The 57,671-nt window shown below is 50.9% G+C and carries 51 protein-coding genes and 1 tRNA gene (2 of these 52 cut by a window edge); 12 read left to right on the forward strand and 40 right to left on the reverse strand.

Annotated features, from left to right (window positions below):
• On the forward strand, window positions 1–676 hold the 3' end of the coding sequence (locus BZG82_RS01710; RefSeq protein ID WP_077765023.1) for a SpoVR family protein. The gene continues 869 nt to the left of window position 1, outside the view; 676 of the gene's 1,545 nt are visible here — the last part of the coding sequence; the start codon falls outside the window, past its left edge; the stop codon is at window positions 674–676.
• A 127-nt stretch (window positions 677–803) separates the two neighbouring features.
• Here the strand turns inward: BZG82_RS01710 and fadR are convergent, their stop codons facing one another.
• Window positions 804–1,655, reverse strand: a complete 852-nt coding sequence (gene fadR, locus BZG82_RS01715) for a fatty acid metabolism transcriptional regulator FadR (protein ID WP_077677914.1) — start codon at window positions 1,653–1,655, stop codon at window positions 804–806.
• A 405-nt stretch (window positions 1,656–2,060) separates the two neighbouring features.
• Between fadR and nhaB the strand changes: the two genes are divergently transcribed.
• Together nhaB and dsbB are read left to right on the forward strand one after the other, a co-directional pair.
• Window positions 2,061–3,641: a Na(+)/H(+) antiporter NhaB gene (gene nhaB, locus BZG82_RS01720; protein ID WP_077662272.1), complete on the forward strand. Its 1,581-nt coding sequence runs from the start codon at window positions 2,061–2,063 to the stop codon at window positions 3,639–3,641.
• Between the two features lie 91 nt (window positions 3,642–3,732).
• Window positions 3,733–4,272: a disulfide bond formation protein DsbB gene (gene dsbB / locus BZG82_RS01725; protein ID WP_077662235.1), complete on the forward strand. Its 540-nt coding sequence runs from the start codon at window positions 3,733–3,735 to the stop codon at window positions 4,270–4,272.
• A gap of 49 nt (window positions 4,273–4,321) precedes the next feature.
• Here the strand turns inward: dsbB and BZG82_RS01730 are convergent, their stop codons facing one another.
• From BZG82_RS01730 to BZG82_RS01765, 8 genes are all read right to left on the reverse strand, one after another.
• Entirely contained in the window at window positions 4,322–4,747 is a 426-nt protein-coding gene (locus BZG82_RS01730; RefSeq protein WP_077765024.1) for a (deoxy)nucleoside triphosphate pyrophosphohydrolase, read from the reverse strand.
• 19 nt (window positions 4,748–4,766) lie between these two features.
• Entirely contained in the window at window positions 4,767–5,399 is a 633-nt protein-coding gene (locus BZG82_RS01735) for an SEC-C metal-binding domain-containing protein (RefSeq protein WP_077765025.1), read from the reverse strand.
• Window positions 5,387–6,391, reverse strand: coding sequence for a tRNA dihydrouridine(16) synthase DusC (gene dusC, locus BZG82_RS01740; protein WP_069589999.1), 1,005 nt, complete (start codon window positions 6,389–6,391; stop codon window positions 5,387–5,389). The genes BZG82_RS01735 and dusC overlap by 13 nt, the downstream gene beginning before the upstream one ends.
• Before the next feature lie 120 nt (window positions 6,392–6,511).
• A complete protein-coding gene (locus tag BZG82_RS01745; RefSeq protein ID WP_077481335.1) occupies window positions 6,512–7,243 on the reverse strand; it encodes a DsbA family protein in 732 nt (243 codons plus the stop codon).
• Window positions 7,244–7,272: 29 nt separating this feature from the next.
• The gene (locus BZG82_RS01750; protein WP_074212211.1) at window positions 7,273–7,791 is read right to left on the reverse strand and encodes a protein disulfide oxidoreductase; all 519 of its coding nucleotides are present in this window, start codon (window positions 7,789–7,791) and stop codon (window positions 7,273–7,275) included.
• Complete coding sequence (locus tag BZG82_RS01755; RefSeq protein ID WP_077765026.1) at window positions 7,788–9,911, reverse strand: protein-disulfide reductase DsbD family protein; 2,124 nt, start codon at window positions 9,909–9,911, stop codon at window positions 7,788–7,790. The genes BZG82_RS01750 and BZG82_RS01755 overlap by 4 nt, the downstream gene beginning before the upstream one ends.
• Before the next feature lie 49 nt (window positions 9,912–9,960).
• Window positions 9,961–10,320, reverse strand: a complete 360-nt coding sequence (locus BZG82_RS01760) for a hypothetical protein (RefSeq protein ID WP_077765027.1) — start codon at window positions 10,318–10,320, stop codon at window positions 9,961–9,963.
• Between the two features lie 179 nt (window positions 10,321–10,499).
• A complete protein-coding gene (locus tag BZG82_RS01765; protein ID WP_077765028.1) occupies window positions 10,500–10,940 on the reverse strand; it encodes a YcgN family cysteine cluster protein in 441 nt (146 codons plus the stop codon).
• A gap of 164 nt (window positions 10,941–11,104) precedes the next feature.
• Here BZG82_RS01765 and BZG82_RS01770 point away from each other — a divergent pair, with 164 nt between their 5' ends.
• Window positions 11,105–11,371, forward strand: a complete 267-nt coding sequence (locus BZG82_RS01770; RefSeq protein WP_077455707.1) for a YkgJ family cysteine cluster protein — start codon at window positions 11,105–11,107, stop codon at window positions 11,369–11,371.
• A gap of 56 nt (window positions 11,372–11,427) precedes the next feature.
• On the opposite strand, the gene BZG82_RS01775 is transcribed toward BZG82_RS01770, so the two are convergent.
• On the reverse strand, window positions 11,428–12,291 hold the full coding sequence (locus BZG82_RS01775) for a Tim44 domain-containing protein (RefSeq protein WP_077765029.1): 864 nt from the start codon (window positions 12,289–12,291) through the stop codon (window positions 11,428–11,430).
• Window positions 12,292–12,492: 201 nt separating this feature from the next.
• On the opposite strand from BZG82_RS01775, the gene BZG82_RS01780 reads away from it, so the two are divergent.
• Together BZG82_RS01780 and BZG82_RS01785 are read left to right on the forward strand one after the other, a co-directional pair.
• Window positions 12,493–12,888: an NINE protein gene (locus BZG82_RS01780; RefSeq protein WP_077455705.1), complete on the forward strand. Its 396-nt coding sequence runs from the start codon at window positions 12,493–12,495 to the stop codon at window positions 12,886–12,888.
• A 182-nt stretch (window positions 12,889–13,070) separates the two neighbouring features.
• A complete protein-coding gene (locus BZG82_RS01785) occupies window positions 13,071–14,933 on the forward strand; it encodes an MFS transporter (RefSeq protein WP_077765030.1) in 1,863 nt (620 codons plus the stop codon).
• On the opposite strand, the gene BZG82_RS01790 is transcribed toward BZG82_RS01785, so the two are convergent.
• The 6 genes from BZG82_RS01790 to BZG82_RS01815 are packed head-to-tail and all read right to left on the reverse strand — an operon-like array spanning window position 14,930 to window position 22,027.
• Window positions 14,930–16,303, reverse strand: coding sequence for an AMP-binding protein (locus tag BZG82_RS01790; protein WP_131826222.1), 1,374 nt, complete (start codon window positions 16,301–16,303; stop codon window positions 14,930–14,932). The genes BZG82_RS01785 and BZG82_RS01790 overlap by 4 nt on opposite strands.
• Before the next feature lie 23 nt (window positions 16,304–16,326).
• A complete protein-coding gene (gene menC, locus BZG82_RS01795; RefSeq protein WP_108742941.1) occupies window positions 16,327–17,316 on the reverse strand; it encodes an o-succinylbenzoate synthase in 990 nt (329 codons plus the stop codon).
• A 7-nt stretch (window positions 17,317–17,323) separates the two neighbouring features.
• Complete coding sequence (gene menB, locus BZG82_RS01800) at window positions 17,324–18,190, reverse strand: 1,4-dihydroxy-2-naphthoyl-CoA synthase (protein ID WP_069590537.1); 867 nt, start codon at window positions 18,188–18,190, stop codon at window positions 17,324–17,326.
• Between the two features lie 12 nt (window positions 18,191–18,202).
• Window positions 18,203–19,012 (reverse strand): 2-succinyl-6-hydroxy-2,4-cyclohexadiene-1-carboxylate synthase, encoded by an 810-nt coding sequence (gene menH, locus BZG82_RS01805; RefSeq protein WP_077677918.1) that lies wholly within the window; start codon window positions 19,010–19,012, stop codon window positions 18,203–18,205.
• On the reverse strand, window positions 19,005–20,729 hold the full coding sequence (gene menD, locus BZG82_RS01810) for a 2-succinyl-5-enolpyruvyl-6-hydroxy-3-cyclohexene-1-carboxylic-acid synthase (protein ID WP_077677919.1): 1,725 nt from the start codon (window positions 20,727–20,729) through the stop codon (window positions 19,005–19,007). Before menD ends, menH begins: the two co-directional genes overlap by 8 nt.
• Window positions 20,726–22,027, reverse strand: coding sequence for an isochorismate synthase (locus BZG82_RS01815; protein ID WP_158011458.1), 1,302 nt, complete (start codon window positions 22,025–22,027; stop codon window positions 20,726–20,728). The genes menD and BZG82_RS01815 overlap by 4 nt, the downstream gene beginning before the upstream one ends.
• A gap of 268 nt (window positions 22,028–22,295) precedes the next feature.
• Here BZG82_RS01815 and BZG82_RS01820 point away from each other — a divergent pair, with 268 nt between their 5' ends.
• Complete coding sequence (locus tag BZG82_RS01820) at window positions 22,296–23,528, forward strand: pyridoxal phosphate-dependent aminotransferase (RefSeq protein WP_069590543.1); 1,233 nt, start codon at window positions 22,296–22,298, stop codon at window positions 23,526–23,528.
• A 65-nt stretch (window positions 23,529–23,593) separates the two neighbouring features.
• Complete coding sequence (locus BZG82_RS01825) at window positions 23,594–24,217, forward strand: tRNA-uridine aminocarboxypropyltransferase (protein ID WP_077765033.1); 624 nt, start codon at window positions 23,594–23,596, stop codon at window positions 24,215–24,217.
• On the opposite strand, the gene BZG82_RS01830 is transcribed toward BZG82_RS01825, so the two are convergent.
• From BZG82_RS01830 to BZG82_RS01875, 10 genes are all read right to left on the reverse strand, one after another.
• On the reverse strand, window positions 24,214–25,569 hold the full coding sequence (locus BZG82_RS01830) for an anti-phage deoxyguanosine triphosphatase (protein WP_077765034.1): 1,356 nt from the start codon (window positions 25,567–25,569) through the stop codon (window positions 24,214–24,216). The two genes, BZG82_RS01825 and BZG82_RS01830, sit on opposite strands and share 4 nt — an antisense overlap.
• Window positions 25,559–26,161 carry a 5'-deoxynucleotidase gene (gene yfbR / locus BZG82_RS01835; RefSeq protein WP_069590549.1) on the reverse strand — a complete coding sequence of 201 codons (603 nt, stop codon included), beginning with the start codon at window positions 26,159–26,161 and terminating at the stop codon, window positions 25,559–25,561. The genes BZG82_RS01830 and yfbR overlap by 11 nt, the downstream gene beginning before the upstream one ends.
• A 108-nt stretch (window positions 26,162–26,269) precedes the next feature.
• Window positions 26,270–26,572: a ComEA family DNA-binding protein gene (locus BZG82_RS01840; RefSeq protein ID WP_077480685.1), complete on the reverse strand. Its 303-nt coding sequence runs from the start codon at window positions 26,570–26,572 to the stop codon at window positions 26,270–26,272.
• A 170-nt stretch (window positions 26,573–26,742) separates the two neighbouring features.
• Window positions 26,743–28,623: a peptidylprolyl isomerase gene (gene ppiD / locus BZG82_RS01845; RefSeq protein WP_077765035.1), complete on the reverse strand. Its 1,881-nt coding sequence runs from the start codon at window positions 28,621–28,623 to the stop codon at window positions 26,743–26,745.
• A 168-nt stretch (window positions 28,624–28,791) separates the two neighbouring features.
• Window positions 28,792–29,064, reverse strand: coding sequence for a nucleoid-associated protein HU-beta (gene hupB, locus BZG82_RS01850; protein WP_069590554.1), 273 nt, complete (start codon window positions 29,062–29,064; stop codon window positions 28,792–28,794).
• 188 nt (window positions 29,065–29,252) lie between these two features.
• Window positions 29,253–31,625 carry an endopeptidase La gene (lon, locus tag BZG82_RS01855; RefSeq protein ID WP_069590556.1) on the reverse strand — a complete coding sequence of 791 codons (2,373 nt, stop codon included), beginning with the start codon at window positions 31,623–31,625 and terminating at the stop codon, window positions 29,253–29,255.
• Window positions 31,626–31,769: 144 nt separating this feature from the next.
• Entirely contained in the window at window positions 31,770–33,047 is a 1,278-nt protein-coding gene (gene clpX, locus BZG82_RS01860) for an ATP-dependent protease ATP-binding subunit ClpX (protein WP_069590558.1), read from the reverse strand.
• A 265-nt stretch (window positions 33,048–33,312) separates the two neighbouring features.
• The gene (clpP, locus tag BZG82_RS01865) at window positions 33,313–33,936 is read right to left on the reverse strand and encodes an ATP-dependent Clp endopeptidase proteolytic subunit ClpP (protein WP_069590560.1); all 624 of its coding nucleotides are present in this window, start codon (window positions 33,934–33,936) and stop codon (window positions 33,313–33,315) included.
• A 278-nt stretch (window positions 33,937–34,214) separates the two neighbouring features.
• Entirely contained in the window at window positions 34,215–35,519 is a 1,305-nt protein-coding gene (gene tig, locus BZG82_RS01870; protein ID WP_077480677.1) for a trigger factor, read from the reverse strand.
• Between the two features lie 345 nt (window positions 35,520–35,864).
• Window positions 35,865–35,941 (reverse strand) — tRNA-Arg (locus BZG82_RS01875).
• A 296-nt stretch (window positions 35,942–36,237) separates the two neighbouring features.
• Between BZG82_RS01875 and folD the strand changes: the two genes are divergently transcribed.
• Window positions 36,238–37,095 carry a bifunctional methylenetetrahydrofolate dehydrogenase/methenyltetrahydrofolate cyclohydrolase FolD gene (folD, locus tag BZG82_RS01880; protein WP_077480675.1) on the forward strand — a complete coding sequence of 286 codons (858 nt, stop codon included), beginning with the start codon at window positions 36,238–36,240 and terminating at the stop codon, window positions 37,093–37,095.
• Window positions 37,096–37,317: 222 nt separating this feature from the next.
• On the opposite strand, the gene rfaH is transcribed toward folD, so the two are convergent.
• Together rfaH and BZG82_RS01890 are read right to left on the reverse strand one after the other, a co-directional pair.
• Entirely contained in the window at window positions 37,318–37,815 is a 498-nt protein-coding gene (rfaH, locus tag BZG82_RS01885; RefSeq protein WP_077662255.1) for a transcription/translation regulatory transformer protein RfaH, read from the reverse strand.
• A 132-nt stretch (window positions 37,816–37,947) separates the two neighbouring features.
• Window positions 37,948–39,003 carry a response regulator gene (locus tag BZG82_RS01890; RefSeq protein WP_077480671.1) on the reverse strand — a complete coding sequence of 352 codons (1,056 nt, stop codon included), beginning with the start codon at window positions 39,001–39,003 and terminating at the stop codon, window positions 37,948–37,950.
• A gap of 540 nt (window positions 39,004–39,543) precedes the next feature.
• Here BZG82_RS01890 and BZG82_RS01895 point away from each other — a divergent pair.
• The gene (locus tag BZG82_RS01895) at window positions 39,544–40,143 is read left to right on the forward strand and encodes a Yip1 family protein (RefSeq protein ID WP_077481804.1); all 600 of its coding nucleotides are present in this window, start codon (window positions 39,544–39,546) and stop codon (window positions 40,141–40,143) included.
• 113 nt (window positions 40,144–40,256) lie between these two features.
• Here the strand turns inward: BZG82_RS01895 and purF are convergent, their stop codons facing one another.
• The 10 genes from purF to fabB all read right to left on the reverse strand — a co-directional run bounded on the left by purF (window position 40,257) and on the right by fabB (window position 54,255).
• Window positions 40,257–41,771 carry an amidophosphoribosyltransferase gene (gene purF / locus BZG82_RS01900; RefSeq protein ID WP_077674272.1) on the reverse strand — a complete coding sequence of 505 codons (1,515 nt, stop codon included), beginning with the start codon at window positions 41,769–41,771 and terminating at the stop codon, window positions 40,257–40,259.
• 31 nt (window positions 41,772–41,802) lie between these two features.
• Window positions 41,803–42,300 (reverse strand): CvpA family protein, encoded by a 498-nt coding sequence (locus BZG82_RS01905; protein WP_077455687.1) that lies wholly within the window; start codon window positions 42,298–42,300, stop codon window positions 41,803–41,805.
• 61 nt (window positions 42,301–42,361) lie between these two features.
• On the reverse strand, window positions 42,362–42,907 hold the full coding sequence (locus tag BZG82_RS01910; RefSeq protein ID WP_077765036.1) for an SPOR domain-containing protein: 546 nt from the start codon (window positions 42,905–42,907) through the stop codon (window positions 42,362–42,364).
• A gap of 12 nt (window positions 42,908–42,919) precedes the next feature.
• Complete coding sequence (gene folC / locus BZG82_RS01915; RefSeq protein ID WP_077765037.1) at window positions 42,920–44,170, reverse strand: bifunctional tetrahydrofolate synthase/dihydrofolate synthase; 1,251 nt, start codon at window positions 44,168–44,170, stop codon at window positions 42,920–42,922.
• A 68-nt stretch (window positions 44,171–44,238) separates the two neighbouring features.
• Window positions 44,239–45,156 (reverse strand): acetyl-CoA carboxylase, carboxyltransferase subunit beta, encoded by a 918-nt coding sequence (gene accD, locus BZG82_RS01920; protein ID WP_077481796.1) that lies wholly within the window; start codon window positions 45,154–45,156, stop codon window positions 44,239–44,241.
• 150 nt (window positions 45,157–45,306) lie between these two features.
• Window positions 45,307–46,110, reverse strand: a complete 804-nt coding sequence (gene truA, locus BZG82_RS01925) for a tRNA pseudouridine(38-40) synthase TruA (protein ID WP_077481794.1) — start codon at window positions 46,108–46,110, stop codon at window positions 45,307–45,309.
• A 143-nt stretch (window positions 46,111–46,253) separates the two neighbouring features.
• Window positions 46,254–50,309 carry a FimV/HubP family polar landmark protein gene (locus BZG82_RS01930; RefSeq protein WP_131826223.1) on the reverse strand — a complete coding sequence of 1,352 codons (4,056 nt, stop codon included), beginning with the start codon at window positions 50,307–50,309 and terminating at the stop codon, window positions 46,254–46,256.
• A gap of 311 nt (window positions 50,310–50,620) precedes the next feature.
• Window positions 50,621–51,634: an aspartate-semialdehyde dehydrogenase gene (locus tag BZG82_RS01935; protein ID WP_077765039.1), complete on the reverse strand. Its 1,014-nt coding sequence runs from the start codon at window positions 51,632–51,634 to the stop codon at window positions 50,621–50,623.
• Window positions 51,631–52,785 carry a 4-phosphoerythronate dehydrogenase PdxB gene (gene pdxB, locus BZG82_RS01940; protein ID WP_077765040.1) on the reverse strand — a complete coding sequence of 385 codons (1,155 nt, stop codon included), beginning with the start codon at window positions 52,783–52,785 and terminating at the stop codon, window positions 51,631–51,633. Before pdxB ends, BZG82_RS01935 begins: the two co-directional genes overlap by 4 nt.
• Window positions 52,786–53,040: 255 nt before the next feature.
• The gene (gene fabB, locus BZG82_RS01945; RefSeq protein ID WP_069587218.1) at window positions 53,041–54,255 is read right to left on the reverse strand and encodes a beta-ketoacyl-ACP synthase I; all 1,215 of its coding nucleotides are present in this window, start codon (window positions 54,253–54,255) and stop codon (window positions 53,041–53,043) included.
• A 119-nt stretch (window positions 54,256–54,374) separates the two neighbouring features.
• Here fabB and mnmC point away from each other — a divergent pair, with 119 nt between their 5' ends.
• Entirely contained in the window at window positions 54,375–56,375 is a 2,001-nt protein-coding gene (gene mnmC, locus BZG82_RS01950) for a bifunctional tRNA (5-methylaminomethyl-2-thiouridine)(34)-methyltransferase MnmD/FAD-dependent 5-carboxymethylaminomethyl-2-thiouridine(34) oxidoreductase MnmC (protein ID WP_077765041.1), read from the forward strand.
• Window positions 56,376–56,461: 86 nt separating this feature from the next.
• Here the strand turns inward: mnmC and BZG82_RS01955 are convergent, their stop codons facing one another.
• On the reverse strand, window positions 56,462–56,737 hold the full coding sequence (locus BZG82_RS01955; RefSeq protein WP_069587231.1) for a YfcL family protein: 276 nt from the start codon (window positions 56,735–56,737) through the stop codon (window positions 56,462–56,464).
• 10 nt (window positions 56,738–56,747) lie between these two features.
• A complete protein-coding gene (locus BZG82_RS01960; protein WP_077662847.1) occupies window positions 56,748–57,299 on the reverse strand; it encodes an elongation factor P hydroxylase in 552 nt (183 codons plus the stop codon).
• Window positions 57,300–57,500: 201 nt separating this feature from the next.
• On the opposite strand from BZG82_RS01960, the gene BZG82_RS01965 reads away from it, so the two are divergent.
• A protein-coding gene (locus BZG82_RS01965; RefSeq protein WP_077662848.1) for a trimeric intracellular cation channel family protein crosses the window boundary here: on the forward strand, window positions 57,501–57,671 show its 5' end (the start). It continues 453 nt past the right edge of the window; 171 of the gene's 624 nt are visible here — the first part of the coding sequence; the start codon lies at window positions 57,501–57,503; the stop codon falls past the right edge of the window.

Here is a 57,671-nt window from a genome sequence, read left to right on the forward strand (position 1 = left end):
TTTGAATCATCTCTACGATGAGGGCTTGGTGACGGATAGCTTTATCATGGAGTTTTTACACAGCCATACCAACGTGGTCGCACAGCCGCCTTACAACAGCCAGTATTACTCAGGGATCAATCCCTATGCCCTCGGGTTTGCCATGTTCCAAGACATTCGCCGAATGTGTGAAAACCCAACCGAAGAAGATAAGTACTGGTTCCCAGAGGTTGCAGGCAAAGATTGGCTCGATACGGTGCATTTTGCGATGGCGAACTTTAAAGACGAGAGCTTTATCAGCCAGTTTTTATCGCCCAAGGTCATGCGCGATATGAAGCTTTTCGCCGTCAATGATGACGATAAGCAAAGTTACATCGAAGTCACCAGTATTCACAATGAACAAGGTTACCGCCAGCTGAGAGAAAAACTCTCTGCTCAATATAACCTCAGTAATCGTGAACCCAATATCCAAGTCTATGATGTCGACTTACGCGGTAATCGGTCACTCACCCTGCGCTATGTGCCTCATAACCGCATCCCATTAGCCAATTCCTATGAGGAAGTGCTGAAACATGTCCATCGACTCTGGGGATTTGAAGTGATCCTCGAAGAGGAAACCAGTGAAGGACGAGGGAAAATACTGAGTAGCTGTCCGAAACGGCCGCAATTTGATCCAGACATGTTAGTCGGGAGCTAGTCTTGCCACCTGTCCCGTCCTAAGATAAATAGACAAAAAAGCCAGAGGCACAAGGCCTCTGGCTTTTCACTGTTTAAACCGATGAGGCGCAAAACAGCATTACACCTCGGTTGAAGCAATGCGTCGGTTAGGCCTCTTCTTCGGCCATATTGGCCGCAATGGTTTCACGATTGCCAAACCACAATGCACCACTTTCACGACCGTACTGCTTCACTCGATCGCTGATGGCATTATGTTGATTGTTTTCAATCAAACCACGCAAGTCGCTATAGAAGCGTAATGCAATCTCACAAGCACGGCGATCCATAAAGTAGTAGCCACCCACTCGCGAATAAATCTGACGCATACCATTAATGGTCAATACATACACTTTATTGCCAGAATAATGTGCCATGCCTTGGAACAGCATGTAGTCGAAGTGGTTAAAGGCACGTCCCATTGAGATCCGCTCACACAGTGCGGGATCTTGCTTGCCGTACTTATCTTGAATCTTCTTGACGTCTTTAAGCACCTCGGCTTGCTCATCAATCAAGGCAATAAACTGATCAAAGCTCTCACTTTCAAGCACTTGCTCACAGCGTTTAATCACATGATCGATAAGATTAATGCACTCTTGCGGGCGATTTTTTGCCGCATAGCGCATATAAACACCGCTAATATCGGTGCGCGCCGCCAGCAAATCTTCGAGCACACCGTGAACATCTTGGCCTTCCAGCGTCACTAACGTATCGAGAATGCTCAGCCCAGAGGTGCGCATATAATCGTTTACACGGGTCGGTTTGCCATGTTGGATAGTTAACCAACCATCGCGCGCTAAGCGCTGCAAGACTTCACGTAATGTGGTTCGGGTAACACCGATAAGCTCTGATAATTCACGCTCAGCCGGTAAAATCGACCCTTTCGGGAAGTGATTATTCCAAATACTTTCAATTATATATTTTTCAGCAAACGTTGCTGGGCTATCCGCCTTTATAACCATTGAATCTTAATTCCAATTTGCTTCTTGCTCTGATTAATAACTCATCATACCACTAGTCTTTTCAGGCAGAAACCGCTACGTGTTTTCAGGGCCAATGAAGTGACATCCTGCAGATTTTTGTACCAGATCAATGAAAATCTGGGCATAATTCGCAAAATTATGTCATACAAGATGTAACAAAGTATGACTAAGGCAAAATAGCGCACATCCGTCATGCAGTTGCGACCAACCGCCTACGCTGCTCGCCATTGCCGAACACCGAATTTGTACAGTGACCCGCTCCTCGTACTGGATCCATCGCTCTCTCAAACGGGCTGCTATGGTTTCTGTGTACGTGTGTTTTCTCGCCATGCGCCGCCTGTACGATGCATACATAACCATGAGACTTTCACTATGGCTAAGACCATGACACTCAGAACCGCGTTTTTGAAGAACTTTCTCGGTAAAGCGCCAGATTGGTACAAACTGGCCATTGTCGCCTTTTTAATTATCAACCCGATTGTATTCTCGATTGACCCCTTCATTGCCGGCTGGCTACTGGTGGTCGAATTCATTTTCACCTTAGCCATGGCGCTAAAATGCTACCCTCTGCAACCGGGCGGTCTGCTTGCGATTGAGGCCGTCGCTATCGGTATGACAAGCCCCGCGCAAGTAAAGCATGAATTGGTCGCCAACGTTGAAGTCTTGCTGCTACTGGTCTTTATGGTGGCAGGGATTTACTTTATGAAGCAGCTGTTGCTGTATATTTTCACCAAAATCTTGTTAGGGATCCGTTCCAAAATTGCACTCTCTCTCGCGTTTTGTGTCGCGGCGGCGACGCTATCTGCCTTCCTAGATGCGCTAACCGTGATTGCCGTGGTGATTAGTGTCGCCGTGGGCTTTTACTCGATTTATCACCGCGTTGCCTCAGGGAAAGAGTTTGGCGCCGCGCATGACCACACCTCAGATGAAAGCCTGAGTGATGATCTCAGTCGCAACGATCTGGAAAACTATCGCGCCTTCTTGCGCAGCCTACTGATGCATGCGGGCGTGGGTACCGCGCTTGGTGGCGTCATGACCATGGTGGGTGAACCACAAAACCTGATTATTGCCGATCAAGCTGGCTGGCATTTTGGTGAGTTTATTCTGCGGATGGCACCAGTGACTCTGCCGGTCTTTGTCGCAGGCCTCCTCACCTGTGTGTTGGTGGAAAAGTTACGTCTATTCGGATACGGCGCACAGCTTCCAGATAACGTTCTTAAAATTCTGGTGGAGTACGATAAAGCACAACGCGCCAAACGCACACCACAAGATGTGGCTAAACTCGTGGTTCAAGCGTTGATCGCCGTTTGGTTAATTGCCGCCCTTGCCCTTCACTTAGCCGCAGTCGGCTTGATTGGTCTTAGCATTATCATCTTGGCAACCTCGTTTACCGGGGTAATCGATGAACACCACATCGGCAAAGCATTTGAAGAGGCGCTGCCCTTTACCGCGCTGTTGGCAGTATTCTTCTCGGTAGTCGCCGTGATTATCGACCAACACTTATTTGCGCCTGTGATCGATCTCGTCCTGTCGTTGGAGGGCCATATGCAGCTCACCATGTTCTATATCGCGAACGGGTTGCTGTCCATGGTGTCTGATAATGTCTTCGTCGGCACTGTGTACATTAATGAAGTGAAATCCGCGCTTATCAATGGCGTTATCGACCGTGAACAATTCGACATGCTGGCTGTCGCCATTAACACTGGGACAAACCTGCCTTCGGTCGCCACCCCGAATGGTCAAGCCGCCTTCTTGTTCTTGCTCACCTCTACATTGGCACCGTTACTTCGCCTCTCCTACGGGCGCATGGTCTATATGGCATTGCCTTACACCATCGTAATGGGCCTACTCGGCGTGTTGGGAATCGAGTTTTTCTTGGTGCCGGCCACGGAATGGATGCTACATCAAGGATGGATTTCTGAAACCATTCATATGACCCAACAAGCCTTACCGAGTGCGCACTAACGCACTTCTACCATTGACCTTAGGCTCAACAAACGATTGAATAGCAAGGCCCTGTTTAGGGCCTTCTTTTATATCAGGAGTAATTTGAGTTATGTGGCGCGCCTTAAACCAGTTTTCTCGCAGTCGTTTTTCTTGGCTGCTATTGCTCGTGTGTGTTGTCGGTCTTGAGGCTACAGCGCTGTATTTCCAATATCACCAGTCACTCGCGCCTTGTGTGATGTGTATTTATGAACGGGTTGCACTATTTGGCGTAGGGGCAGCCGCACTGGTTGGCGTGATTGCGCCGCAAAATGCTGCATTACGCACCTTGGGGTTACTCGGCTATGGGGTGACCGTTGCCTGGGGGCTGAAACTGGCACTTGAGCATGTCAGTTACCAATTTCCGGATCCGAATCAACTGTTCGGCCCGACGTGTGATGTCGCGGTGAACTTCCCGACTTGGGCCCCACTCAATCAATGGCTTCCGCAGGTATTTGAAGCTTATGGTGATTGCAGCAAGGTGGTATGGCAATGGCTTGGCTTTTCGATGCCACAATGGTTGGTAGGCATTTTCTCGGCCATGCTGGTGGTGTGGGGGTTGGTCGTCATCGCCCAATTTATTGGCCGACCACCGCGTCGTATCTTTTCTTAGTAACCTTGACGCGCCGCCTCCAAATCGAGGGCGGCGCATCTGTAGCCACTTAGGCTTCGCAAACGATTTTCGTATCGGCTTGCAGCTTGGCTAGCAAAGGTCTATCCGCTGCACTAAATACCGCGGGATCGAGTCGGTTTGGTTCGCTCCAGTGAATGGCCTGATGACTCAAGGCTTCAGGCTCTCCCTTGGCGAGGGTGCACCAATAGCTACACAACAAAATGCGCTTATCACCGTAGTCATATTCTGTTTCGACAATCGGCGCGCCGACGGCTACCGTCACACCCAGCTCTTCTTTTAGCTCACGCGCGAGAGCTTGTTGATCGCTTTCATCCGCTTCTACTTTACCCCCCGGAAATTCCCACCAGCTAATGTAGGCCTTGTCTGGGTGGCGCTGAGCAACAAGCACTTGGTTTGCTTGCCCAATCACACCGGCGACCACACGAATCGCCGCTTGCGTGTTTACTTGCGTCATCGTTCTCTCCTGCAATCGCTTATCGCCCACAACACTTTTTAAACTTGGTGCCACTGCCACACGGACAAGGGTCGTTACGCCCTACCGACTTAAACGGGTTAATTTGATGGGCGCCATGGCTGCCTTGCTGCACTTCATCGGCTGCTTTGGCGACCTCTTGGATCATTAGGTCCAATTGGTCGATGTAGCGACCGGGCTCAATATCTAAGCCAACTTCTTTCATTTGCGCCAGCGTCCCCGCCTCGTCATGCAGCAACAGCATTGAGGTCACCAGTGCGGATAACATGCGGCGACTTCCATCGCCTACTGTGGCTTCTTGCCAATGCGGCTCAACATAAGGCCATACCGAAAGAAAACCCTCGGCAAACGCTTGAGCCGGTTCGCTACGTAACGACAGCATCAACGCGTCTGGCAACCCATAGTCGTTGCGCATGAGGGCGTGATACTGCGCGTCAAGATGCGCGAGGATCGCCTTTTTATCGGCGTCAGGTAAATGGACATCGTCTTCATCAAGGCCTGCCGTCATCAATACCGATAACCATGTGTCTGGTGATAGCGGTGCGGGACAGATATTGGCGGCCAGCAGGGCGCCTTCTACAAAGCTGGCTGGCATGCCTTCCCATTCAGAAGAAAGCGTGATTAGTGTTGACATTCTGTCTCCCGTATCTGTTGAGTCGCGTCAGCGAGGCGAGCGTTATCCAGCTCACGCACTATCTCATCGGCGCGATTGAGCACGCGAATCGCTTTAAAACAAGCGTCTGCTTGCGGATAGTACTGACGTAAATATTTGAACCACTGTTTTATTCGGTTCGGGAAATACTGGCCCTTATCGCCTTGTAGCTCGAGTTCGGTATAGCGTACCAATAACGTAAGCACGTCTGTCCACGCCATTGGCGCAACATTGTCTCGAATGTGGGCGCCAAGGTTGGGCATGTTCAGGGCGCCACGACAAACCATTAAGGTGTCGCACCCGGTGATGGCTTGGCAGCGCAATGCATCCTCTCGGTGCCAAATATCGCCATTCGCGGTGACAGGAATAGGCAGTTGTTGATTTATCTCTGCGATCAAATCCCAACGAATGGTACCCGCTTTGTAGCCATCACGCTTGGTTCGACCGTGGACCACAAGCTCAGAGGCACCGGCTTGGTATACCGCATCAGCAATCTCCGGGTAGTCATCTAAATCGTTGTAGCCAAGACGAATTTTGGCACTCACCACATGGGCTGAGTCCACCGCATCGCGTACCGCTTTCACCACATCAAACATATGCTCTGGGGTCTTAAGCAAAGCCGCACCACCTCGGTTGCCATTCACCGTTTTTGACGGACAGCCAAAATTAATATCTATCCCGTGGGAGCCAAGCTCAATGGCACGGACGGCATTGCGCGCCATCGCCACCGGATCTTGTCCCAACAGCTGCACACGCACCGGCGTGCCGGCGGCGGTGACGCCTCCTTGATGCAATTCAGGGCACAAGCGATAAAAGACCTTCTCGGGTAAACGCTGATCGACCACACGCACAAATTCCGTCACACAGAGACTGTAATGATTGATCTCCGTAAGCAGGTTTCTCATTAAGGGATCGAGTACCCCTTCCATCGGGCCTAAAACCACGCGAGGGGCGGATGGATATGTTTGACTCATGCCATGACCTTTACCAGTAAGGCGCGCTATTTTGCCAGCTTTTGCCGCAAAGCGCAGCTAACAAAAAAAGCCAGTCAAAATATGACTGGCTTTCAAACCGTTAGCGTTGATAGTACAGACCTAGCCCTCTGCTTTCGCAGCCTCAACCATGGCTTCTAACTGCGGATAAGGTAAATAGCCCGGCGCGACTTGATCGCCAATGATCATCGCTGGCGTGCCACGCAGCCCAAGCTCAACAAAGGCTCGGTAGTTATCCGCCACCGCTTTTCCTGTTTCTTCTGGCGTTTTGAGCCATTGCTCGGTCTTGGTTTTCTTGGCGATTTTCTCTAGCGAGCGCGCATCATGCATACCGCGCTTTTTCATCAGCAATTCATGAACTTGCGCAAAAGCCTCTGGCTGTTCTAGCCATACATTCATGGCATACACCGCAGAGTTAGTGCCCAACTCATCAATGGTTTGTTGTTTAAGTGGCACGGCAATATTGATGACTTTGACATCATCATGCGCGGCCACCAGCTTTTGCAGTTCGTCTTCCAACTTTTTACAGTACGGGCAGTTGTAGTCCATAAAGTTCACCACAGTGACGGTTGGATTTTCAGCGCCAATCCAGCTGTGGGTCTTAGACTCAAACCAGTCGCGACGTTTGGCAAGGTTCTGCTTAAACGTCTGCTGTTGCTCGACAAACTTCTGCAAACTCTGATTAAGGTTGGCAATTAGCTTGGGGTTATCTTCCAACAGGCTAACAATTTCATCCAGTTGCGCTTGCTGTGTATCGCTTAAATTCTTGGCGCTAGCAGGCATGGCTAGCATCATGAGCGCAACACATGGCGCGATATAACGAGTGAAGGACATTGGGTTTCCTTTTTATTGATATAAATGCATTACAACAGTCTCAACCATAGGCCAAGGGGCGTAGTGAATCCGGTTGTAATTGAAGTAATTTTTCCTTGTTCGATCACCATCACGGTGGGCGTTACTTTCACTGAAAAGGCATTAGAAAGCGCCCCGCTTTGATCGTTCACCACAGGAAAATCATAACCATGATGAGCAAGGTATCCGGCCACATGTTTATCCGAGCCTGAGCGTAACGCGATCGAGACCACTTGCGCATGACCACTTAGCCAATCTACCGAGGGAGTCACAAAACGGCATACCCCGCACCAACTTGCCCACACATAGACCAGCACCGGCTCTTGTTGCGACATAGCAACCAAATCTTGTTGGCGACCATCCAGCAAACGCATCGACGTCACCGGTACCTGACTGGTATCGATATCACGGCTTCGCCACCAATCGACAGCAGTGCTAGATATCAACACAAACACGATGAGCCAGCACAGATCACGCGCACCACGTTTGACCCGCTGACGCCATGACAGTTTCGTTTGATTGGCCGTCATGGTGTTTTCGCCTGCTCAATCGCGGCCATCACCGCGTTATCGGTCAAAATCACCGGCAACGCGATCCCATCAGGTGCACTCGGACCATAAACAATATTGAACGGTACGCCATAGCGCTGGTGCTTTTGCAAATACTGCGTCACGGTATCACTCGGACGGGTCCAATCACCTTGCATCGTCACTACATTCGGTGCGGTGATCGCATCATAGACGGGCGACTGTAGCATTACCCCTACTTTGTTGGCATGGCAGGTAATACACCAATCAGCGGTCACATCGACAAACACCACTTGTCCCTGTTCGACGGCGCGCGTGATTGCCGCTTCATCAAGGCTTACCCAATCTGGTTCAGGATTGAGGGGCGTTGCCCACTGCTGCGCGGTCAAGGACGCTCCTATCAGCCCGAGCACAGTAATAACCAGCAACCCAGCCGAGCCTTTAATTGCCGCCAGCTTGCCAAGGGTCCGATATGTCAGCCACACAGTGGCAACCAGCAACAGTGTTCCCACTGCTATTGCACCTAAGACGCCAAGATAAGGCATCCATAACCAGAATAGCCACACTGTGGTGCCAGCCAGCAACAGCGCAAAGATCCGTTTGACATGGTTCATCCACGGGCCGGGTTTTGGCAATGCGCGAGTCAGCCCCGGGAAAGCGGCGACCAACAGCCACGGCAGCGCCATACCAATCGCCAGCGCGGTAAAAATCAGCCATAGCGCCGTCAAGGAGCCGCCCAATGCATACGCCACTGCTGTGCCAAGGAAAGGGGCCGAACACGGTGTGGCCAGTAAGGTTGCAAACACGCCTTGCACAAAATGACCACTGTGGGTGTGACCCCCACGTGTTGCTAACCACGTCTGCCAGCTTGAGGGTAAATCAATACGCAGTACGTCGAATAAGCTCAGGGCAAAGAGCCAAATCACCAGCGTCATGACCCCGATAAAGATCGGACTTTGGAACTGGATGCCCCAACCCACCGCTTGCCCTGTCAGTTTGAGCGCCATCAGTAATCCAGCAATCGCCCAGAAGGAAACGAGTATCCCAGCTGCTGAGGCTAAAAACTGGCCACGAATGACACCACGAGTGGCGTTAGGGTTCGCAACAATGCTGTTTAGTTTGAGTCCCAGAACGGGAAGCACACAGGGCATCACATTCAGGATCAAACCGCCCAAGAGTGCAATCCCGCCAATCACCCAAATAGAAAGTCCCGCGTGTGCAACCACATGGCCTGCTTGCACCGTGATGCTATGCTCGGCAAGTAGCTGTTTATCCATGACGGTAACCTGAATCGGCTTGTCGGTAAGATTGGGCGTTTCTATCCAATTGGTTACATCAAAGGTCGCGGTCAGCGTATTGCCATCACGGTGGATACTCGGCAACCCAAAGGTGTCATCAATCACCGCCTCACCATCCACCAAGAGATCAGGTTGCTGCCAAGCTTGGTTGCCCGTCACGGTGACGGCGAGCTGCTGTTTACTGGCATCCCAAACCGCAGAATCAAGCGTCACATTTGGGAGTGGCTTGGGCACCTGACTCATCGCTTGGTTAAACTGATACATCCGCTCGCCATCGGCCTCTAGTGCACTAGGCGTAAAGTCGAGCGAGATAGGATAGTCAGTGATCACACACACACTGGTGCACGATGACAAGCGCAGCGTCGCATCCAGTGAAACCGGCTGTTGCCAGTGTTCAACATCTAATGTCAGAGGGAAAGCAACCTGCCCTTTATAGCCGAGCATGGTCAACCCGAGCTGCTCATAGCGCTTCGGCGCCGGCCAGTGCCAAGTAATCTGGTTCAGGTTTTGGCTGTCATTGATAATCAACTCGGGTGCCACGCCCCCTTCGCCGGGCGAGCGCCAGTATGTTTTCCAATCACCTTGCAAGCGGATAGAAAGTAATCCATCGAGGCGTAGCGTGTCTGGACTCCCTTGCCCAGTTAACGCTAAACGTGCCGTCACCGGTGGGTGATCAGGATTGCTAAGCCAGCCGGTATCCGGGGCATTCGCTCGTGCCGTTGGAGTGAGTAGCAGTAAGCACAAAGACAATAGCGGCAGCAAGACCCAAGCTTGCCAAGCGCGACCTTGTTTAACAGTGTGCCAATAGTCATTGATTCGATTCATAAGTCTGTTCCTTGTTAAGAATAAATACACCATTTGAAAAGCAGGCGCTTTATTCTCGGAACACACAAAAACAAAGGTGCCGTCGCCGATAGGTCGGTGGGTCGTGAGTAGGTAAAGTGATCGATACGCTCACCGTCGCCATGACCGCAAGTAATACAATGAGCCACCAAAGTGGCGCGGGGAGCCAATCGAGCGTCAACACGGTAGGCTGAACAAGCTGCTCAGACAGGGCACATTTTTTCCCTACCGCACTCGCATCATCACTTTGGTCTTGTATACTCAAAGCTTGGCAAGCGGCTTGCACACCTGATTGCCAACTCAGTTGGTTTTGCAAGGCGCACACTGCCAGAACCCATAACGCTACCGCGAGGGCCCAGCCAGCTTTAGAACGACGTGCATACTCTTGCATTCCACCTCCTGTCGAGTTGGCAATCATTATGCCCAACAGCAGAAAATAAACAATGGGTTATCCGCGAAGAACCATCGCCTTACGCCGTGGCTTGCATGTCGATACAGTGCCGTCTTCACAAAAAAGGCACCGCAAGTGTCGGTGCCTAGCTAAACAACGTCATCATATGTCTGCTGCCATTAACGCTCGGCAGGATGATTCAAAATATGATCTTCCCAATCAATCACATCGATTTCGTATACCACGCTGTCTTTGACCGAGATCCCAGCTTGGTGCATTGCCGCTTTTGAGCCAGTGATCAGAGGATGCCACTCAGGCAGCGGTTTATTCTCTGCCAACAAGCGGTACGCGCAAGTCTCTGGCAACCAGTAGAACTCATCTATTTTATCGCGGGTAAGCTTGAGGCATGACTCTTCATAAGAAAAGCGATTGGGATAGTCTTTGCATGAGCACGTTTTATCATCGAGCAGACTACACGCCACGTTGGTGTAGTAGAGCTCGTCGGTCTCTTCGTCGATCAGCTTATGTAAACAGCAACGGCCACAACCGTCACATAAAGCTTCCCACTCCTCGTCGCTCATTTGCGCCAAGGTTTTTTGTTGCCAAAAAGGCGTGCTCATGATGTGTACTCTCTTATATTTTTCCGCTTTGTGGCGGTAACGACATTGCGCCGCTGTTATAACCATCATAGCGGTAAAGTGCAAGCGACCTTCCCTTCCCGACTTGGCGACAACCAACGTCAATGGTAGAGTGCCTGCCCGTTTTGCTCCAATACCGAGGTTTTATGCCCACTACGCCGACATTCTCGTGCCGTTTAGGCTGCGGCGCGTGTTGTATTGCCCCGAGTATTTCCTCTCCAATACCCGGTATGCCTGACGGTAAACCCGCAGGAACACGATGTGTCCAACTCGACGAGCATAATTTATGTAAACTGTTTGGTCGTCCTGAGCGACCTGCGGTGTGTAGTGCCTTTAGCGCTGACAAAGACGTGTGCGGTGAGAGTACCCAGCAAGCGTTAGATAATTTAATTTACCTCGAGGCGGCAACATAAAAAACGCCAGCCCAGTGATGAGCTAGCGTTATTGTAGCGAAACGCGTGTTCTCGCTTTAGCTTTGAATACCTACGATCAACCAAGGTGCATTGGACTGGGTCAAATCACGCTCTAGATGCCAAATATCCGAGATATCTTCTTCTACACCCTCGACACGATCACAGTAACGACCGGTGAATTTCAAACTCAGTTGGGCAGTGCGACTGTCGTAATCGGCACGCACAACCTCAGCATCCACATACATCACTTCGGTGTGTTGCTCTCCGCCTAATCGCGCACGTTCGGCGGCTAAGTCGTTATACAGCGCTGGCGTCACGTACTCTTGGATTTTCTCCAGCTCGTTATGGTTCCAAGCGCCTTGCAAAATACGATAGTGTTCGCGCGCACCACTCAAAAAGCTTTGCATGTCGAATTGTGGCGGGAAGTTAAAGGGGACATCGGTTTGTGTTTCCCCGAAACCACCCGACGTCGCGCTGGTGTCTGTAGCATTGTCACGAAACGCTGAGGGCTGTTCGTGATAATAGCCTTTGTTTTGTCCCGCGTAAGCGGGCCCTTGCGCCTGAGCACTGGCTTTGGCCTGTGTCATGCCCCGCAAGAATTTCATAATCAGGTAGGCAATTAAACCAAGGATTAAGATATCCATAAATTGGATACCCTCAAAGGCACCACCAAAAAAGGCCGCCAACAAACCACCGGCGAGTAAGCCGCCGAGTAAACCACCCATCAAGCCTTTTTTACTGCCGCTTTTGGTCGGGCTTTGTTTGATGGTGTTGGTATCGGTTGTTTTTTGCTTAGGGGCGGGGGCGGTTTTAAAGCTTTTGCCAAATGACTTACCGCCACCAAAGCGCTTGGCTTCTGCGTAAGGCGCTGAAACAACGAAGACAAACATCAACGCTGCGACAGAGAGTAATTTTTTCATGATTGCTTCATCTGTGGTTTATGACTGATGTCATGCTAGAGTGTCTGGAAGTGAAGTCAATCCTATGACTGACATTAATTGTTACCAAACGTCACCACCGGATCTGGGAACCATCGCGGAGTTTGGTGCACTCAAGGAACCATTTACGCTGTTACGACTCCAAGCTCACAACGCATTTATTTACATTGATAGGACTGGACCATGAATGATACCCACAGCAAGTTTATCGGTTATCTGCTTTGGATCTTTGGCTTTCTTGGCGCACACCGTTTTTACTATGGTAAACCTGTCACTGGGACGATCTGGTTTTTTACCCTCGGCCTACTCGGGATTGGCTGGATTATCGATCTCTTCTTGATCCCGCTAATGGATAAGGAAGCGGATCTACGTTTTCGTAGCGGACAAACCAATTTCACCGTCGCTTGGCTACTGCTGACCTTTTTAGGTATCTTTGGGGTCCACCGTATGTACATGGGGAAATGGATCACTGGAGTCATTTACCTGTTTACGGGCGGTTTCTTCTTACTCGGCGTGCTATATGATTTTTGGACGTTGAATGATCAAGTCTCAATAAAAAACAGCCAAAAATTTGCCTAACGCCACTATCGACTGGCAGTAATCAATAACCGTTATTTGTCGCTGACACAGCCAATATCGGGTGTGCACACTGATTGCCAATCGCATAACCTAATGATGCGCAACCCGTTTAAAGGTTGCGCACTCGCCTCGCCTTGCTAGTATAAGTCGCTTATTGCACCGCTAAACGGACCGATGTACTCATGAGCCAACAGTTTCAACTTCTGCGTGAGCGACGCTTTCTGCCCTATTTCATCACACAGGCGTTAGGGGCCTTTAACGATAACGTTTATAAAAACGTGTTGGTGATCATGGTCGCATTTGCTTCCGCCGAGCAATTGCCAATGGATGCAACTCTGTTTATTAATGCCGCGGCGGGGTTATTTATTCTGCCTTTTTTCCTGTTTTCTGCCTTTGCCGGTGAACTCGCCGACAAATACGATAAAGCCCTTATCATGCGGCGCGTGAAATGGCTGGAAGTCGTGATTATGTCGAGCGCCGCGATTGCCTTGTATTACGAATCATGGACAGTGCTGCTAGGGTTATTGTTTATGATGGGCACCCAGTCCGCTTTTTTTGGCCCGGTAAAATACGCACTGCTACCACAAACCTTGAGCGATAAAGAACTGGTCTCGGGCAATGCGCTCGTCGAAACCGGCACGTTTTTATCTATTCTACTCGGGACCTTACTCGCTGGATTTATCGCTCATCACCCACATGCCAATGTGGTTGCCGGCGCCGCGGTATTAGCCTTTGCACTGCTGGGCGTGCTATCGGCACATGCGATCCCTCCCGCGCCTGCCGGTAATCCAACCCTCAATCTGCGCTATAAACCCATCGCACTGATGAAACAAACCTTGCGTTTTGCACGCCAAGACAAAGTGACCTTACAGGCCATTTTAGGTATCAGCTGGTTTTGGTTTCTTGGTGCAAGCTACCTGACCCAATTTCCTAAATACACCGCCTTGCTGGGCGGGAATGAAACCGGCGTTTCCTTCTTACTGACCCTATTTTCAATCGGTATCGCGGTGGGCGCGCTGCTGTGTGACAAGCTGTCCGGCCACCGTATCGAGCCCGGTATCGTGCCCTTGGGAAGCCTTGGGCTTACCGGCTTTGGGTTGCATTTATTTTTTGCCACGCCCGCCAGCCCAACTGTGCACAGCGATTTAATCGCCTTTGTGGCCGATCCGGCACTGACGTGGGTGTTTATCGATTTATTGATGATTGGCGTGTTCGGTGGGATCTTTATCGTCCCCTTGTATAGCTTGATGCAACAGCGCGCCGATAAAGCCGCGCGTGCACGCGTTATTGCCGCCAACAATATCTTCAATGCGTTGTTTATGGTGGCAAGTGCCATTCTTGGCATCACCCTCTTGGTGGTGGTGAAAATCTCCATTGCCGAGTTTTTCCTGTTACTGACAGTGCTCAATTTATTGGTGGCTATCTATGTCAGTCAGTTGGTGCCGATTTTTGCACTGCGCTTTTTTACGTGGATGATCACGCACACCTTGTATCGGGTGAAGCATAAAGATTTACACCATATTCCCGAACAAGGGGGAGCCTTACTGATTTGTAATCATGTCAGCTACATGGACGCGCTTTTGCTGGCGGGTGCTTGTCATCGTCCGATTCGCTTTGTGATGTTTGAAGACTTGTACAAATTACCCGTGCTGCATTGGTTTTTCCGCACCTCAAAAGTGATCCCCATCAGTCACCGAGGACGCACCATTCGCGCCGCGATGAATGAGATCCAACGCGCGTTAGATAATGGCGAAGTGGTGTTAATTTTCCCAGAAGGTCACCTGACCTTTGATGGCGAAATAGACCAGTTTCGTCGTGGCATGGATATGATTCTGCAGCGTTCACCGGTCCCCGTCGTGCCCATGGCACTGCAAGGCTTGTGGGGCAGTTATTTTAGCCGACATGGCGGCAAAGCCATGTTAAAACTGCCAAAACGCTTTTGGTCAAAGGTAACTGTGGTTGCCGGCCCCGCCGTTGAGCCGGAAAAAGCCACTTCCGCGTATATGCGCGACGAGGTGATTCGCTTACGTGCCGACCGACCTTAATGTTCGATTTGCTGGCTTGCCCATTGGGCAAGCTGCACACGTGACGGCTTAATACTGGCACCCTGCTCGAATGTCGGCCACGGCAAAAAAGCGATGGGACGTTGATAAGGCGCTAACGACTGACAATGCGCCGTTAATTGCACCTGATCCAGTGGCGCTGTGCTTTGCACTATCGCAACAGGACGCGCGCCAAATTCATGGTCGATAACCGGGACAACCACGACTTGGCTGATCTCGTCTCGTTGGAGTAAGTGGTTTTCAATACGCTCAGGCTGAACATTTTCTCCACCGCAGATAAACTGATTATCCTTGCGCCCAATAATACGCAACACTGGCCGCTGGCGACGCGTCTCCCATCTCGCCAGATCCCGGGAGGCCAACCCTTGTCCTCCCGAAAGCGCCTTTAACCGTCCCGCTTGCCAATATCCTAACGCGAGCGTGTCGCCACGATGAATCACTTCACCATCGCTCGCCAGCGCAACGGTACGATACGGCAAAGGCTCACCGACATCGTCATGGCCATCGGAGCGCTTTAACGTGACGGTCGATGCGGTTTCTGTCATGCCATAGCCACACCAACAAGCAATGCCCTGCTGCTCAGCTAGTTGTGTCAATCGTGCGGGAATCACTGCACCGCCCAGTAATACATGCTTAAGTCGAGAAGGCGCTTGCCGCGCGGCCAACCAAGGTAAGGCGCGATAGAGCTGTGTGGGCACCAAGGAGGCGTGTGTCACCCGAGTCAGTGATTCGGGTAAAGCTTCTCCCTGACAAGGGAAAATAGCGAGGGTGGCACCTTTGAATAACCAGCGCCACACAATAGCCAGCCCCGACACATGAAAAAGCGGCAACGATAACAACCAACTATCGGTGCGACTGCTCGGCCTCTCCTCGTGCTCAGACAGCCCTTGATACGGCAGCATCTGGGTTAAACCTGCCGCACTGGCAAGGTGTTGATGCGCGGCATGCACCACGGCTTTGGGCTTTCCTGTTGATCCCGATGTCAGCGTCATGGTGAGCGGTTGCTGTGGTTGCCAAGGCGCTATCGATATCGCGTCGGCTCCCCTTGCCTCATTTTGAGCGCAGTCCAGCCATTGAAATTCGCCAAGTTCAGCCAACACGGCGGCTTTCACGTCGTCACTTAAAGCATGATTGAGCACTAAGGTGATCTTGCCCGCTTGCCATGCAGCAAGCAGGCCCACCACTAAGCGCTGGGGAGCAAGACGACTGTCGAACACCACCACTGGCGCGGCATTAAACAGCATTTGCTGACGGTCCACATCCGCCACCAGCGCCTGCCACGTCAGTGAGGTGTCACTCTCGATGGCAAGCGAGTCTGGCGCACAGCCAGCCCAGTGCCGCCACGGCCACACCTTAAATCCGAACGCCGAGGCCGTCACAATGTATTCACCCAGATAAGGGGCTGGTCATGTAGAGGCGCTAATGGCTGCGGGGCACCCGGCCACGTACGATCAAGTTGATGAGCAAAGATACTCAGGGTATCAAGCCCAGGAACCACATCTGGCGTTAACCAGGTGGCATAGCGTGATAACTGCGTGAGCCCAAGGCTTGATTCTAACGCAGCACTGATCACAGCCTGCTTGCCAAGCGTTTTCGCGCTATCAATCCAGCTTGTTAATGACGCAAGATCGCCCATCAAGGTGGGTTTGAGCACCCACACCGAAACGTATTCACTTTCAATCAATTCACTGTCATCGTGATCGCGCAATGTCTCATCCCAAGCGAGAGGAAAGCCCAACTGTTGCGCACAGCGCAGTGATTGCAAGGGGTCGGCACAGGGCTCTTCAATCCAGCTAATCCGCTGTTGATGTGCCTCACTCAAACCTTGCCAAAACTGGCTTAGCTGCTCTGGGCGCCAACGCCGATTGGCATCCAGCCGTAAGGTTAATGTCGGAACCGCCTCCAGTAAGGTCGTGACCATCAACCGATCGCGCGCCACCTCATATTCGCCTACTTTTACCTTGGCTTGCGGTGATAGCGTTTGACTGGGTCCACTCAAGGCTTGTAAGAGCGCATCAGGATCGCCCGTACAGACAGGCACAGTCGCAAACGTCGCCTCTGTCGGTAGCTTTTGGTCCAACTCCGCTTGCGCCACACTCACTCCCCACGCGACTGAGGGCGGTAGTTGCGTCATCGCCACATGGCGGTGATCACACCATGCCGCGGTGGCGGCAATCAACGCATGGCGTGCTTGTGCAAAGCTCTCTTGGCTAAACCCCGGCAGAGGCGCCACTTCGCCCCAGCCGCGACGTGCGCCTTCGCTCAGCTCAACCACTAACCCTTCCCGCTCAGCCAGTCGCTGGTCGCGCACAAATACGCCCGACTGGATCGGTAACCTATAGTGGTAGATCCGTGCCTGCCTCATACTCACCTCATGGATTGCGTGGGAAACGATTGAACGCCGGACGGCGCTTCTCGTTGAACGCATTGCGCCCTTCTTGCCCTTCTTCAGTCATATAGAACATCATGGTTGCGTTCCCTGCTAACTCCTGCAACCCAGCTTGTCCGTCACAGTCAGCATTCAACGCGGCTTTTAGGCAGCGCAGTGCCATCGGGCTGTGCTGCAGCACTTCACGACACCAGCGCACCGTTTCTCGCTCCAAGTCGGCCAGTGGCACCACAGTGTTTACTAGTCCCATATCTAACGCTTCTTGCGCGTTATAGAACCGACATAGAAACCAAATTTCACGCGCTTTCTTTTGACCCACAATGCGGGCCATGTACGAGGCGCCCCAGCCACCATCAAAGCTCCCCACTTTAGGCCCAGTTTGGCCGAATTGGGCATTATCGGCCGCGATGGTCAGATCACACATCATATGTAGCACGTGACCTCCGCCTACAGCATAACCGGCCACGGCAGCAATCACTGGCTTTGGACAGGTACGGATCTGACGCTGAAAGTCCAGCACATTAAGATGATGAGTGCCTTCGTCGTCTTGATAGCCGCCGTAGTCACCACGGATGGATTGATCGCCTCCTGAACAAAAGGCTTTTTCGCCTAAACCGGTCAGGATGATCACTCCTACATCACTGTCGTAACGGGCATCAGCAAGCGCTTGCATCATCTCTTTGACCGTTTGGGGACGAAAGGCATTGCGAACTTGGGGACGATTAATCGTAATACGCGCAATACCGTCTGCCGATTTATGGTAAAGAATGTCGCTGAATGTCTGATCAGCCTCTACCCACTCAATGGGTGCATACAGTTCTTGTTCGGTTATACCCGGCGTAATAGCCATAGGATCTCCCCTTTATAGGTTGGTTGGGGCAACGCCCTGAAAAGCTGCACTTGCGAGTAATGCGTGTACAAAGCCTTGTGGATTTGATTGGTGACAGTTGTGACCCGCCTCAGGGATCACCGTGACCCCAATCCCAATGGTTTGATGCAAGTGTTTGGCAAGTGCATGGAATTTTTTATCGTGCTCACCACAAAGGTAGTCAATGACGAGCCCGTGTTGAAAACAGTGTTTAAGCGCACTGCGTAAGTCGGCTTGATGGCCAAGCGACGTGGCCAATAAGGTATCCGCTACGGCCGAACCGTGATTCGATAAGCGCCGTTGAACCATCGCGCAGCGGGCCGATTCATTAAGAGATTGAAAGACAGGCTGGCGATACCAATCGTCTAGCACCACGTCTAACGGCTGATGACGAAAGCGTGTGGCCCATTGCTTATCATGTTCGAGTCGCTGCTGACGGGCCTCGTTATCGGCAAGTCCCGGATGACCGCCTTCTAACAACACGCCAGACCAGCGAGTGGGTGCATAAGTAGCGCAATGCATCGCTAAACGCGCACCGAGGGAGTAACCGACTAATAGCGCTGGCTCCTGCCCCCATACCTGCTCACAGGTTGTCAAAATGGCGTCACACGCATCGTCAAAATGCTGACATTGCTGTGTCCAGCTCTCACCGTGTCCGGGTAAATCAAGACATAACCAGTGACAATGGGAGAGCGCAGCAGTTACGGCTTGCCAATCGTCGCCGCTACCCAATAAGCCATGTAAGAACACCACCCGCGGCCCATTGGGATCTCCGCCTTGGCGAAAGGTTAGCCGACTAGCCATGCGCTACCTCCGCCAATAAACGGTTCAGAACACTCCCTGCCTCGCCTGCAGGCGTATTGACTTCGATGACCTCTGCGCCGGGTGACTGTAACGCCCCTTGCAAGGTTTCGCTCAAACTCACTACGTCTTTGGGCTGGTGGTAAGGCAAGCCAAACATGGTTGCTGCCGGTTCAAAGCCCAAACCATGCGGCATGCGGTAGTAAGCATCTCGCAAAGATGGCTCAACCGGTAACATATCGAAAATCCCACCGCCGTCGTTATTAAGGATCAAAATAACCGCGGGGGCTGGTGCATCACGCCACAGCGCCAAGCTGTTTAAATCATACAAAGCGCTGGTGTCTCCCAACACCACCAGCATCGGGTGCTGGTTCATTCGCTGCACGCCCGCTGCACTTGCGAGTAAGCCATCAATACCCGACGCCCCTCGATTGGCGTATACGCGATAATCAACCAGCTCACTCCAAATATCGGCTAAGCGAATCGTCAAACTATTGCCTAAAAACACATCACACTCTGAGGGCAGCCACTTAGGCAGAGACTGAAAAAGACGATGTTCGGATAGGCTGTCTTCCACCTTTGCGTACACGTGTTGCCGTTGTATCTGTGCCGCTGTAGTCACCGCCTGCGCCCAGTCGCTTACAGGCCGTTGCACCTGAGTGAGCGCATCCGATAACGTATCTAGGCCTTCACCCCATTGCTGGGGCATAAACCGTATGTATTCACTGGGCCGATGAGCAGGATCGAGCGCTTGTTCCCGATCGGTGATCAGCCAGTACGGCACTTCTATGTTGGCCAGCCACTGCCCTAACCGTTTGGACACCAAACGGCCACCGAGTTGAATAACCCACTCCGCCTCATCCAATAGCGCGCGAGTGCTAGGCGCGTTGAGCCACAAATCATGCCCCGGCGCCGTACTTTTGACGCCGGATTGTGGGTCGGCCAGCACCACCGCATCGAGGACGCTTGCCAACCGCCCCACCTGCGCGCCTACGTTGGGCGGCAGCGCACCAGCAATCAATACCACCTTGCTGGCTTGCGACGCGAGATGTTGCCAAGAGGCAGGCATCTGCCACTGCGATCTGGTTGGCATCATGCTCACATACGGCTTGTCATCAGTAAGCCAATGTCCTAATCCGGCCCGCAATGATTGCTCACTCGCGGGGTCACGCTCGCCATAGAAAGGTTCTCGAAACGGGCAGTTGATATGCACACTGCCACCATGCTGGGCCTGCTGAGCCATCAGATGATCAACCTTGCTCAGGAGTGCTGACAAGGGCATGGCGGTCTCAGGGGCTGGGAGCGAGAGCGTTTGCGTGACATGGGAAGAAAACAAGCGGGGTTGCTCAATGGCTTGATTGGCACCACAGTCAACCAATTCAAAAGGTCGGTCGGCCGATAAGATCACCAAAGGTTCGCCGGTTAAGCGGCTTTCCGCCACCGCAGGGAGAAGATTCGCCACCGCGGTGCCAGAGGTGACAACCACCGCAACCGGACACGCATGCGCTTTTGCCAGACCTAGCGCTAAGTAGCCTAATCCGCGCTCGTCAAAGTGACTGTGCAAAGTGACACCGCGTCGCGGATGCTGGCTTTGCTTTACAGCAGCGAGCGTGAGCGGTGTAGAGCGAGAACCCGGCGCAATACATATGTGCTGCACGCCCAGTCGCGTAAGCTCGTCAATAATCACTTCAGCCCATGTGTGGGTGAGCGCCAGCGTCATCCGCACACTCCTGTCATTCTTTCGGCTGAGAGGGGCACTGGAGCATCCGGTAAACATTGGCGCAAGGTCGTGAGTTTATTATCTAGCTCCTGCCATTCGGTATCCGGATCTGAGCCTGGCACAATGCCTGCCCCTGCATAGAGATCAATGGTATGGCCTGAAAGCTGCGCACTGCGAATAGCAACGCAAAACTGGCTTTCACGCTGTGAGATATACCCCACCGCTCCACTGTAGCGTCCGCGAACAATGCCATATTGAGCAAGAAATGCGCGCGCTAAATCACGCGGCAACCCCGCGACAGCGGCGGTAGGCTGAAGGGCGCTTAACAATACCGTATCGTCTACGCCGGGCCCGACAATCGCACTGATGCGGCGGCGCAAATGTTGTAAATGACGCAATACCATTAAGTGCGGAGCAGGATCGGCAGTTACTGTGAGTGCATGACGGCGTATTCCCGCCAAGATATCGTCAACCACTAATTGGTTTTCGTGAATATTTTTATTGTCATGTAGCAACCACTCACCTAATTGGTGATCATCGCTGAAGGTCGCGCCACGCTTGACGGTTCCCGCGACCGCTTCGGTACTGACACGACAATCGCGGCGCCGATACAAGCGTTCGGGCGTCGAGCCAAGAAATGCATCTTGCTCGCTAGTCGCAAATAAAAAGTGGAAGCTTTCTGCATTATGCTGCTGGCTGTGACTGAGTAACTGGCCGGCGCTAATGGGAGCATCCAACGTCAACCGTGTTTGTCGCGCTAAAACCACTTTTTTAAGCGATGTCGATGCCATCTTCTCCAACGCGGTGGTCACCGATTGACACCACCCCTGATACGTCGGGGTATGGTTTTCGTGTTTGACTTGACTCTGCATGGGGGCCAATGGCCGCCCCAACCAGATCACTTGGCTCAATATCGCTTGGCTATCCACACCCGCCTGCACATTAACAGAGAGCTGCCAATGCGCATCACGGCGGATCAACTCGACGACCGGCAGGAAAAAGTCACCATCCCCAGCACCATCATCGAACGCCACACATCCCCAAATTCGCTGCTGTGGCGTGAGTGAAGCTTGCGCTTCATGTAGCTGAGAAAAACGGCGGCACGCCCCTAACACCAATGCCTCTTCGCGGCCATCGCGCGACTGCCAATACATTTTAGGGAAGACAGGTTGGGCATCCAGCCAAGCAATCGGGGAAAGATTACTCGGCCAGTCAAAATCTGCTTGTAACAGAGCGGGAGCTTGGCATATTGCCAACTGGCTCTGTAACTGATTGGCCGCTTGAATCAAGGTAGTCACGACATCCTCCAACCGCATTGGGCGGCAGTCCTATTCGCAAATCATGTACGGCTTTATGTAGCACGTAATTAATGCTTGTCAGTCTACCTGTCCCCTGCGGGGATAAACATGCGCTAGATCAGTCTTCTGTCGAACTTGGTCGATTTTTTTGCCCGACAGCCATCGGTAAAACTTTATTCGTTTATCTCTTTCGAATCAGACCGCGAATAGTGTAAGTTACCAAAAAAGCCTAATAACAATATTCACCTTTTACTAAACAGGAAAGTCAATGCAACACATCGGGATGTCCGCCAAGCTGGATGACGTCTGTTACGACATCCGTGGCCCAGTGATGAAAGAAGCCAAACGGCTTGAAGAAGAAGGCCACCGCATTTTAAAACTCAATATCGGCAACCCTGCGCCTTTTGGCTTTGATGCGCCAGATGAGATTTTGGTCGATGTAATCCGTAACCTTCCGACCTCACAAGGTTACTGCGATTCAAAAGGCCTTTATTCCGCGCGTAAGGCGGTGGTTCAGCACTATCAAAAACGCGGCTTGATGGACTTAGATGTTGAAGACGTGTATCTGGGTAATGGCGCCTCAGAGCTTATCGTGATGGCAATGCAGGCCTTGCTCAATAACGGCGATGAGTTGTTGGTGCCGTCACCGGATTATCCGCTGTGGACCGCGGCGGTGTCATTGTCGGGCGGCAAGCCGGTACACTACTTGTGTGATGAAGAATCGGACTGGTATCCAGATCTTGATGATATCAAGGCGAAGATCTCTGCCAAAACACGCGGCATCGTGCTCATTAACCCGAACAATCCAACCGGGGCGGTATACAGTCGCGACTTTTTGCTGCAGGTGGTTGAGATAGCCCGCCAGCACAATCTGATTATTTTTGCCGACGAAATCTACGACAAGATCCTTTACGACGGCGCACAGCATCATTCTATCGCCACTTTGGCCCCTGATGTGTTGTGTTTGACCTTTAATGGCTTGTCTAAGGCCTATCGAGTCTGTGGCTTTCGTTCTGGCTGGATGCTGGTCACTGGCCCCAAACAGCACGCTCGGGGCTACATTGAAGGCTTAGAAATGCTGGCTTCGATGCGCCTTTGCGCCAATGTGCCGATGCAGCATGCCATCCAAACGGCATTGGGCGGTTATCAAAGTATTAACGAGTTAATTCTTCCCGGTGGCCGTTTATTAGAACAGCGCGATAAGGCATACGAGCTGATCAATCAAATACCTGGAGTAAGCTGCAAAAAGCCTAAAGGAGCGCTCTATCTGTTCCCGAAGATCGATACCAAGCGCTACAACATTCACAATGACGAAAAGATGATGCTCGACTTTTTATTGCAAGAAAAAGTCTTGATGGTACAAGGCACCGGCTTTAACTGGCCCAAACCGGATCATTTTCGGATTGTCACCTTGCCTCGCGTGGATGACTTAGAAATGGCTATTAGCCGCTTTGAACGCTTCCTCTCGGGCTACAGCCAGGTCACGACTGTGGCTACGTGATACTTGCGTTTTTCATCAAGCAGCGGTAAAACGCTGTTTGATTCCGTTCTCAACCAGCGATCATCATGTCTCGATACTGCGCGTCTTGTCATAAAGCCAAAGCGATTTGTGTGTGCGATGCCGTCACACCGCTGACCAATGCCATTCCCGTGATTATTCTGCAGCATCCTGATGAGGTCTCACACCCTAAGAACAGCGCTTGTTTGCTCGCGCTTGCGCTGGATAATTGCCAGTGTTGGGTGGGCGAGGACTTCAGCCAACATGCCGCGCTTAACGATGCACTCGCGCAATCGGAGCGACGCTATGCCGTCTTATATCCGGGCGAGCACGCTTGCTCACTTTCATCACTGACCGAGTCATTGGGCGAGGAAGACAAGCAGCGGCCATGGGGGATCATCTTACTCGACGGGACATGGAAAAAAGCCTACAAGATGTATCAGCTTTCAACCAACCTGCATGATTTACCCACCGCTACCATCAACACCCTGCCATCAAGCCAATACAGGATACGTAAAAGCCGCAAGCCGGGCGCCTTGTCTACCCTAGAGGCAGGATTTGCCGCACTTAGCGAACTCAGTGGTGACAGTGAGTATTATCAGCCATTGCTCGCAAGCTTTGAGGCCATGATCGCGCGCCAACTGGCATTTATGCCAGCATCACACACTCAATCCGGCCAGCAGGACGACTAGCGAATCGCATAAAGCGGACCATTGCTGGCGGCGGTAAACATGGTGCTATGCAGCTTTTGGGCAAAACTGTCGGTCATCGACGACAAATAATCCGCAATGACGCGCATTCCTGACTCACCCGCCTGTTGCGCTATCAGCCAATCTTGCCGGTAATCTTTGGGCAGGAGACGTTCCGGGTCCGAGGCAAACGCATCAAAAAGCTCCATCACCAATTGTTGCCCTTTGTACTCCACCACCTGAAGCTCTGGCTGTTTAACCACAAACTCACTGACAAAGCGTTTCAGTGTCTCCAGTACACCTGCCATCACATCCGGCAAGAACGCATTCCACGCCAGTAACGGTGATTGAAAGCACTGTGCCCCGTCTTGCACGGTGGGCGCAATCTCAACCGACGTGAGCAAGGTATTCACCAGCGCGCCAATCGCATCTTTGCGCTCATAAGGAGGGCCAAACATCTGCTCACTCAGCTCCCCAATATGGCTTTCTAACCATGGATCGCCACACTCGGCGAGCACACTGGCAACCGCTTCTTGCCACTGTTCTCGGTTCACTAAGCCCATCACTATCGCATCTTCAAGATCATGAACGCCATAAGCGATGTCGTCCGCCAGCTCCATAATGGAGCAATCTAAAGATTTAAAGCGGGTTTTGCGGTGTTCGCCATCAGGTTGGTTATCACGAAAGGTTAAAAAGAGGGCTTTATCCGCGTCACATAATGGTTCGAGGACCCAATCGCGCCGCGCACTATCATGATCATAAATGCCCTTAGCTGGTTGCCAATCTCGCGCCTTCAAGTGCCGAAAGTCCATCACCGGCGTGGGTGATTGTCCATTATGGGCAGCGCTGATTAAGGCAGGATACTTCATCACTCCCAATAAGGTTCGTCGCGCTAAGTTCATACCGTGATGCTGAGTATAAGGCTCTAGCAAGGTGACAATACGGAACGTTTGGGCATTGCCTTCAAACCCACCCTCTTCACGCATCATGTAATTCAGTGCGATCTCGCCGCCGTGGCCATAGGGCGGATGACCAATATCATGCGCTAGACACAAACTTTCCATCAGTCCGGTTGAAGGCAACAGCGCTCGAAAGGTCGGCTGCTTTTCTTTCAGTTGCGCGACAATCCCAGTACCAATTTGGGACACTTCCAATGAATGCGTGAGTCGGGTGCGATAAAAGTCACTGTGTTCAGCCCCCAACACCTGCGTTTTCGCTTGTAGGCGGCGAAAGGCCGCCGAGTGTAAAATGCGCGCTCTATCGCGCTGATAGACGGAGCGTTTATCATTGCGTCGCTTTTTATTTTCATTGCTCATGCGACGCGCTTGCCATGCGTCAGGAAGATTAAAGTCCATCGTCACTGATCTCATCGAGCGATAAGGTAAAGCTATGAACAAACGTCGCCATAAAGTAATCGGTCGCCGGCGAACGGCGCTTTTCCATCGCCGTCTCTAAGCGCTTTTTGGCCTGCTCAAACTCATGATTGCCAGCCGCAATCTCTTCCAAACATTTGAGGTAGGCACATAGCGTGTCGGCTTGCTTGACCAGCAAATAATCATCTGCATCGATCGTGTCTGAATCAATCAAGCTACGGTAATCGTCTTGTAGTTCCGGCGGTAGCATCGCAATCAGTTTTTGCTCCGCCATTTTCTCGATCTTTTTATATTCGGTCGCAATAGAAGGATTGAAGTACTTCACCGGCGTTGGCAAATCACCAGTAATCACTTCACTGCAGTCATGAAACATGGCTAACACCGCGATCCGATCAGGCTGATAATGGCCGCCAAACCGCTTGTTATTGATAAGCGCGAGTGCATGCGCCACAAAAGCAACTTGCAAACTGTGCTCTGAGATATTTTCTGCGGAAACATTGCGCATTAACGGCCAACGATAAATCAGCTTCATACGMGCGAGGTGGGCAAAAAAGTGGCTTTGTTTTTGAGTCATCGCATCCTGCTACATTGACGGTTATGGAGTCATTGTGTGTCTTGGCAGGCAAAGACTCAAGCCCTATTCGCGCAAAGGTTGTGCAAAACCTTTGCGCGTAAGGGTCACTTAGACTTTGATTCGATCCCGGTTTTTCTTTAGCGTCGCGCTCCCAATCCCTTTAACCTTAATCAAATCATCCGGTGCGCGAAAAGCGCCATGATCATCGCGATATTCGATGATCGCGGCGGCTTTTGATGGCCCCACGCCCTCTAACTTTTCGGCGAGAGTTTTTGCATCCGCGGTGTTGATATTGACCTGAATGGTCTGCGCTTGAGCTGCCGCTGGGGTCGCGCTCTCATCCGCGCTCCACGCTGTGGGCGCCAAGACCAAAGAGAGAGCAAACATTAGGCAAGTGAGTAGCTGTTTCATCTGGTGTCCTCTTCTGGTGAATTGTCGCTCTCAACCTACGCCACTCCTACACGCCTTGCATGCGCTCAAAAAAAGAAAAACGACGCAGGACAAAAGTCCTACGCCGTTTTTGTTGTTTCACACACTTTGCTGCGAGAGACATCTAACTCTCGCGGTGTGCCGTTATCTGCTTATTGGCTGTCTGAGTCCGCGTAACTGACATCCACTTGGTTGCGTAGCTCTTCCAAGGTTGCTGATAAAGACATATTGCTCATCGCACGGGCAACACGGGCTGCCATTTGGCTTTGCGGGCTAATTTCAGGCACCTCTGGCTCAATCACTTTATCCAGAGCCACAACCACCACATTACCTTGCTCATCCGTAGTCACCCCGTAGCTCGAGGTATCCGCTTCCGGCTTAGGTAAGGTAAAGGCCAGTTCAGAAATCGCACGTTGTTGAGCAACACGGTTTAAGGTTTGTGGCTCGCTGAATGTATATTCACTATCAGTCAGAGCACCATTGGCTTCAAGCTGTGTCAGCAAAGCATCTGCTTGCTCTTGGGCTTGCTGCTGGCCTTTTTGTGCAGCCAAGGTCTGTGCCACCTGATCCTTCACTTCGTCAAAGCTCAGTTGTTTCTCTGGTTTGACATCATCCAAGCGGACCACAATGGCATGCTCACCCGAAAGCTCGATCAGTTCCGAGTTCAGGCCATTTTCACGTACGTCATAGCTGTCCAGCGCTTGTTGCACTTCTGGGCGTGCCATTACCCCTTGCGCTTGCTCTGGGGCAAAGAAGTCAGTGATTTGTACCTTACCATTGATTGCAGCAGCAGCTGGCTCAAGACCATTGGCATCTTCAAACGCGACTTCGGCAAGCTTTGTTGATTGAGCATAGAAACGATCCGCCGCGCGCTCTTGCTGCAGCGCAACGCGAATATCGTCTTTCACCTCGCTCAGTGGCGTGATATCCGCAGCATCAATGTCATCTAGACGAATGATGTGATAGCCAAAGTCTGATTTCACCACTTGGCTATAGTCACCCTTGTTGGCTAGCGCATACGCCGCTTTTTCAAACGCAGGATCCATCACACCGGGCTCAATCCAATCCAGTGATCCGCCTTGTTCGGCACTGTAAGTATCATCAGAGACTTGCTGTGCCAGTTCACTAAAGTCTTCGCCTTGGTTCAAGCGCTCAAGTGCTGCCTCAGCACGAGCTTTGGCGTCGTCACCAGCCCCTTCAATAAGAATATGACTGACTTTGCGACGCTCTTGAGAACCATACTGCGATTGGTTTTCTTGATAGTAAGCGGCAATGTCTTCGTCAGTGACTTGGATATCGTCAGCCAGCCCTTCACCGGTTAACTCCACATACGCCACTTTTACCATGCGAGGTTGCACATAGTCGTCTTGATTGGCTTGATAGTAAGCTTCAAGCTCCTCGTCTGACAAAGACACCTTGGCAGCAAATGCATCCACCGGCAGCGTGATAGTACGCACTTCACGGCTTTGCGCTTCTAGACGGTAAAGACTTTCCAGTTCACTTGGCAGCACAAATTCAGAGGCTTGCAACGCCGTAAGCAGCTGCTGACGGACTAAGTCAGTACGTACGTAGTTGGCAAACTCATCCGCGCTTAACCCAGTCTGGCGCAATGCGGCTTGATAACGCTCATTGTTGAATTGTCCGCCTTGACGGAATTGTGGCATCGCACGAATGGCATCTTTGACTTGCGCGTCACTGACACGTAACCCGAGCTCACTGGCTTCATGTTCAAGCAGGAGATCGTCAACCATCCGGTCGAGAATGTTTTGACGAAAACGCTTCACATACTCAGGATCACCCAGAAGTTGATTGAACAGCTCACCGGCTTGCTGCTGCATGCGCGCGCGTTCGTTTTGGTATGCACGCTCAAGCTGTGCACGACTAATTTCTTTATCGCCTACCGTTGCCGCGGGCGGGTTGGAACCCCCTGCCAGATAGCTGCCGACCCCGGCAAAAGCAAAGGAAAAGATAATAAGGCTTAAAATGATCTTCACCGCAAGGCTGTTGGTGCCTTCGCGTATACGTTCCATCATAACTGGCCGGTACTCCAACTGATTTGGGCTGGTGGTTTATCAACTAAAAAGGCGCATCGAATGATGCGCCTTTACGCTCTTCTTGCCGGATTATACGCGGTTGTTATTGGCTTTGCAGCTCTAACACCCAGTCAAACTTGAATAATTCGGCAATGGCTCACGCTGTGATTAGTTCACGGCGTCTTTCAGTGCTTTACCTGCTTTGAAGCCAGGTACTTTGGCGGCAGCAATTTGAATCTCTGCACCGGTTTGCGGGTTACGGCCAGTACGCGCTGCACGCTCGCGTACAGAGAAGGTACCAAAGCCTACCAGAGCGACTTGGTCACCCGACTTCAGCGTATCAGAAACCGCTTCTACGAAGGCATCCAATGCACGGCCCGCCGACGCTTTAGAAATATCGGCACCCTCTGCGATTTGATCAATCAGTTGCGACTTATTCACTTTTTCATCCCCTTACAATACTTCCCCGCAAATCCCATTATTTTGCGGTATCAATAAAAGACGCTTTATCGACGAAAGACGTTGAAAGCTTCCTTGCCCACCCCATGCGGGCCAAGGCTTCGACTTAACGTTAGCTAGCAAAAAAAACGCTGACAAGCCTTTTGCGGTCTGTCAGCGTTTTACGTTGCTTAATTTTGCTGCATGTCACTCTTTTCGGGCTTAACTAGCTCAATACCGAGTGGATTATTTTCCAACGCAATGGTCAAAACCTCATCAATCCAACGCACGGGATGAATGTCGATTTCTTCTTTCACATTGTCAGGAATGTCCTCAAGATCCCGTTCATTCTCTTTTGGGATCACCACGGTTTTGATGCCACCACGACGTGCCGCCAGCAGTTTCTCTTTTAAGCCGCCGATAGGCAGTACTTCACCGCGTAGAGTAATCTCACCCGTCATTGCGACGTCAGAACGAACTGGGTTACCGGTTAAGCTCGACACCAGCGCCGTACACATAGCGATACCTGCACTCGGGCCGTCTTTAGGCGTTGCCCCTTCAGGAACGTGCACGTGAATATCACGTTTTTCGTAAAAGTCGCTATTAATGCCCAACTTATCTGCACGGCTACGCACCACAGTCATGGCTGCCTGCACAGACTCTTGCATCACATCACCCAACGAACCTGTGTGGGTGAGTTTGCCTTTACCCGGCATCGATTCAGTCTCGATGGTCAGTAGGTCACCGCCCACTTCTGTCCACGCAAGTCCTGTCACCTGACCAATTCGGTTTTGCTCATCGGCTTTACCGTAGTCAAAGCGGCGCACACCCAAGTAATCTTTTAGGTTATCCGCGGTGACTGTGACCGCTTTAAGATCTTTATCCAACAAGATCTCTTTCACGGTTTTACGGCACAGCTTTGAGATTTCACGCTCGAGGTTACGCACGCCCGCTTCGCGCGTGTAGTAACGAATAATGCCGATAATGGCAGAATCTTCGATGGTGATCTCGTGAGGCTTCAAGCCATTGCGCTTCACTTGCTTGTCAATCAAGTGACGTTTAGCAATATTCAGTTTTTCGTCTTCGGTGTAGCCAGACAAACGAATAACTTCCATCCGATCCAATAACGGGCCAGGAATATTCATGGAGTTCGACGTTGCCACGAACATGGTGTCTGACAAGTCGTAATCCACTTCCAGATAATGGTCGTTAAAGGCGTTGTTTTGCTCAGGATCGAGAACTTCAAGCAATGCCGAAGACGGATCGCCACGCATATCCGATGACATCTTGTCGATTTCATCTAGCAAGAACAGCGGGTTGCGAACACCCACTTTCGCCATTTTCTGGATTAATTTACCCGGCAGCGACCCTATGTAGGTGCGGCGGTGGCCACGGATTTCCGCTTCATCACGCACTCCACCCAACGCCATACGGGTATATTTACGCCCAGTGGCGCGTGCAATCGACTGTCCCAGAGAGGTTTTACCTACCCCCGGAGGACCAACCAAGCACAAGATGGGGCCCTTGAGCTTGTTCATTCGGTTTTGCACTGCGAGGTACTCAAGGATACGGTCTTTAACACGCTCCAAGCCATAATGATCAGCATTGAGTACTTCTTCAGCTTTGGCGAGGTCTTTTTTAACCTTAGAACGCTTGGTCCAAGGCACACTGATCATCCAATCGATGTAGCTGCGCACAACGGTCGCTTCTGCCGACATTGGCGACATCATCTTCAGCTTCTGCAATTCTTGCTCGGTTTTTTCTCGAGCTTCTTGCGGCATTTTAGATTCTTCGATTTTCTGCTTCAGCGCTTCAAACTCATCGGGAGCATCATCCAGCTCACCCAACTCTTTTTGGATGGCTTTCATCTGCTCATTGAGGTAGTACTCGCGCTGGCTTTTCTCCATCTGCTTTTTCACGCGGCCACGAATACGCTTTTCGACCTGCAGCAAGTCAATTTCTGACTCCATCATGGTCATCAAGTATTCAAGGCGCTCAGCGATGTCGATAATTTCGAGAACTTTTTGCTTATCTTGCAGTTTTAACGGCATGTGAGCCGCGATGGTGTCAGCTAGGCGAGCAGCTTCTTCAATCCCATTTAATGACGTTAACACTTCCGGCGGGATCTTCTTATTCAGCTTGATAAAGCCTTCAAATTGGCTAATCGCAGTGCGAACCAATACCTCTTGCTCACGCTCATCCATAGCTGGCGTGGTAAGATACTCGGCTTCCGCCGTAAAGAAGTCGTCTTCGCTAAACTGGTCAATACGTGCACGTTGCATCCCCTCAACCAGCACCTTAACCGTACCATCCGGAAGTTTAAGAAGCTGAAGGATCGTCGCCACCGTACCAACGGTGTACAAGTCAGAGATGCTCGGGTCATCGGTGGCGGCATCTTTTTGCGCCACCAACAGAATTTGTTTGTCATTGTCCATCGCCGCTTCTAAACAGCGGATCGATTTTTCCCTTCCCACAAAGAGTGGTATCACCATGTGAGGATAAACCACCACATCCCGAAGTGGCAGCACCGGAATTTCAATGCGCTCGGAACGCTCCAAGTTCATATGCTTCTCTCTTCCGTTCAATCTGATTAAGAGTATATGGGGACTGTTGGACAGGTTTCAACGGCTCCACCGCCAGAAAATAAAAAAGGGAGCAATCACTCCCTTTTCTTTTACCACTGATAAGGTTACACGCAATACTCGCGGTTATTCACCACCAGCTGCTTGGCTATCAGCGTGTTCATATATCAATAGCGGTGCTGACTCACCACGGATCACTGATTCGTCAATCACCACCTTGCTTACCTCTTTACTCGATGGCAAGTCGTACATGGTATCCAACAACACAGCTTCTACGATTGAGCGTAGACCGCGAGCACCTGTCTTGCGTTCCATGGCTTTCTTAGCGATGGCACGAAGCGCGTCATCACGGAACTCAAGTTCAACCCCGTCTAACTCTAGCAATGCACTGTATTGCTTGGTTAGCGCGTTTTTCGGCTCTCGCAAAATCTGCACAAGCGCATGCTCGTCCAATTCTTTAAGCACCGCAGTGACAGGTAAACGACCGATAAACTCAGGGATCAAGCCGTATTTGACCAAATCTTCTGGTTCAACTTTACCGAAAAACTCGTCCGCTGACTTGTCGCTTGCACCTCGGACTTCTGCACCAAAACCGATGCCAGACCCCTTATCGACACGCTGCTCAACCACTTTATCCAACCCAGCGAATGCACCGCCACAGATAAAGAGGATTTTCGAGGTATCGACTTGCAAGAACTCTTGTTGCGGATGCTTGCGGCCACCTTGAGGTGGAACCGATGCCACCGTGCCTTCGACCAATTTGAGTAGGGCTTGCTGCACACCCTCACCCGATACGTCTCGCGTGATCGATGGGTTATCTGATTTGCGTGAGATTTTGTCAATCTCATCAATATATACAATACCGCGCTCTGCTTTGGCGACATCATAGTCACACTTTTGCAGCAGCTTTTGGATAATGTTTTCGACGTCTTCACCGACATAACCCGCTTCGGTCAATGTGGTGGCATCCGCCATGGTAAATGGTACATCAAGGAAACGCGCAAGCGTCTCAGCCAGTAGGGTTTTACCACTACCCGTCGGGCCTATCAGCAAGATATTACTTTTGCCAAGTTCAACGCCGTCGGCGCTTTTATCGCCATTACGCAAGCGTTTGTAGTGGTTGTACACGGCAACCGACAGTACCTTTTTGGCTTGCTCTTGGCCGATAACATAATCATCCAGATGCTCACGGATTTCACGCGGCGTAGGAAGGGCATCCCCTTCACGCTTTGGCATCACTTCTTTGATTTCTTCACGGATGATGTCGTTACATAGGTCGACACACTCGTCGCAAATGTAGACCGATGGCCCAGCAATTAACTTGCGAACTTCATGTTGGCTCTTACCACAGAACGAGCAGTAAAGCAGCTTGCCGCTTCCACCGTCTTTTCGCTTGTCTGTCATTCGCTAACCTCTTTGGGGCGTTTGCCCATCGTTGCCTTTTGTTGAGTTTACAACAAATCGGCCACTTTTTCCGACCCGACATCCGCTTACATGTGTGGGAATGAGAAGTTATCCTCTCATTTCAATGCATAGCGGTATACCTTTTCTACTTGGCGCAACAATACCGGATTCCGTGCGCTCCAGCATTACATCCATGTTTGGATGTAATCCGGCGAGCCATGGTCTTTTCCGCTGTCACGCCAAGCATGTAGGGTATTCGTCTGGTTTAATCTCGTTGATTGAGTACGGCGTCAACCAAGCCATAGTCCACCGCTTCTTGAGCAGACATGAAATTATCGCGGTCCGTATCACGTTCGATAATCTCCATCGGCTGACCCGTATGCTCTGCCAGCAAGGTATTCAGGCGATGCTTGGTTTTGATCATTTCTTTGGCATGGATTTCAATATCTGACGCCTGCCCTTGGAAACCGCCAAGTGGTTGGTGAATCATCACGCGTGAGTTTGGTAGGCAATAACGCTTACCCTTTGCACCACCCGCAAGCAGGAAAGAGCCCATTGAACAGGCTTGGCCTGTACACAGTGTGCTCACATCCGGTTTGATGAACTGCATGGTGTCATAAATTGCCATACCGGCGGTCACTACACCACCTGGAGAGTTGATATACAGATAAATATCTTTTTCTGGATTCTCCGACTCCAAGAACAACATCTGGGCCACAATCAGGTTGGCCATTTGATCTTCTACTTGGCCAGTTAGAAAAATGATGCGTTCTTTCAACAGGCGGGAGTAGATATCGTAGGAACGCTCTCCTCGCGATGTTTGTTCAACCACCATGGGAACCAAAGCATCCATGATGGGGGGCATTGCGTGTTTATCTTGATTGCTCATAGCGTAATATCCCTAATCGAATTCGTTAACTCTCGCCTTAACCAAGGTTTAGCATAAAACGCTGTAACAGGTCACTAAAATGTTATGTCGTTGATCGCAGCTGGATGATTCATCGACACTTTTCTAAGCAAAAGTTACCTTCGCTATCGCATGATTGGCGGACAGTCGAATAGAACCTTAGACGGAAAAAATGGCCCAAATGACAAGTCATTAGGGCCATTTTATGCAGATACATGAACGGGGTGTCAATGACAACACCCACGTTTTTTATTGCGTTTTTACGCTTGTGGTGCTGCGTTCATCAGATCGCTAAAGCCAACGTTGGCTTCAGAAACCTTCGCTTTACCCAACAGCGCGTCGATCGCTTGCTCTTCAAGCGCGACATTACGCATGTTTTCCATCAGCTTCTGATCTTTTTCGTAGTAAGCAACCACTTCTGCTGGATCTTCGTATGCAGAAGCCATTTCTTCGATCAGAGCTTTAACTCGCTCGTCGTCTGCTTCTAGCTCTTCTGCTTTGATCACTTCACCCAGCAGCAGGCCAACGCTAACACGACGTTTGGCTTGTTCTTCAAACAGCTCACGTGGCAGTTGTGATGCGCTGTCCATGTTGCCACCAAAGCGTTGAGCCGCTTGCTGACGCAGAACATTGATTTCTTGATCGATCAAGGCAGACGGTACGTCGATTTGGTTTTGCTCAACCAAGCCGTCAAGGACTTGCTCTTTGATCTTGTTTTTGATCGCTTGCTTCAGCTCGCGTTCCATGTTCTTACGGACTTCGGCTTTTAGGCCTTCAACGCTGCCATCCGCAATACCGAAGCGCTGAACGAACTCTTCAGTTAGCTCTGGCAATTCTTGCGCTTCAACAGTGTGAAGTTTGATCGCGAACTGCGCCGCTTTACCTTTTAGGTTCTCAGCGTGGTAGTCTTCTGGGAAGTTGACGTCGATAGTGAATTCTTCACCCGCTTTTTTGCCAACCAAGCCATCTTCGAAACCAGGGATCATGCGGCCTTGGCCCATGACTAGCTGGAAGCCTTCCGCTTTACCGCCTTCGAATTCTTCGCCGTCAATGGTACCTGTGAAGTCTAGCGTTACACGGCTATCTTCTTTTACTTCACCGTCAGCTTCAACCCAGTTCGCTTGCTGCTTACGCAGGGTAGTCAGCATTTCTTCAACGTCGCTGTCTTGTACTTCTGCGTGCGGTTTTTCAACTTCGATCGCTTCCAAACCTTGCAGTTCAACTTCTGGGTACACTTCAAATTCAGCTTTGAATACCAGATCTTTACCCGCTTCATTCTCTACCGGTGTAAAGGTTGGCGCGCCTGCTGGATTAGTTTTCTCTTGGATGATGGCTTCGATGAAATGACGCTGCATTACCTCGCCCAGCACGTCTTGGCGTACTGCATCGCCATACATGCGAGAAACCATTTTCAAAGGTACTTTACCTTTACGGAAACCATCAAAACGACGATTTTTAGCAATGTTGCGTAGCTCTTTCGTGACTGCGTCTTCAATGTTTGCAGCAGGCACAGTGATGGTCATTTGGCGCTTTAGGCCTTCGGTGGTTTCAACGGTAACTTGCATTATAAAATTAACCTCAAATTTACTCAGGGGTACTGAGTGATGTTGACCAGTTTTTACTGGTGTCATCATCCGAGCTATGAATCCGTCATAGCCCCTGCGAATCCGGATACACGCAATTGGCGTATCGAGCTATCTCATCCGAGACTGAAAATTAAGACGCGCTATTATAGCGGCACCCGTCAACTGAGTCGAGACAAGGGGCGACCGATGGCGTTTCAATATCGAAATTGGGGTGATATCTCACAATTCAACCGGGCAAGATCACATCTTTTTGTGTTTTTGCACTGTTTGGTTAGCTTTTGAGCAGAAATGGGAGAGTATTTTCACTAGCGAGAACAAGAGAAATGGCACGCCCTACAGGATTCGAACCTGTGACCCACGGCTTAGAAGGCCGTTGCTCTATCCAACTGAGCTAAGGGCGCAAAATAGATATGCAGCGGGGATTATAAAGCGAGGTCAGGCGTCGTCAACGGTTTTCACCGAAATGTCTAATCAGTTGCTCAAAAGCACGCCAGTTCGCGCGGCATAAAAGCCCTTTTGTGTGGAGCTCCTCCAACCAATATAAGGCGATATCTGGCACAACACCTTTGATTCACAATGACTTTGACGGTTTCTCTGCCACCAAACCACCAAAAGCAAACGTTTGCGCAATAGCTTTTACGCCCAAAGTTTGTCACAATATCGACCCGTTTTTTGCTCTCTTAGCCAAAGGATACTTATGGCCGCACAAATCATTGATGGAAAACTGATCGCGCAAACGGTGCGTCGAGAAGTCGCAGCACGTGTTGCTGCCCGTAAAGAAGCGGGACGCCGTGCGCCCGGGCTTGCCGTGATTTTAGTGGGTGACGATCCAGCGTCACAGGTCTATGTGGGCAGTAAGCGTCGCGTCTGTGATGAAGTGGGCTTTGTCTCTCGCTCTTACGATTTGCCGTCAACCTGCTCTCAGCATGAATTACTGACGCTGATCGATACACTCAATGATGACGACACCATCGATGGTATCTTGGTGCAACTGCCTTTACCTGCGGGCATTGATGCTACCTCTGTCCTTGAACGTATCCGTCCCGACAAAGACGTCGACGGCTTCCATCCTTACAATGTGGGCCGTTTGTGCCAACGTATGCCAACCCTGCGTTCCTGCACTCCAAAAGGGATCATCACCTTACTTGACCGCTACAACGTACCTTTGCGTGGCAAACATGCCGTTGTGGTCGGTGCCTCAAACATTGTCGGCCGTCCGATGACACTAGAGTTGCTCCTCGCCGGATGTACCACAACCACTTGCCATCGTTTTACCCAAGATCTCGAAGCGCATGTACGTCAAGCCGATGTGTTAGTGGTCGCCGTCGGTAAACCTAAATTTATTCCCGGCGAGTGGATTAAGCCCGGTGCGATTGTGATTGATGTGGGGATTAATCGCATGGATAACGGCCAGCTAATCGGTGATATTGACTATGACGTGGCATACGAAAAGGCAAGCCATATCACGCCTGTTCCCGGCGGTGTTGGCCCAATGACGGTGGCGACACTGATTGAGAATACCTTGATGGCCTGCGAGCAATACCACGACGCCTAATCGTGTCATGATGAGAAGAAGCCGGCTGACCGCCGGCTTTTTTACATCAACAGCGCCGGTTCCGGCTCTGACGCTTCGAGACAATTGCTATGCCAGGAAATACATCAACAGTATGGAATAGCAGTCAGGCCATCTGCATGTATATATAGCATTGAGCAGCCGACATCATAGATATAGGAGGCCTAAATCTCCTGACGCCAGTCACTCGCCGTGCTCTGTGATTCAACCAGCACTCACATATCGATTGTCGACGCGAAGTTCAGTCTGCTTATTAAGAATTTTGATCAACAAAATAGAGCGCATCTCGCCGTCTTTTTCCTTAAAAATCGCTTCCGCCCCCTCAAATTGCCCCGCTTGGATAGTGACCGCTTGGCCGGGTTTAAAGCCATCATTAAGCTTTTCACGCTGCTCGTCGCTATCTTCCATGATCATAAGCTGCTGGATCAGCGATTGGTCAACTTGAATAGGATGGGCGCCTTGGCGAACAAAATCGACCACGCCCCGCGTTGAGCGTACAGAGGTATATTGCACTTCTTCAGGATCGAAGTGAGCAAAGACATAATTAGGGAAAAGGGGCTCTTCAACTTGCTGGCATTTACCACGGCGAAGTTTTTCAACCGTGACGATGGGGTAATAACAGTCTACGCCTTGGCGTTTTAAGTTTTGCTCTGCGCGTTGTTGTTCAGCGCGTTTACAGTAGAGCAGATACCAATGCTTCATGTCGTTCTGTCCTTGAAATCGGCTTTCGCACTACGCCATTTAATCATAGCAACACAGCGACATGAGTATACGGATGTTAACACAACGCAGCAAGGCGCAAGCCGCATTATAACGCGGCTTCCGCACTATTTTTTATGCAATTCTTTGGATATCCACACTGAAGCTGTTCAGTCCGACTTCACTTAGTGATACGCGCGCATCGCCCGCCCCCATATCGACATATTGGAACTGGCTATGAATGGCATCTTTCCCTAACCAATGCGCGCTATGCAATAAACTGGTTGTGCCACAGCTATCAACCGTTGCGGTGAGTCCCGCCGGGAAGATCTCCAGCTGATTGTCGACAGTATTTAGTACGCCAAACATGGCTCGGATTGGAGAGGCATAAGATGAAGCCCTAATCGCATCTTCGATGCGCTTCACCAAGGTGAGAAAACCACGCTCATTGACATCTTGGGTACGCACAAACTCATTGAAAAATGCCCGGATCATTAATGTCGTTGCCGTTCCATCTTCTCCCGCCGAGGCAGAATCAACAACGTAAAAGGCCATTTTTCCACCCATCAGCCACGTGTAATCGAGCACAATCGGATTCGCGTCGGCCGATTGGAGCGAATGATAGGACAAGCGCCACGCGCCTTGCTGGGAGTCTGGCTCAGGCATCAATCCCATTAAAAGCTCACGTGCACTGCCGGGGTTATGCTTCAGTGCATCTAAATGCCATTTAAGCTCGTTCTCTGAGGCACCGCGGTCAGCATCTTCACACACTTTAAACCACTGCTGACTGAAATCGTCATTCGCGCGGACATCATCGTTGGCATCATCAATCACCGTCTCAATGGCCTTTTTGACCACACTAATGTCTTCTATCGGTTTAATCAGAAAATCTTTCACGCCAAACCGCAATGCTTGGGCAACATCCGTCATTCCTCCCGTGCCGGAGATAACAATCATCGGCAACATGGGGTACTCCACACTCACCTCTTCAACAAATTCTAGGCCAGTCATCACTGGCATGGATAAATCGCTAATCAGTAAGTCGGGAATGGATTGACGAAGCGCTTGCAATCCCTCTAATCCGTTTTCAACCTCACGCACCGTCGCGCCTTCACGCTCGAGAAACGATGCGATCATACGGCTGAATACGGGATCGTCTTCAACGATCAAGATTTCTTTACTATGCAACACGATGCTCTCTCCTCCAGGACTGCAAAGCAGCGGCTGTCTCCCACTCGACATTACCCGATAAGAATAGTTGAACTCAAACTCTCAGGACGATAATAATGATAATTAAATCGATAAAGGGATATAAACAGCTGTTTAAAATGGAGTTTTTGTTACTGCTTTGCTAGACACCTCACTCAAGCCAACGGTCGACAGCATAAAAAAGGCTTGCAAATCAATTACGCTATCACAGTACGCTACTCGGTATTAACACGACAAAAATCCTGTCTAAAACATGAGAACCATCACACAACGTGCAAACGTGCATTAGTTATCTACGTTTATGCCCCCTCTCTACCATTATCTATGCCTCGCTTATACGTGTAGCAGTCCTTGTTCGTTCTATAGTGTGAATACTTGCATATTCAAGCCTTTCCGACTAAATGTTAACTATATGTAAGTTTGTTTTGCGTCGGTTAATCACAGTGCATAGACAGTCTCAAACAGGGCAACCTTTTTGTGGTGGCGATTGCACCGATTCAGGAAGGATAAGTGGGGGTAGCTATGATTTTGAGTCATCTTATCGGGTTATATACTCACCCGAAAAAGGAATGGAAGACCATTGGCGAGCGACATGAAGGCGCGTCACACAGTATCGGCCATGCACTGTTATTGGCGCTGATCCCGCCAGTTTGCGCTTATTACTCCAGTGTAAACATCGGCTGGAAAATCGGGGTAGGAGAACCGATCTTTCTCACTGCACAAAGCGCATTGTTTATCGCCAGTGCAATGTACCTAGCACTAATCGGTGGTGTATGCGCGCTTGCCTACCTCACGTTGTGGATGAGTCGAACCTTTGGTTCCGCCCCCACCTATACCCAATGCTTGGAGCTGGCAGCTTACACCGCTACGCCAATTTTCATGGTTGGACTAGCAACCTTATATCCAGTTGTATGGTTTGTGATGATTATCGGGCTCATAGGGATCGCCTACTCGGTATATTTACTCTACACCGGTGTACCCATTCTTATGGAGATTCCTGAAGAGCGCGGCTTTATCTACGCAAGTTCGGTGGTCACTTGCGGTTTGGTGTTACTGGTCGCCATTTTGGCATCGTCAGTGATTCTGTGGAACGTTGGAATTGGGCCTGTGTTTACGCACTAGCATGGTGATGAATAGGGCGGCCAGCGCCTAAATGCGTTGGCGCGTGCCGTCAAAGATAAAAAAGCCGCATCGAATGCGGCTTTTTTCGTCATTATCACCCTATCCACGGGCTTTTAGCTTTCGTTGTGGATCTCCAAATTGGCAAGCTCTTGTTGTTGTTCACGAACCGTTTTTGCATCATCGCTACGTAAGCTTTGTACGTACTCCAAATACGCTTGGTCAACATCATTGGTCACGTACTCACCACTAAACACAGAGGTTTCAAAACGTTCTATGGCTGGGTTAGCCTCACCGACAGCGGCAACAAGATCGCTTAGGTCTTGATATATCAAACCGTCGGCACCAATCAGTTTGGTAATTTCATCCACTTCTCGTCCATGAGCAATCAGCTCATTGGCACTGGGCATATCAATACCATACACGTTGGGGAAGCGCACTTCTGGTGCTGCGGAAGCGATATACACTTCTTTCGCACCGGCTTCACGCGCCATTTCGATGATCTGCTCCGACGTCGTACCACGCACAATCGAGTCATCCACCAACAAAACGCGCTTATCTTTAAATTCTGAGCGAATTGCATTGAGCTTGCGGCGCACTGATTTACGGCGCATTTGTTGACCGGGCATGATAAACGTGCGGCCTACATAGCGGTTTTTTACAAACCCTTGTCGATAGGGCTTGCCGAGCACCTGCGCAATTTCGAGCGCAATATCACAGGACGTTTCAGGAATCGGGATGACCACATCAATGTCCATCTCTTCCCATTCACGCTGTATTTTCGCACCCAATTTTTGTCCCATACGAACGCGCGCACCATACACCGAGATTTTATCGATAAACGAATCAGGGCGAGAGAAATAAACGAACTCAAAAATACACGGGTGCAAACTTGGTGAGGCTGCACATTGGCACGTGTGAAGTTGGCCATCGAAAGTAATGTAGACGGCTTCACCCGGGGCCACATCACGAACAAAGTCAAAACCAACCGCATCAAGTGCAACCGACTCTGAAGCAACCATGTATTCAACTTGGCCTTGCTCTTCACGCTTGCCCAAACACAGGGGACGAATACCATGCGGGTCACGGAAGGCAATCATGCCATGACCAATAATCATGGATACCACCGCGTAGGCACCCGATACCTGCTCATGCACCGAGCGGACGGCAGCAAACATATCATCGGCGGTAAGCGGATGTGACACGGCGTTAGAAAGCTGGTGCGCAAGCACGTTGAGGAGGATTTCAGAATCTGAGGTGGTATTTAGGTGGCGGCGGTCTTTTTCAAACAAGGAATGACGGAGTGCTTCTGCATTGGTCAAATTCCCATTATGCGCCAAGGTTATTCCATAGGGAGAGTTGACATAAAATGGCTGCGCTTCTGAGGCACTAGAACTGCCGGCGGTTGGATAACGCACATGGCCAATACCGACATGACCTTGTAAACGTTGCATATGTTTGAGTTGAAAAACATCCTTCACCAAGCCGTTTGCTTTGCGAAGGCGGAAACGATTGTCGTCGATGGTGACAATCCCGGCTGCATCTTGGCCGCGGTGCTGTAGCACCGTTAACGCATCATAGATGGACTGGTTGACCGGATTGGCCCCTACGATTCCAACAATACCACACATGTCAGCTATTCCTTGTTACGCGTAAACCAGCCTAAGACCCCGCGATCTTAGGTAAGAAACTGGAACTGTTCTCGAGGTAGTTAAAGAACCATTCAATAACCACAGCAAAATTAGGAATCAGTTCAGATTGTCCCCATGCTTGGGTTTTTGATACTGACGTAAACGCATCCAAGAAAAACAAGACTGCGGCGACAATCAACACCCCACGAACACTTCCGAACACAATCCCCAACACTCTATCTGTCCCTGATAGTCCTGTTTTTTGCACTAACTGGGCAATCACATAATTGACCACTGCACCCACAATGAGGGTAGCAATAAACAGTAAGGCAATAGCGGTTCCGTTACGGATCACCGCATCCTGTATGTTGGTGAGATACACCGCAAGTTGCGGATAAAATTGGCTGGCGACAAAAAAAGCACCAAACCAAATAACCAAAGACAATGCCTCTTTGACAAAGCCTCGGATAACGCTAACCAGCGCCGAAAAACCAATGACGCCAAGAATCAGGTAATCAATCCAAATCATGTTATTCACTTGCTCGAGACGCGCGCATTCTAACAGAAAAAATGCTCACGCAAACGTTTTCTTATTGGGTAAGTGGGTCAAATTTGCGCAATTGCCCTTTCAACCCGGTGAGAGATTCTAAGTCTGCCAATTGAGATTCCAGTGTGTTTTTAGACACATTTGGACCTACAACCACTTTGGCAAGGTCATCAGGTTTCAGATCCCGTGGCAAAATATGGGCTTGATAACCTTTCTCACGCAATTGGCTAACCAACCGGCGCGCATTCTCCTGATTGCGGAAGGTACCAAGACGAATCATCCACGCACCATCTGCCGTGGCGATCGACTCAGATGCCGTTGAGTCAGGGGGCGTTTCACGCTGATGGGATACGCTCCCTTCTTCGTCAGTCGTTTTTACCGAGGTGTCAGGCACAGCAACATCGGCCACTTGTGGTTCAGCAATCGGGGTTTCTGTCACAGACGCATCAAAATCATCGCGCAGAGGAATACTTTCATAGCTCTCTTGATAGTGCTCTTTTTTGCCATCCAGAACATCTGGCAAAAAAATCACCCCCATTGACACCAATACCAGCGTACCGACTAATCGTTTTTGCAACTTACTGGCCACATCGACTCCGTTTTAATTAATCTGTTCACTCACTTGCCCCACGGTATGGAACGACCCGAATACGACCACACAATCACGCTCGGGTTCCGCCGCTTGGTAGGCCGCTTGATAAGCGTGATAAGGGGTATCAAACCGCTCCTCTGCGTTTACGGGCAAAGCACTCGCCGGAGCCCCCCGCGCGACACTCAAGGAAGCGGGATACCAATGGTCAACAATTCCCTCAAAGCACGCTAACGTGCCGGCAATATCTTTATCTGCCAGCATAGCAACCACAGCATGGATGTTTCCGCCTCTATCCTGCTTAATGGTCGCTAACCTATCCGCCAAATATTGCGCAGCGTGCGGGTTATGAGCGACGTCAAACACGGTGTAAGGCTGGCTTGAAATAACTTGCATCCGGCCAGGCACAGTGAGGGTTCGCAATGCCTCGGTGATGTGCGTGTCAGCGATATCCAGCTCTGCGACCCCAAGCGCCATTAATGCCGTTGCCGCATTTTGCATAGGAATATGAGGAACTGGCAGCGCATCCATATCAAAGGCACCGGCATGCCAACACCAAGTATCACCTTGCTGTACATAGTGATACTGATAACCAATTTGATACAAGTCTGCACCAATCGCGTCCGCATGCGCAGCAACACTCGGAGGAGGCGCAGGTTGACCACAAATCGCCGGTTTACCCGCACGGAAAATCCCCGCTTTTTCATAACCGATTTGGTCGATGTCATCGCCGAGCCAATCACAATGATCCAGCGCTAGACTAGTGATCACTGATACGTCATGCTCGACCACATTTGTTGCGTCTAAGCGTCCCCCAAGGCCGACCTCTAGGATCACGACATCAAGCTCGTGCTGCTTAAATAGCTGCAACGCCGCCAAGGTACCAAACTCAAAAAAGCTCAGGCTAGTTTCTCCGCGCGCTTTCTCAATGGCGGCGAATGCTTGGCAATGCGCCGCATCGTCTAATGGTTTGCCATTAATACGCACGCGTTCGTTGTAATGAACAAGGTGAGGAGAGCTATATACGCCAGTGCGATAGCCCGCATTCTGCAAGATCGCCTCGAGCAGTGCACAGCTCGTTCCCTTCCCGTTGGTACCCGCCACCGTTATGATCTTTGGAGCAGGTTTGGTCAATTGCGCATGCTCGGCAACGTGGGCAACGCGTTCTAAACCTAAGTCAATCGCGCTGGTATGGATGGATTCAAGATAAGACAGCCACGTCGATAGCGGGGACGTGGCTGTAGGAATGCATTGTTCAGACATTAACTTGGTCAGTTGCTACATGATGGGTAGATAATACCAAGGATAACGCTGAGGAACACGGTCAAATCTTACTCTTGAGAAGCAGATTGCTCGTCTTCTTGTGGCTTGTCTTGTTCAACGTCAACCACCAATGGTGATTTTACATTGCTCAGCTTCGCAAGCAGCCCTGCCAAGCGCTGACGCATTTCGCGACGATCAACAATCATGTCGATGGCACCATGCTCGAGCAAGAATTCACTGGTCTGAAAGCCTTCAGGTAACTTTTCACGTACTGTTTGCTCAATCACGCGACGGCCCGCAAAACCAATGATGGCTTTAGGTTCCGCGACATTGACGTCGCCAAGCATTGCGAAACTGGCGGTAACGCCACCATAGGTTGGATCGGTCATCACCGAGATAAACGGCAGCTTATGGCGAGAAAGACGCTCCAGCGCAGCGCTAGTTTTTGCCATCTGCATCAGCGACATCAAGGCTTCTTGCATACGCGCGCCACCGCTAGCAGAAAAACACACCAGACCACAGTTATTCTCGATCGCAGTTTCTACTGCTTTCACAAAACGCGCACCTACAACGGCACCCATTGAGCCACCCATGAACTTAAATTCAAAGGCACAGGCAACCACGGGAACCTCTAACACGGTTCCTTTCATGACGATCAGTGCGTCCTTCTCACCACTCGATTTTTGTGCCGCAGAAAGGCGGTCTTTATATTTTTTCGAGTCACGAAACTTTAGCACATCTTTCGGCTCAAGCTCAGCGGCAATCTCTTCGCGACCATCTTTGTCGAGAAACACATCAAGGCGGCGACGAGCAGGAATGCGCATGTGATGATCACACTTAGGGCACACCTCTAGGTTACGCTCTACATCTGCGTGATAAAGCACTTGGTCACAGGACGTACACTTGGTCCACACCCCTTCAGGAATGGATGCTTTGCGCGATGAACCAATGTTGCTTTTCGTTAGGATTTTTTCAAGCCAGCTCATGGACAACCTTTACTTAATCATGGGCGTCCGCATAGGACGTCCATCTTGGATTCGTAACAAATTAGACCGAATTAAATCACAAGTCAGTCAGACTTGGGATAAAAAACTGGTACTACCTATTCTTCGCTCTACCTTTTGACGCGCTACTATTTAAGCCCGTTTAATGACCTCATCGGGTAAAAACAGGGGGCCAATCGGCGCATCGGGCAGCGCAAACTCTTGCGGATAATCAACCTCAACCAAATACAAGCCTTCCGCTTTGGCGGTGGCGGCTGCTAAGGTGCGATCTTTTTGGGCCAGCAGCCATTCAATCCACTCGGGAGGATGTTCTTTTCGGCCCACAGCCATCAAGCTACCTGCGATATTCCGCACCATATGATGAACAAATGCATTCGCTTTAATATCGATGATAATGTAACGCTCGCGACGACTCACCGACAAATGCATCACATTTCGCCACGGTGATTTTGACTGACACTGCGCAGCGCGGAACGAGGAAAAGTCGTTTTCCCCCAGTAAGTACTGACCGGCCTGATGCATTAAGGTTTCATCCAACTCACCATAATAATGGCTGACCCCCTTGGCTAAAATGCCCGGACGTAGAGGGTGATTGTAGATGATATAGCGGTAACGACGTGCGGTCGCGCTAAACCGAGCGTGAAAGCTGTCAGGCACCTCTTTTGCCCAACGAACAGCAATCGCATCCGGTAAATTGGCATTCACACCCAGTGTCCATGCTTTTAACGGCCGCTGGCTATCCACATCAAAGTGCACCACTTGACCAGTGCCATGGACACCAGCATCGGTTCGTCCAGCACATTGAACATCGACAGTTTGGTTAGCTACGACGGATAAAGCACGCTCTAGGTGCGCTTGTACGCTGGTAACTTCTCGCTGGCGCTGCCAACCGTAAAACTGCGCTCCATCATATTCAATGCCTAACGCGACTCTCATGCTTGTGCCTTTTCGTTTACTCACTATTAAGGCGCCGCATTATATACGTAATGCATGCGATGTGCAGGTCCGATACCGGGCTCCTTTAATCATCGATGTCGCCAACGCAAAGATAAAAAACGGCAGCCGAAGCTGCCTGTTTTTTATCGTAGCTGCTCAAGCAGCTGTCGTGCCTCTTGTTGAAGCGCTTTATTCCCTGATTGCATGACTTTTTCTAGCAATGAAATCGCACCATCGACATCGTTCATCTCTAGATAGGCTTTAGCCAGATCGAGATTCGTGGCCGCTTCCGTACTGGCCGTATCACCATCGACATCGATGGCACTGATATCTTCCAGCACATCAGGAAATTCATCCAGCCCCACGTCTAAGTTCATTTCCGCTTTATCCGGGTCAATATCCGGTACGCTACCATCATCGCGCATCAACTCCTCGATGCTGATGTAATCACGCTCCTCTTCCCCTTCATCAATGAGTTCGCTCTCTGCTTCACCTTCATTCAGCAAATCGTCATCAAGCGCTTGCTCTAATTCGAATTTCTCAAGCGACTCTGGATCCATGGCAGGCTGTTGACTCCAGTCCTCGCTTTCAGCTTCGGGCTCTGGCTCATTATCCGCTTGCCACACGGCCGCTTCTTCATCAGAGAGCCCTGACAGATCAAGAGGCTCTTCGCCATCCGGTTCAGACAACAGAGCGTCCATATTGAGGCCACCCACTTGATGGTCGTCATCATCCAGCTCACTAATATCTCGGCTGTCGCCTTGACCCACATCACGGCCTTGCTCATCGAAGTAAGACTCGAGCTCACGTTGCTCATCCAGAGCGGCACTCAATGCATCGTCTTCGTCAAACTCGCCAAGTTCATCTAAAGATAGTGAGTCAAACTCATAGTCTCGGTTGCTGGTTTCTGGCTCTGGCTCTGGCTCTGGCTCTGGCTCTGGCTCTGGCTCTGGCTCTGGCTCTGGCTCTGGCTCTGGCTCTGGCTCTGGCTCTGGCTCCTCAGGCAAACTGGTTAGGTCGAGAAGGTCCTCTTCCCTGAGATCGTCAAGATTTTCGCCTTCATCATCTGCTGGCTCAGCGTCTAGAGCATTGTCGCCATCTTCTGCCGGCGCATCGTCTTCGCTGGCATCTTCTGCGGCTTTATCCACATCCGCAGTTTCATCACCCACTGGCTCAGCATCTAGATCGTCGTCACCATCTTCTGTTGGCGCATCATCTTCGCTGGCATCCTCTGCGGCTTCATCTGCATCCGCAGTGTCATCACCCGCTGGCTCGTCATCTAGATCGTCGTCGCCATCTTCTGTTGGCGCATCATCTTCGCTGGCGTTTTCTTTGGCTTCATCTGCATCCGCAGTTTCATCATCTGCTGGCTCGTCATCTAGACCATCGTCACCGTCTTCTGCTGGCGCATCCTCTTCGCTGGCGTTTTCTGTGGCTTCATCTGCATCCGCAGTTTCATCATCTGCTAGCTCAGCATCTAGATCATCTTCAGTATCTTCCGCTAGCGCATCATCTTCGCTGGCATCTTCTACGGCTTTATCTGCATCTGCATCCGCATCCGCATCTGCATCCGCATCCGCATCCGCATCTGCATCTGCAGTTTTATCATCTGCTGGCTCGGCGTCTAGATCATCGTCGCCATCTTCTGCCAGCGCATCGTCTTCGCTGGCATCCTCTGCGGCTTCGTCTGCATCCACAGTGTCATCATCTGCTGACTCAGCGTCTAGATCATCGTCGCCATCTTCTGTTGGCGCATCCTCTTCGCTGGCATCTTCTGTGGCTTCATCTGCATCCGCAGTTTCATCATCTGCTGGCTCGGCATCTAGATCATGGTCGCCATCTTCCGCTGACGTATCGTCGTCGCTGGTATCTTCTGCGGCTTCATCCGCATCCGCATCCGCAGCTTCATCATCGGCTGGCTCGACATCGAGATCATCATCACCATCTTCTGCTGGCGTATCGTCTTCGCTGGTATCTTCTGCGGCTTCATCCGCATCCGCATCCGCAGCTTCATCACCCGCTGGCTCAGCATCTAGATCGTCGTCGCCGTCTTCTGTTGGCGTATCGTCGTCGCTGCTATCTTCTGCGACTTCATCTGCATCCGCAGGTACATCGCCTTCGCTGGTATTCTCTGCTGACGCATCCGCTTCGGCGGTTTCGTCTGCTTCGCTACTATCGTCACTGTCTGGCTCTGGCTCTGGCTCTGGCTCTGGCTCTGGCTCTGGCTCTGGCTCTGGCTCTGGCTCTGGCTCTGGCTCTGGCTCTGGCATATCATTATCGATATCTGTCTCATCGCCATCATCGCTTTCATAAAGCAAGTGCTCTAGTTCAGCTTCATTCGGATCGGTGTCGTCTTCCCCCCAAAGTGCCGGATCATCATCCTCAGCCAGTGGGTCGATATCATCATCCCCTACCACTTCTTCAAGCAGCGCATCTGAGTCTTCAAGATGAGGATCATCTTTATCGAGCACTTCGTCTAACAGTGCATCACTGCTTTCATCAAACTCGTCGATATCATCATCGTCATCCTTGATCCAAGCCTCGTCATCAGCCTCTTCTTCATCACCAACCAGCTCATCGAGCAACTCGGTGGTGTTATCGAGGGATAGGTCGTCATCGTCGCTATCGTCATCCGATAGATCAATGTCTTGGCTAAGGTCAAGCTCAGGCTCGTCTTCGAGAACCTTGTCAAACAAGGCATCATTTGGTGCGTCTTCTGGCTCGTTAGCAGCCTTATCTGTGTCTGATGTCGCTTCTTCCGGTTGGTCAGCCCCCTCACCTTGTTCGCCGGCTAACAGGGCGTCGATATCATCAACATCGCCGCCATTATCTTCTTCGAGTGATTTTGCCCATTCTGCAGCCAGTGCTTCATCCGCACTCATTTCTTCTTCGGGGGCAGCATCTGGCTCTTCTGGGGTAGACTCTTCTTCGACCGATGGTTCAGGCGTCTCTTCTGGGGGAGCCTCCGCTAGCTCATCCAGCGCTCGCTCCATGTCTTCCAGGCCAATAGCATCATCCCCATTGGGTGCCACGCTCGACTCGTTACCCGACATATCATCGAGGTCATCATCCAAGTCAAGATCGTCGAGATCCGTGTCATCACCGAACATTTGGTCTTCATCGCTACCAAAGTCGTCGGCAATTTCTAACTCATCATCCTGCGGCTCCTCATTGGCTTCTTCCTCTTCAGGATCAGGCACCATGATAACCGGCATATCATCGTCAATTTCATCATGATCGAGCGCCGCTGGCTCTTCGACGTCATCCTCTTGCTTTTTACGACGCGAGAGGAAGAAGAAAATCGCCCCCGCAATCGCAGCGCCAGGCAGAATCGCTAGCATAGCCAGCAATAACGGGCTATCCATCAATGATTCCACCGCTGATGGCGGCTGGGTTTCTTTTGCGACTTTTGCTTGGCGTTGTTGCTCTAAGAACGCGCGGATTTCTTGGTTCAATTCAGCATCATTGCCTACTTGCTCTTTCAGCGCAGAAAGCTCGTGTTGAACTTCCGATAGACGGACTTTGAGCACATGATTGCTTTCCACCAAGCGCGTCATTTCTTGATCCGATGCTTGCAATTGCGACTGCAAATTCTCGACCACTTTTGGCTGTGGTGACATGTCATCGCTTGAGGAGTCCGCCATCGAAGATGCATCAGGCTCTTCAGTATTTGGTGAGGGAGGCGTTGCATCAGGACGAGAGGCAGCCGGTTGCTGAGGTTCACGAGGTGCGCTCACTTGGGTGCTAAGTGGCACTTGCGGGGTAGCCTGTGCTTGCTTTCTCGCTTGGTCGATTTCGAGGCGCGCAACAACATCGTTAGTGCTTTCACGCTGAATTTGCGCCAAGGTGGGCATTACTAAGTTACTGCCAGGCTGCAAACTATGGATATTGTTATCCGCAAACGCATTCGGATTTAAGCGAAAAATCGCTCCCAAGGTTTGATAAACACTGACTTGGTTATTCGGCCGCATTTGCGTGGCAATAGACCATAAAGTTTCATTCGCCCCAGTTGGCCCATAACGCTGCGGTGTCGGCGTATTCACTGGCTGCGGCGCTGATTGCGCCTCAGTAGTCATTTCATCCTGCGGTCCAAGAATACGAATCGCCGCTTCCACAGAAACAGTAGAAAAACTGAAGACAATAAACGCGACCATGGCTAGTAAGACAGCAAGACGCTGACTGAACTTTCCAGTGGTCATACACGTTTTACGATGAGAAGACTGTTCACTTTGCTGTGCGTCGGACACACCCGCACCCCTTATGGCAGAAATGGCCTCACTAAATACCTAACTATATCGGAAGCCATGCTAAAAACTGTAGTTTGATGATATAAAAGTGTGTTGTGCGATCAAACTGTGGGCGCTCGGCCTCAGTTTTACCTTTACGATTACCGGCAATTTGCCGCGACACACCGAGTTAAAAGCAAAAATAGTGCCTAAAAAAATACCCTGTCAATGGTGACAGGGTATCAAGACGTCTTGCCATCGTTGCGATAAACGCTGTGGCAAATTTACAAGTAATCGCGCACCAACAGTTCCGCAATCTGCACTGAGTTCGTTGCAGCCCCTTTTCGGACGTTATCCGCTACGACCCAAAGGTTTAAGCCATTCGGGTGACTAATATCATTACGGATCCGACCCACTAAAACCTTATCAGTGCCAGTGCCCTCTTTCACTTGCGTTGGGTAGTCCTCACCTTCGAACACTTCGATATGTTCATGTTGGCTCAAGATGGCCACCGCTTCTGTAGCGTCAATTGGTTGACGGCATTCAATATGCACCGCTTCGGCATGGCCATAGAAAACAGGAACACGCACACAGGTGGGGTTCACGCCAATCATTTCATCGGCAAAGATCTTTTGCGTTTCCCACACCATTTTCATTTCTTCTTTGGTGTAGCCATTGTCCATAAACTGATCGATCTGTGGCAAACAATTAAACGCGATCTGTTTGCTATATAGCGCCGGTTCAGCGTCTTGACTATTGAGCAGTTTAACCGTTTGTCCGGCAAGTTCATCGATACCCGACTTACCGGAGCCCGAGACAGATTGATAGGTCGACACGTTAATACGCTCGATTCCCACTGCATCATAAATCGGTTTCAACGCCACCAGCATTTGGATGGTGGAACAATTGGGGTTAGCGATGATATTGCGGTTACGAAAATCGCCAATCGCGGCTGGGTTCACTTCGGGAACCACAAGAGGGACATCAAAGTCATAACGGAACTGGGAGGTGTTATCAATCACGACGACACCTGCGTCTGCCGCTATAGGCGCCCACTGTGCAGACGCTTGTGCGCCTGCTGAAAATAGGCCGATTTGCACTTGGGTCCAATCAAACTTCTCTACGTTTTGAACACGTAGGCTTTCGCCTTTGAATTTGATGGTTTCTCCTTCACTGCGCTCACTGGCGAGCAGGTGCAGTGTCCCAACCGGAAAATCGCGCTCTTCTAGGCTATCAATAATCGCGCGCCCTACCGCGCCTGTTGCGCCTAAAACCGCAACGTCAAATGCTTGTGTCATGCTTGCTCCTCAATACTAAAGCCGAGCTTAGCCAGCGACTGTAACCCGAAATCCGTCTGTCCGGCTACTGTGATCGCACTGTACTCACGTCGATCCCAGTAATTTTTTCGTAATTGGTCAAAGGCTGTACGTTGTGCGGGTTTATTGTCCCCAGCGCCATGCATCGCGCGACGAAAATCACTGTCGTCCCGACGAATATCGTAGACCAATTGTGTCAATGCCATTAGATCGCTTTGTTGCCACGGCTGAGCAAGCGTCACATGAGGAATGGGGGCCGTCGGTAGCAATTCACTGGCGTGAGCACGATGAGGCAGGCCAAGGTGTTCACACAGTGCGTTAAATACCATGGTAGTGCCGCGCGCTTTTCCTTCTAAGCCATAGCCTGCAATATGCGGCGTGGCAAAGGTCAGCTTATCCATGAGGTCCAGATCAACCTCGGGTTCATGCTCATACACATCAAGCACCGCATCCATGTCGCCTTGATCAAGTCGTGCACTCAAGGCCTGATTGTCAACCACAGGGCCGCGCGCCGCATTAATCAATATGCTGCCCGCGCCCAATGCCGCTAAACGTGTCGCGTTCATCAAATGGTAGGTGGGGTATTGGCCCTCGCGCGTTAATGGTGTGTGGAAAGTCACTACATCACACGATGCAATAAGTGTATCAATATCAACCATTGGGCGTGGATCACCGGCATCTTGGCGAGGCGGATCGCACAACACCGTTTTTATCCCCAGCGCATCAAGGCGCTCGGCTAGATAACTGCCCACGTGCCCGACTCCCACAATACCGACCGTCCGGTCTGTAATCGAGAATCCTTGTTGTTGGGCCAAGACAAGCAGCGCGCTGATCACATACTCAGCAACCCCAACTTTGTTGCAGCCGGGCGCAGCCGTCGCGTGAATACCTTGTGCATGCAGGGCGTTAAAATCAAGGTGATCTTCACCCGCGGTGGCAGAGCCGACAAAACGTAACCGAGACGCACCTTTGACTAGTGCCTGATTCACTTGTGTCACACTTCTTACCATTAATGCATCAGCATCAATCAAATCCGCCGCGCTGATTGCGCGTCCGGGTAATGCCACGACCTCACCCAATTGGCTAAACAAGGCTTGGGCATAAGGCATGTTTTCGTCTACAACAATTTTCACGTTCAACGTCCTGTGTGAGTCGGTGCACCGCGTATCGGATGCAAAATGCGAAGGCAATATTGTATCTGGCTCGTCACAAGAAAACACTCTTGCTCAATGGGGACGGTGGAATTATCGATGGCAGCAGTCGGCATAAAAAAACCCGGCCGAAGCCGGGTAAATCCAGGACCTGAAAAGACCATTACCGGCTCTCAACGATAATAGCCCGCGTCTGATGGCAGAATTGCTCTGCAAACCTGGAAAACGAGGGGCGGATTAACCGCGATATTTTTCGATCACCAAGGTCGCATTGGTGCCACCGAAGCCAAAGCTGTTCGACATCACTCGCGTCAGTGCTTGCTCACGCGGTGTAGTGACAATATCCAACCCTTCTGCAGCAGGATCGAGTTGTTCGATGTTAATACTTGGCGCCACAAAGCCATGCTCCAGCATCAACGTCGAATAAATGGCTTCATGCACACCTGCCGCGCCTAATGCGTGGCCCGTCATGGCTTTGGTCGCTGAAATCGCTGGGCTCTTACCTGCGAAAACTTCTTGGATCGCGCCAAGCTCTTTGACATCACCGACTGGCGTGGATGTACCGTGGGTGTTGATATAATCCACGTCGCCGTCCACATCTTGCATCGCCATCTTCATACAGCGGATAGCGCCTTCGCCTGACGGGGCAACCATGTCGTAGCCGTCAGAAGTCGCACCATAACCGACGATTTCACCATAGATGGTCGCGCCACGCGCCAATGCATGTTCAAGCTCTTCGACCACCAACATGCCGCCACCGCCAGAGATAACAAACCCATCGCGGTCTGCATCATAGGTCCGTGAAGCCTTTTGTGGGTCGTCATTATATTTCGTTGATAACGCACCCATGGCATCAAACATCATGGTTAATGACCAATCAAGCTCTTCGCCGCCACCCGCAAATACGATGTCTTGCTTACCCAATTGAATGAGCTCAAGTGCATGACCGATACAGTGTGCCGACGTCGCACAGGCAGAGCTCATGGTGTAGTTCACCCCTTTAATTTGAAATGGGGTGGCCAAGCACGCAGAGACCGTCGAGGACATAGTGCGTGGCACCATGTAAGGGCCAACACGTTTAACCCCTTTTTCTCGAAGAATATCGACAGCGGCTACTTGGTTAACAGAAGACGCACCGCCTGAGCCTGCGACAAGGCCGGTCCGTTCATTAGAGACGTGTTCAGGTGCAAGACCTGCGTGTTCAATCGCTTGCTCCATGGCAAGATAAGCAAAGCCAGCCGCGTCACCCATAAAGCGCATTTTTTTGCGGTCGATATGGTCGGCGGGGTTCAGTTTGAGATCACCCCAAACGTTGCTGCGCAGTTTCATATCGGCAAACTGCTGAGAGAAGTTAATGCCAGATTTTCCCGCTTTGAGCGACTCCAGCACTTCTTTGACGTTGTTACCAATACTGGAAACAATCCCCATGCCTGTAATGACAGCTCGTTTCATGATTCTTTCCTAGACGTTAATTTCGCAGTGGATGATAGCGTTTTTAAAGCTGATAAGTGGTCAGCTTTCCTTTCAGTCAGTACAATTTCGCTTTTACGACATTTTTGTATGAGGCATTTGTGAGCTCTCCCTCAATTAAACATGCGCAAATCAGTTGGAACGACACTGGCACACCGGTCGCCGACCAGTTTGACGATGTGTATTTTTCTAACGCTGACGGCCTCGCCGAAACCCGCTATGTGTTTTTGGCTCAAAACCAACTCCCCACCCGCTGGGAGACCCACTCATCGCCCCGCTTTGTGATCGCGGAAACCGGTTTCGGCACCGGATTAAACTTTCTCGCGACCTGGCACGCCTTTGCGCAGTTCCGCCAAGCCCAACCCGATGCGGTGGTCACGCAACTGCACTTTATCAGTTTCGAAAAATACCCTCTGACCGTAGAAGATCTTGACCGTGCGCATCAAGCTTGGCCTGAGCTTGCCCCGTATGCAGAGCAGCTTCGCTCTCACTACCCTGTCCCTTTGGCGGGCTGTCAACGGATCGTGCTGGCACAAGGTCAGATTACACTCGATTTGTGGTTCGGTGATATTAAAGATTGGTTACCACAGGTGCCGACGGGCGCTGCAGGGATTGTCGATGCTTGGTATCTCGACGGTTTTGCCCCGAGCAAAAACCCGGAGATGTGGAATCAAGATTTATTTGATGGCATGGCTAGGCTTGCCCGTGAGCAGTGTACTTGCGCCACCTTTACCGCCGCTGGTTTTGTCCGTCGTGGTCTATTAGCTGCCGGTTTTGACATGAAAAAGGTGAAAGGGTTTGGCCATAAACGCGAAATGCTGGCAGGCCGATTACCCACGCGGAAAACGGCGACCAGCTTTCAACCATGGTACGCACGGACTCCCGCTATATCGGCAGATGATATTGCAGTGATTGGCGGAGGGATTGCCAGTGCCGCATTGATCACGGCATTACTTCAACGCGGAAAACGCGTCACCCTCTACAGCCAAGACTCACATCCTGCGGCGGGAGCATCAGGTAACCGCCAAGGTGCCATTTATCCACTTTTAAATGGCAATAACGACAATTTAAGCCAATTTTTTGCTCCTGCGTTTTTGTTTGCCCGCCAGTTTGTTGAGCAACAACACGAGCAAGGGATCGCGTTTGAACACCAATGGTGTGGTGTGACGCAACTGGGTTACGATGAGAAAAGTGCGACCAAGCTGGCTAAAATGACCGAAGGTGACTTTCCAGACACACTCGTCACGCCAATCGATAAGGCCGATGTGGCTGAGACGGTCGGCCTAGAAACCGGCCATGCAGGCGTATTTTATCCATTGGGTGGGTGGATGAGCCCACAACAATTTACGGCCGCCGTGATTGATGCGGCTATCGCGAGCGGACAACTGCGCGCACATTTTGATTGCCACGTGGATGCTCTGACGCAATCCGACAATGGCTGGACACTTAACACAGCAATTGGTGAGGTTTGGCATCATAATGTGGTGATCGCAAACGGTCACCAATCCGCTCAATTTTGCCAAACACAGCCGATTCCTGTTTATCCGGTGCGAGGTCAAGTGAGCCATGTCCCCACCAATGCTGAGCTACGTCAACTTAATACAGTGCTGTGTTTCGAAGGCTATTTAACGCCGGCCAATCAAGCAGGAGAGCATTGCTTGGGGGCCAGTTACAGCCGGAATAATGCCGACCTCACTTTCCAAGCTGATGACCAAACCGAAAACCAACAGCGTCTCACCAGTTGTATTGATACCGACTGGGCGCGTGCCGTGCCGGTTGCGAAAGAAGGACGTGTGGGCGTGCGCTGCGCCAGTCGCGATCACCTCCCGTTTGTGGGCAATGTTTGCGACTATCACGCACTGGTTGCTGCGTACCAGAATCTGCAAAAAGATAAAGAAAAAGCAGGCTCAGTGCCTGTCTATCCGGGGCTATTTTGCCTACTCGGCTTGGGGTCACGTGGTCTTACGTCCGCACCGCTTGCCGCGGAAATACTCGCCGCACAATTGTGTGATGAGCCTTTACCATTACCACAAACGGTGCTCGACAGCCTGCATCCAGGGCGAATGTGGGTACGTAAGCTGTTAAAAGGTAAAGCCTTGTAACCACAAGCACGAGACAAAACAGCCATCGTCAAGACGATGGCTGTTTACTGTCGGTGCCGACTATTCCATGCGCGCAGCGGCGAAGACTATTGGTCTTTTTCAACCTGTTGCTGCAGCAAGTCCCACAATGCGCCCACCAAACGTTGATCGCCGGGAGACAATTCACTGGCATTGTCATTGAGGCTGGCATCCACACGCGCTTTGAGGGAGGCAACGTCATCAAGACCTTCCAGTTCGCAGTCTGCAGCGGCAAGAGACACATGGCCACGCAAATAACCACTGGCAAATAACTCATCATCAGAGGCGGTTTCTACCATCTCATCAATCAAGGTCAAAATACGTTCTTCGTAGTCTTGGATCATCATGTCTCTCTTAGCCTGACTCGGGCAATGCAAAATCGTTGGGCGTTAACGGGGCAATGCCGTAAAAGCCTCGCAAGGTATCAGAAAACTGCTTAGCACGCACGGGTAATGCGGGGCTTGTGCTGTCTTCGCTCAGGTAGTCCACCACTTGCTGACGCACTTTGGCAGTAAACGCATGGCGATCTGGCTCGACACCGCTTAAATTGTCGCAACTGACTTGAAAACGAAACCCACAGCTTGCAGAAAGTATCCACTCAATCGCTTGTGGCTTTACTTCCACGGCCTCAAAGGCGGCTTGCGTGTCAGCATCACGACCATCGGGGTGATACCAATATCCATAGTCTTCCAATTGACGACGTTTCTCGCCGGCAATGGTCCAATGTGCAATTTCATGTAGCGCAGAAGCAAAAAAACCGCGCGCAAAAATCACCCGATGATGTGGGTACGTTGCATCTGCGGGCTGATAAATGGGTTCATCGCCGCCCAGTAAGAGTTCAGTATTGAACGTACTAAGAAATGTTTGGTTAAAAAGCCGGATTAAGTCGTGATAATCGTGGGTCATACAGCACTTTAATAGGATTAAATATCAATCAGTAACAAAAAAGACATTTTTAGCGATAAAAAGCAGCATATCTATCAGCTAAGCCTTTCAATCTAAACACTCTTTTTTATTTATTCCTCATCACAAATTTGATTGTATGAGGCCGTTAAGGCCACTACAATGCGCGTCAATTTCTAATCCCAGTATAAGGTGTCGGGTTGTATGTTGTTATTGACGCTTTATGTCATTGGCATTACCGCGGAAGCCATGACAGGTGCGCTCAGCGCAGGTAGAAAACACATGGACTGGTTTGGGGTAATGTTTGTCGCCAGCGCCACCGCCATCGGTGGCGGAACCGTCCGCGATATTCTTTTTGGCCACTACCCTCTCACT

Origin of the sequence: Salinivibrio sp. PR5 (genome assembly GCF_001996085.1) — a bacterium.
Taxonomy (GTDB): domain Bacteria; phylum Pseudomonadota; class Gammaproteobacteria; order Enterobacterales; family Vibrionaceae; genus Salinivibrio; species Salinivibrio proteolyticus.

Excerpts from the sequence above, each read along its gene's own strand:
- BZG82_RS01935 (WP_077765039.1), bottom strand. The coding sequence starts at position 51,634 with ATGACACAAGCATTTGACGTTGCGGTTTTAGGCGCAACAGGCGCGGTA.
- BZG82_RS01825 (WP_077765033.1), top strand. The coding sequence starts at position 23,594 with ATGTCTCGATACTGCGCGTCTTGTCATAAAGCCAAAGCGATTTGTGTG.
- BZG82_RS01770 (WP_077455707.1), top strand. The coding sequence starts at position 11,105 with ATGCCCACTACGCCGACATTCTCGTGCCGTTTAGGCTGCGGCGCGTGT.
- BZG82_RS01775 (WP_077765029.1), bottom strand. The coding sequence starts at position 12,291 with ATGAAAAAATTACTCTCTGTCGCAGCGTTGATGTTTGTCTTCGTTGTT.
- menH (WP_077677918.1), bottom strand. The coding sequence starts at position 19,012 with ATGGCTAGTCGGCTAACCTTTCGCCAAGGCGGAGATCCCAATGGGCCG.
- BZG82_RS01745 (WP_077481335.1), bottom strand. The coding sequence starts at position 7,243 with ATGTCCTTCACTCGTTATATCGCGCCATGTGTTGCGCTCATGATGCTA.
- BZG82_RS01955 (WP_069587231.1), bottom strand. The coding sequence starts at position 56,737 with ATGATCCAAGACTACGAAGAACGTATTTTGACCTTGATTGATGAGATG.
- folC (WP_077765037.1), bottom strand. The coding sequence starts at position 44,170 with ATGTCTGAACAATGCATTCCTACAGCCACGTCCCCGCTATCGACGTGG.
- BZG82_RS01930 (WP_131826223.1), bottom strand. The coding sequence starts at position 50,309 with ATGACCACTGGAAAGTTCAGTCAGCGTCTTGCTGTCTTACTAGCCATG.
- menC (WP_108742941.1), bottom strand. The coding sequence starts at position 17,316 with ATGAGGCAGGCACGGATCTACCACTATAGGTTACCGATCCAGTCGGGC.
- ppiD (WP_077765035.1), bottom strand. The coding sequence starts at position 28,623 with ATGATGGAACGTATACGCGAAGGCACCAACAGCCTTGCGGTGAAGATC.
- lon (WP_069590556.1), bottom strand. The coding sequence starts at position 31,625 with ATGAACTTGGAGCGTTCCGAGCGCATTGAAATTCCGGTGCTGCCACTT.
- BZG82_RS01760 (WP_077765027.1), bottom strand. The coding sequence starts at position 10,320 with ATGCAAGAGTATGCACGTCGTTCTAAAGCTGGCTGGGCCCTCGCGGTA.
- folD (WP_077480675.1), top strand. The coding sequence starts at position 36,238 with ATGGCCGCACAAATCATTGATGGAAAACTGATCGCGCAAACGGTGCGT.
- dusC (WP_069589999.1), bottom strand. The coding sequence starts at position 6,391 with ATGAGTCAAACATATCCATCCGCCCCTCGCGTGGTTTTAGGCCCGATG.
- BZG82_RS01830 (WP_077765034.1), bottom strand. The coding sequence starts at position 25,569 with ATGGACTTTAATCTTCCTGACGCATGGCAAGCGCGTCGCATGAGCAAT.
- truA (WP_077481794.1), bottom strand. The coding sequence starts at position 46,110 with ATGAGAGTCGCGTTAGGCATTGAATATGATGGAGCGCAGTTTTACGGT.
- BZG82_RS01785 (WP_077765030.1), top strand. The coding sequence starts at position 13,071 with ATGAGCCAACAGTTTCAACTTCTGCGTGAGCGACGCTTTCTGCCCTAT.
- nhaB (WP_077662272.1), top strand. The coding sequence starts at position 2,061 with ATGACACTCAGAACCGCGTTTTTGAAGAACTTTCTCGGTAAAGCGCCA.
- BZG82_RS01750 (WP_074212211.1), bottom strand. The coding sequence starts at position 7,791 with ATGACGGCCAATCAAACGAAACTGTCATGGCGTCAGCGGGTCAAACGT.
- BZG82_RS01780 (WP_077455705.1), top strand. The coding sequence starts at position 12,493 with ATGAATGATACCCACAGCAAGTTTATCGGTTATCTGCTTTGGATCTTT.
- fabB (WP_069587218.1), bottom strand. The coding sequence starts at position 54,255 with ATGAAACGAGCTGTCATTACAGGCATGGGGATTGTTTCCAGTATTGGT.
- menB (WP_069590537.1), bottom strand. The coding sequence starts at position 18,190 with ATGGCTATTACGCCGGGTATAACCGAACAAGAACTGTATGCACCCATT.
- BZG82_RS01840 (WP_077480685.1), bottom strand. The coding sequence starts at position 26,572 with ATGAAACAGCTACTCACTTGCCTAATGTTTGCTCTCTCTTTGGTCTTG.
- BZG82_RS01755 (WP_077765026.1), bottom strand. The coding sequence starts at position 9,911 with ATGAATCGAATCAATGACTATTGGCACACTGTTAAACAAGGTCGCGCT.
- BZG82_RS01820 (WP_069590543.1), top strand. The coding sequence starts at position 22,296 with ATGCAACACATCGGGATGTCCGCCAAGCTGGATGACGTCTGTTACGAC.
- rfaH (WP_077662255.1), bottom strand. The coding sequence starts at position 37,815 with ATGAAGCATTGGTATCTGCTCTACTGTAAACGCGCTGAACAACAACGC.
- purF (WP_077674272.1), bottom strand. The coding sequence starts at position 41,771 with ATGTGTGGTATTGTTGGAATCGTAGGGGCCAATCCGGTCAACCAGTCC.
- accD (WP_077481796.1), bottom strand. The coding sequence starts at position 45,156 with ATGAGCTGGCTTGAAAAAATCCTAACGAAAAGCAACATTGGTTCATCG.
- BZG82_RS01730 (WP_077765024.1), bottom strand. The coding sequence starts at position 4,747 with ATGACGCAAGTAAACACGCAAGCGGCGATTCGTGTGGTCGCCGGTGTG.
- clpP (WP_069590560.1), bottom strand. The coding sequence starts at position 33,936 with ATGAGCAATCAAGATAAACACGCAATGCCCCCCATCATGGATGCTTTG.
- BZG82_RS01905 (WP_077455687.1), bottom strand. The coding sequence starts at position 42,300 with ATGATTTGGATTGATTACCTGATTCTTGGCGTCATTGGTTTTTCGGCG.
- BZG82_RS01765 (WP_077765028.1), bottom strand. The coding sequence starts at position 10,940 with ATGAGCACGCCTTTTTGGCAACAAAAAACCTTGGCGCAAATGAGCGAC.
- BZG82_RS01895 (WP_077481804.1), top strand. The coding sequence starts at position 39,544 with ATGATTTTGAGTCATCTTATCGGGTTATATACTCACCCGAAAAAGGAA.
- fadR (WP_077677914.1), bottom strand. The coding sequence starts at position 1,655 with ATGGTTATAAAGGCGGATAGCCCAGCAACGTTTGCTGAAAAATATATA.
- BZG82_RS01735 (WP_077765025.1), bottom strand. The coding sequence starts at position 5,399 with ATGTCAACACTAATCACGCTTTCTTCTGAATGGGAAGGCATGCCAGCC.
- tig (WP_077480677.1), bottom strand. The coding sequence starts at position 35,519 with ATGCAAGTTACCGTTGAAACCACCGAAGGCCTAAAGCGCCAAATGACC.
- dsbB (WP_077662235.1), top strand. The coding sequence starts at position 3,733 with ATGTGGCGCGCCTTAAACCAGTTTTCTCGCAGTCGTTTTTCTTGGCTG.
- clpX (WP_069590558.1), bottom strand. The coding sequence starts at position 33,047 with ATGACAGACAAGCGAAAAGACGGTGGAAGCGGCAAGCTGCTTTACTGC.
- BZG82_RS01960 (WP_077662847.1), bottom strand. The coding sequence starts at position 57,299 with ATGACCCACGATTATCACGACTTAATCCGGCTTTTTAACCAAACATTT.
- menD (WP_077677919.1), bottom strand. The coding sequence starts at position 20,729 with ATGACGCTGGCGCTCACCCACACATGGGCTGAAGTGATTATTGACGAG.